The organism is Rhizobium sp. A37_96, from assembly GCF_053521765.1.
The window spans coordinates 1-50,783 of sequence record NZ_JBNWDS010000024.1 but is presented as its reverse complement, the minus strand read 5'-3'; the positions used below and the strand labels follow the sequence as shown (position 1 = coordinate 50,783).

General features: G+C 62.9%; 48 protein-coding genes and 1 pseudogene. 30 read left to right on the top strand and 19 right to left on the bottom strand.

All coding sequences use genetic code 11. The annotated features are described in order from the left end of the window. Positions 1-259: pseudogene (locus ACQZ6J_RS31605) on the bottom strand (HlyD family secretion protein); the annotation flags it as partial. Between the two features lie 138 nt (positions 260-397). Between ACQZ6J_RS31605 and ACQZ6J_RS31600 the strand changes: the two are divergent. Further along, on the top strand, positions 398-1,300 hold the full coding sequence (locus tag ACQZ6J_RS31600) for a LysR family transcriptional regulator (protein WP_449086933.1): 903 nt from the start codon (positions 398-400) through the stop codon (positions 1,298-1,300). A gap of 103 nt (positions 1,301-1,403) precedes the next feature. Here the strand turns inward: ACQZ6J_RS31600 and ACQZ6J_RS31595 are convergent, their stop codons facing one another. Genes ACQZ6J_RS31595 through ACQZ6J_RS31575 form a run of 5 tightly spaced genes read right to left on the bottom strand, consistent with a single transcriptional unit; the run spans position 1,404 to position 5,918 of the window. Then, positions 1,404-2,357 (bottom strand): aliphatic sulfonate ABC transporter substrate-binding protein, encoded by a 954-nt coding sequence (locus ACQZ6J_RS31595; RefSeq protein ID WP_449086932.1) that lies wholly within the window; start codon positions 2,355-2,357, stop codon positions 1,404-1,406. 47 nt (positions 2,358-2,404) lie between these two features. Next, positions 2,405-3,109, bottom strand: coding sequence for an ABC transporter ATP-binding protein (locus tag ACQZ6J_RS31590; protein WP_449086931.1), 705 nt, complete (start codon positions 3,107-3,109; stop codon positions 2,405-2,407). Further along, positions 3,106-3,942, bottom strand: coding sequence for an ABC transporter permease subunit (locus ACQZ6J_RS31585; protein ID WP_449086930.1), 837 nt, complete (start codon positions 3,940-3,942; stop codon positions 3,106-3,108). Before ACQZ6J_RS31585 ends, ACQZ6J_RS31590 begins: the two co-directional genes overlap by 4 nt. Beyond that, on the bottom strand, positions 3,935-5,068 hold the full coding sequence (locus ACQZ6J_RS31580) for an LLM class flavin-dependent oxidoreductase (RefSeq protein WP_449086929.1): 1,134 nt from the start codon (positions 5,066-5,068) through the stop codon (positions 3,935-3,937). Before ACQZ6J_RS31580 ends, ACQZ6J_RS31585 begins: the two co-directional genes overlap by 8 nt. A 1-nt stretch (position 5,069) precedes the next feature. Further along, positions 5,070-5,918, bottom strand: a complete 849-nt coding sequence (locus ACQZ6J_RS31575; RefSeq protein WP_449086928.1) for an ABC transporter substrate-binding protein — start codon at positions 5,916-5,918, stop codon at positions 5,070-5,072. 130 nt (positions 5,919-6,048) lie between these two features. Here ACQZ6J_RS31575 and ACQZ6J_RS31570 point away from each other — a divergent pair, with 130 nt between their 5' ends. From ACQZ6J_RS31570 to ACQZ6J_RS31535, 8 genes are all read left to right on the top strand, one after another. Further along, the gene (locus tag ACQZ6J_RS31570) at positions 6,049-6,450 is read left to right on the top strand and encodes an ArsR/SmtB family transcription factor (protein WP_449086927.1); all 402 of its coding nucleotides are present in this window, start codon (positions 6,049-6,051) and stop codon (positions 6,448-6,450) included. 279 nt (positions 6,451-6,729) lie between these two features. Beyond that, positions 6,730-8,364, top strand: coding sequence for a TIGR04028 family ABC transporter substrate-binding protein (locus tag ACQZ6J_RS31565; protein WP_449086926.1), 1,635 nt, complete (start codon positions 6,730-6,732; stop codon positions 8,362-8,364). Between the two features lie 60 nt (positions 8,365-8,424). Beyond that, positions 8,425-9,366 (top strand): ABC transporter permease, encoded by a 942-nt coding sequence (locus ACQZ6J_RS31560; protein ID WP_163988114.1) that lies wholly within the window; start codon positions 8,425-8,427, stop codon positions 9,364-9,366. Next, positions 9,366-10,283, top strand: coding sequence for an ABC transporter permease (locus ACQZ6J_RS31555; protein WP_449086925.1), 918 nt, complete (start codon positions 9,366-9,368; stop codon positions 10,281-10,283). Before ACQZ6J_RS31560 ends, ACQZ6J_RS31555 begins: the two co-directional genes overlap by 1 nt. Continuing rightward, positions 10,280-11,962, top strand: a complete 1,683-nt coding sequence (locus tag ACQZ6J_RS31550; protein WP_449086924.1) for a dipeptide ABC transporter ATP-binding protein — start codon at positions 10,280-10,282, stop codon at positions 11,960-11,962. The genes ACQZ6J_RS31555 and ACQZ6J_RS31550 overlap by 4 nt, the downstream gene beginning before the upstream one ends. 4 nt (positions 11,963-11,966) lie before the next feature. Then, on the top strand, positions 11,967-13,016 hold the full coding sequence (locus ACQZ6J_RS31545; protein WP_449086923.1) for a putative FMN-dependent luciferase-like monooxygenase: 1,050 nt from the start codon (positions 11,967-11,969) through the stop codon (positions 13,014-13,016). A 29-nt stretch (positions 13,017-13,045) separates the two neighbouring features. After that, positions 13,046-13,675, top strand: a complete 630-nt coding sequence (locus ACQZ6J_RS31540) for a CMD domain protein (protein ID WP_449086922.1) — start codon at positions 13,046-13,048, stop codon at positions 13,673-13,675. 22 nt (positions 13,676-13,697) lie between these two features. Next, positions 13,698-14,300, top strand: a complete 603-nt coding sequence (locus ACQZ6J_RS31535) for an alkylhydroperoxidase domain protein (protein ID WP_449086921.1) — start codon at positions 13,698-13,700, stop codon at positions 14,298-14,300. Positions 14,301-14,400: 100 nt separating this feature from the next. On the opposite strand, the gene ACQZ6J_RS31530 is transcribed toward ACQZ6J_RS31535, so the two are convergent. From ACQZ6J_RS31530 to ACQZ6J_RS31520, 3 genes are all read right to left on the bottom strand, one after another. Then, positions 14,401-15,408, bottom strand: coding sequence for an ABC transporter permease (locus ACQZ6J_RS31530; protein WP_449086920.1), 1,008 nt, complete (start codon positions 15,406-15,408; stop codon positions 14,401-14,403). Positions 15,409-15,537: 129 nt separating this feature from the next. Further along, the gene (locus tag ACQZ6J_RS31525) at positions 15,538-17,079 is read right to left on the bottom strand and encodes a sugar ABC transporter ATP-binding protein (protein ID WP_449086919.1); all 1,542 of its coding nucleotides are present in this window, start codon (positions 17,077-17,079) and stop codon (positions 15,538-15,540) included. A 107-nt stretch (positions 17,080-17,186) separates the two neighbouring features. Next, positions 17,187-18,143, bottom strand: a complete 957-nt coding sequence (locus ACQZ6J_RS31520; RefSeq protein ID WP_163988120.1) for a sugar-binding protein — start codon at positions 18,141-18,143, stop codon at positions 17,187-17,189. Between the two features lie 458 nt (positions 18,144-18,601). On the opposite strand from ACQZ6J_RS31520, the gene ACQZ6J_RS31515 reads away from it, so the two are divergent. The 20 genes from ACQZ6J_RS31515 (at position 18,602) to ACQZ6J_RS31420 (ending at position 40,440) form a co-directional block, all read left to right on the top strand. After that, positions 18,602-19,651: a LacI family DNA-binding transcriptional regulator gene (locus ACQZ6J_RS31515; protein WP_449086935.1), complete on the top strand. Its 1,050-nt coding sequence runs from the start codon at positions 18,602-18,604 to the stop codon at positions 19,649-19,651. 327 nt (positions 19,652-19,978) lie between these two features. Then, a complete protein-coding gene (locus ACQZ6J_RS31510) occupies positions 19,979-21,190 on the top strand; it encodes a glycosyltransferase family 4 protein (protein ID WP_449086918.1) in 1,212 nt (403 codons plus the stop codon). Positions 21,191-21,202: 12 nt separating this feature from the next. After that, entirely contained in the window at positions 21,203-22,192 is a 990-nt protein-coding gene (locus tag ACQZ6J_RS31505; RefSeq protein ID WP_449086917.1) for an NAD-dependent epimerase/dehydratase family protein, read from the top strand. Positions 22,193-22,309: 117 nt separating this feature from the next. Further along, the gene (locus ACQZ6J_RS31500; RefSeq protein WP_449086916.1) at positions 22,310-23,530 is read left to right on the top strand and encodes an MHYT domain-containing protein; all 1,221 of its coding nucleotides are present in this window, start codon (positions 22,310-22,312) and stop codon (positions 23,528-23,530) included. 152 nt (positions 23,531-23,682) lie between these two features. Next, positions 23,683-24,546 (top strand): FAD binding domain-containing protein, encoded by an 864-nt coding sequence (locus tag ACQZ6J_RS31495; protein ID WP_449086915.1) that lies wholly within the window; start codon positions 23,683-23,685, stop codon positions 24,544-24,546. Between the two features lie 10 nt (positions 24,547-24,556). Next, positions 24,557-25,057, top strand: coding sequence for a (2Fe-2S)-binding protein (locus ACQZ6J_RS31490; protein ID WP_449086914.1), 501 nt, complete (start codon positions 24,557-24,559; stop codon positions 25,055-25,057). After that, complete coding sequence (locus ACQZ6J_RS31485; RefSeq protein ID WP_449086913.1) at positions 25,054-27,474, top strand: aerobic carbon-monoxide dehydrogenase large subunit; 2,421 nt, start codon at positions 25,054-25,056, stop codon at positions 27,472-27,474. The genes ACQZ6J_RS31490 and ACQZ6J_RS31485 overlap by 4 nt, the downstream gene beginning before the upstream one ends. 93 nt (positions 27,475-27,567) lie before the next feature. Then, positions 27,568-28,437 (top strand): AAA family ATPase, encoded by an 870-nt coding sequence (locus ACQZ6J_RS31480; RefSeq protein ID WP_449086934.1) that lies wholly within the window; start codon positions 27,568-27,570, stop codon positions 28,435-28,437. Then, positions 28,434-29,636: a vWA domain-containing protein gene (locus ACQZ6J_RS31475; RefSeq protein ID WP_449086912.1), complete on the top strand. Its 1,203-nt coding sequence runs from the start codon at positions 28,434-28,436 to the stop codon at positions 29,634-29,636. Before ACQZ6J_RS31480 ends, ACQZ6J_RS31475 begins: the two co-directional genes overlap by 4 nt. 12 nt (positions 29,637-29,648) lie before the next feature. Then, a complete protein-coding gene (locus ACQZ6J_RS31470; protein WP_449086911.1) occupies positions 29,649-30,485 on the top strand; it encodes an XdhC family protein in 837 nt (278 codons plus the stop codon). Between the two features lie 16 nt (positions 30,486-30,501). Beyond that, positions 30,502-30,966, top strand: a complete 465-nt coding sequence (locus ACQZ6J_RS31465) for a CoxG family protein (protein WP_449086910.1) — start codon at positions 30,502-30,504, stop codon at positions 30,964-30,966. 587 nt (positions 30,967-31,553) lie between these two features. Beyond that, the gene (locus tag ACQZ6J_RS31460; RefSeq protein ID WP_449086909.1) at positions 31,554-32,417 is read left to right on the top strand and encodes a branched-chain amino acid ABC transporter permease; all 864 of its coding nucleotides are present in this window, start codon (positions 31,554-31,556) and stop codon (positions 32,415-32,417) included. Then, positions 32,414-33,376: a branched-chain amino acid ABC transporter permease gene (locus ACQZ6J_RS31455; protein WP_449086908.1), complete on the top strand. Its 963-nt coding sequence runs from the start codon at positions 32,414-32,416 to the stop codon at positions 33,374-33,376. The genes ACQZ6J_RS31460 and ACQZ6J_RS31455 overlap by 4 nt, the downstream gene beginning before the upstream one ends. Beyond that, positions 33,373-34,074, top strand: a complete 702-nt coding sequence (locus tag ACQZ6J_RS31450; RefSeq protein ID WP_449086907.1) for an ATP-binding cassette domain-containing protein — start codon at positions 33,373-33,375, stop codon at positions 34,072-34,074. Before ACQZ6J_RS31455 ends, ACQZ6J_RS31450 begins: the two co-directional genes overlap by 4 nt. Position 34,075: 1 nt before the next feature. Continuing rightward, complete coding sequence (locus ACQZ6J_RS31445; RefSeq protein WP_449086906.1) at positions 34,076-34,777, top strand: ABC transporter ATP-binding protein; 702 nt, start codon at positions 34,076-34,078, stop codon at positions 34,775-34,777. Positions 34,778-34,811: 34 nt separating this feature from the next. Next, entirely contained in the window at positions 34,812-35,987 is a 1,176-nt protein-coding gene (locus ACQZ6J_RS31440) for a substrate-binding protein (protein ID WP_449086905.1), read from the top strand. Positions 35,988-36,056: 69 nt separating this feature from the next. Then, positions 36,057-37,721 (top strand): amidohydrolase, encoded by a 1,665-nt coding sequence (locus ACQZ6J_RS31435; RefSeq protein ID WP_449086904.1) that lies wholly within the window; start codon positions 36,057-36,059, stop codon positions 37,719-37,721. A 60-nt stretch (positions 37,722-37,781) separates the two neighbouring features. Then, positions 37,782-38,885: an allantoate amidohydrolase gene (locus ACQZ6J_RS31430; protein ID WP_449086903.1), complete on the top strand. Its 1,104-nt coding sequence runs from the start codon at positions 37,782-37,784 to the stop codon at positions 38,883-38,885. Then, complete coding sequence (locus ACQZ6J_RS31425; protein ID WP_449086902.1) at positions 38,882-39,019, top strand: hypothetical protein; 138 nt, start codon at positions 38,882-38,884, stop codon at positions 39,017-39,019. The genes ACQZ6J_RS31430 and ACQZ6J_RS31425 overlap by 4 nt, the downstream gene beginning before the upstream one ends. Then, positions 39,016-40,440 carry an aldehyde dehydrogenase family protein gene (locus ACQZ6J_RS31420; protein ID WP_449086901.1) on the top strand — a complete coding sequence of 475 codons (1,425 nt, stop codon included), beginning with the start codon at positions 39,016-39,018 and terminating at the stop codon, positions 40,438-40,440. Before ACQZ6J_RS31425 ends, ACQZ6J_RS31420 begins: the two co-directional genes overlap by 4 nt. A gap of 67 nt (positions 40,441-40,507) precedes the next feature. Here ACQZ6J_RS31420 and ACQZ6J_RS31415 read toward each other — a convergent pair whose 3' ends face one another. Further along, positions 40,508-41,353 (bottom strand): response regulator transcription factor, encoded by an 846-nt coding sequence (locus ACQZ6J_RS31415; protein ID WP_449086900.1) that lies wholly within the window; start codon positions 41,351-41,353, stop codon positions 40,508-40,510. 268 nt (positions 41,354-41,621) lie between these two features. On the opposite strand from ACQZ6J_RS31415, the gene ACQZ6J_RS31410 reads away from it, so the two are divergent. Beyond that, the gene (locus tag ACQZ6J_RS31410; protein WP_449086899.1) at positions 41,622-43,001 is read left to right on the top strand and encodes an aminotransferase; all 1,380 of its coding nucleotides are present in this window, start codon (positions 41,622-41,624) and stop codon (positions 42,999-43,001) included. A gap of 171 nt (positions 43,002-43,172) precedes the next feature. Here the strand turns inward: ACQZ6J_RS31410 and ACQZ6J_RS31405 are convergent, their stop codons facing one another. From ACQZ6J_RS31405 to ACQZ6J_RS31365, 9 genes are all read right to left on the bottom strand, one after another. Further along, the gene (locus tag ACQZ6J_RS31405; protein ID WP_449086898.1) at positions 43,173-43,949 is read right to left on the bottom strand and encodes an anti-sigma factor family protein; all 777 of its coding nucleotides are present in this window, start codon (positions 43,947-43,949) and stop codon (positions 43,173-43,175) included. Continuing rightward, positions 43,946-44,470 (bottom strand): RNA polymerase sigma factor, encoded by a 525-nt coding sequence (locus ACQZ6J_RS31400; RefSeq protein WP_163988142.1) that lies wholly within the window; start codon positions 44,468-44,470, stop codon positions 43,946-43,948. The genes ACQZ6J_RS31405 and ACQZ6J_RS31400 overlap by 4 nt, the downstream gene beginning before the upstream one ends. A gap of 52 nt (positions 44,471-44,522) precedes the next feature. Next, a complete protein-coding gene (locus ACQZ6J_RS31395; protein ID WP_449086897.1) occupies positions 44,523-45,977 on the bottom strand; it encodes a YVTN family beta-propeller repeat protein in 1,455 nt (484 codons plus the stop codon). Between the two features lie 13 nt (positions 45,978-45,990). After that, positions 45,991-46,494, bottom strand: coding sequence for a DUF305 domain-containing protein (locus ACQZ6J_RS31390; protein ID WP_449086896.1), 504 nt, complete (start codon positions 46,492-46,494; stop codon positions 45,991-45,993). Between the two features lie 173 nt (positions 46,495-46,667). Next, complete coding sequence (gene copD / locus ACQZ6J_RS31385; RefSeq protein WP_449086895.1) at positions 46,668-47,552, bottom strand: copper homeostasis membrane protein CopD; 885 nt, start codon at positions 47,550-47,552, stop codon at positions 46,668-46,670. Continuing rightward, positions 47,549-47,917: a copper homeostasis periplasmic binding protein CopC gene (gene copC, locus ACQZ6J_RS31380; RefSeq protein WP_449086894.1), complete on the bottom strand. Its 369-nt coding sequence runs from the start codon at positions 47,915-47,917 to the stop codon at positions 47,549-47,551. Before copC ends, copD begins: the two co-directional genes overlap by 4 nt. Positions 47,918-48,065: 148 nt before the next feature. Beyond that, positions 48,066-48,389 (bottom strand): NIPSNAP family protein, encoded by a 324-nt coding sequence (locus ACQZ6J_RS31375; RefSeq protein ID WP_449086893.1) that lies wholly within the window; start codon positions 48,387-48,389, stop codon positions 48,066-48,068. Positions 48,390-48,407: 18 nt separating this feature from the next. After that, positions 48,408-49,625 carry an L-2-hydroxyglutarate oxidase gene (lhgO, locus tag ACQZ6J_RS31370; protein ID WP_449086892.1) on the bottom strand — a complete coding sequence of 406 codons (1,218 nt, stop codon included), beginning with the start codon at positions 49,623-49,625 and terminating at the stop codon, positions 48,408-48,410. 51 nt (positions 49,626-49,676) lie between these two features. After that, entirely contained in the window at positions 49,677-50,594 is a 918-nt protein-coding gene (locus tag ACQZ6J_RS31365; RefSeq protein WP_163988157.1) for a polysaccharide deacetylase family protein, read from the bottom strand. Positions 50,595-50,783 lie beyond the last annotated feature (189 nt).

Below are 50,783 nucleotides of genomic sequence, written 5' to 3'. Positions count from 1 at the left end.
ATTCGATGAAACGCCCCACCGTCCAGTAGCGATAGCCAAAATCCCCGCCAACCCCAACAACAGCAACCAACGCCGCAATGAGGAGGCTCCGCTTGAGGAGCTTCCGGCCGGCCCTGGGAGCGGGGGCGGCGGGAACGGATGCCTCGACCGCCGGTCCCTTGGGGGCTTCGGCGGCGGGGGACTTTGCTACTTCGCCGGCCGGAGCGGCATCGGCTTGGCTTGCGTTTCTGAACGCATCGTTGCGGGGCAGTTCGACCATGGTCCGTTTCCTTCGGTATCGCCACCCCTTTGCACGGGGCCAATTTTGATGCGATGAAGATGCGTCGGAACGGTCCTTCTGATAATCTCCTCAAATCTGGAAGGATCATCAACTCACAGTGGATAATCCGAGGACGAAATGGATCGGCTGACCAGCCTCACAGTCTTTGGCCGGGTGGTGGAATGCGGCGGCTTTTCCGCCGCCGCTCGCCGGCTCAACATGTCCGTCACCATGGTGGGCAACCATGTGCAGTCTCTGGAAGATCGCCTCGGCGTCCGGCTTCTGAACCGCACGACGCGCCGCGTCAGCCTGACGGAAACCGGCAAGTATTACTACGAGCGCTCCTCCCAGATTCTTGCCGACCTGGAAGAGGCGGATCGGGCGGCGGGCGCGCTCAGCACCATGCCGCGCGGCACGCTGAAGATCTATACCAGCGGCGCCATCGTCCGCTTCCTGTTGCCCGTCATCAATGAGTTCATGACGCAATATCCCGCGATCTCGCTCGATTTCAATGTCGGCGAACGGTCGATCGACATGATCGAAGAGCGCTATGACCTGATGATCCGCACGCTGCCCGCGCCGGATTCGACGCTCGTCGCGCGCAAGCTTGCGCCCTGGCGTCACATGCTCGTGTGCTCACCCGAATATCGCGACCTGCATCCCATGCCGAAGGTTCCGGCCGACCTCGCGGCGCATAATTGCCTGCAATATGCCTATTATCCCTATGGCGATGAATGGCGTTTCGAAGATGCCGACGGCAATCAGAAAGGCGTCAAGATCTCCGGCAATGTCGTCTCCAACAGCGCCGAGACGCTGCGGTTTCTGCTGGCGAGCGGGCAGGGCATCTTCCTTGCCCCGAGCTTCATCGTCTTCGACGATGTCGCCGCCGGCCGCCTTGTGCGCGCCATGCCCGACTATCGGGCGGTGGAGTTCACGATCAGCGCGATCTACCCGAACCGCAGCCATCTGCCGACGAAAGTGCGATTGTTCATCGACCTGCTGGCGGAGCGTTTCGCCGAACATCGCAAATGGATGACCTGATCGGCTGAGGCAATCCGACTTGTGCTCCAGATCAGTCGCCCCCGCTGCCCCGGCAGTCTTGCCGGGGCCGATTTCGCCTGGAATGGTCTTGGCGACCGTCAGCCTATTTCAGCGACACGACGCCGGCCGCGACATCCGGTATGGCCGGGATGATGCCGCTCTTGGCATACCATTCGGCGACTTTGCCGATCTGCGCGGCATCCGCCGCGGAAACCGCCGTCGTCGGGACGGCATTGTTCTCGCCGATCTTCTGGGCGAGGTCGGCCGGCACGTTCATTTCCTTGACCCAGATGGCTCCGGCTTCGGCCTTGTTGGCGATAGACCAGGCATTTTCCGATTTGATCACATCGAAGACGAGCTGAAGCTGGTCGGGTTTCGATTGGGCGAAGTCCTTGCTGGCGACCAGGACGACGGCATTGTCCGAGCGGATGGCGCCGCCGTCGGCAACGACCTTGCCGTCATAGGCTTTCTCGGCGATCGTCAGAAACGGATCCCAGGTGGCCCAGGCATCGACATGGCCCTGGGTGAAGCTTGGGCCGCTGTCGCTGGGGCTCAAATAGACGCGCTCCACGCTCTTCGGATCGACGCCGTTGGTCTCGAGACCCTGCATGAGCAGGTATTCGCCCGTGCCGCCGCGATTGACGGCGACCTTCTTGCCGGCGAGATCCTTGATGGAGCCGATCGTGGAATCCTTCTTGACGACGATCCCTTCCGAACCCGGCGCCATCTTCTGGTAAGCGAAAATGACCAGCGGGACATTGGCCGCGAGTGCGGTGATGGCGGACGTCGAGCTGCCGGCGGTAATGTCGATGCTGCCGGCGTTCAGGGCTTCAAAGGCGGGAGCTGCCGCCGGGAAGGGCCCTGCCCATTCCACCTTTATGCCCTTGTCGGCAAGCGCCTTTTCGAGGGTGCCGCGCGACTTGGCGAGCGTGATGTCGTTCGGCCCCCGCAGCCAGCCGATACGCACCACCTGGTCCGCCGCCTGGGCGGCGGGGGCGAGCGTTGCGATGGCGGCTGTCGCGGCCATGGCGACGAAGAATTGACGCTTTGTGATCATTTTGCTGTTCCGATCTGCCGAAATGGCGTGCGTGGGAGCGATAGATATCAGGCATGGGAGGGTTCGACGCCGAGCTCGGCCAGGAGCTCGGCTTCGATACGGGCTGCCTCGGGAGCGCTGCGCCGACGAGGATGGTCGAGAGCGACGCGGATCTCCTTGGTAAAGCAGCCGTTTTCGAGGACGAGGATGCGGTCGGCGAGCGTGATGGCCTCTCCTATGTCATGGGTGACCAGCAGGACCGCAGGTCGGTGTTTCTGCCAGAGATCGAACACCAGCCCATGCATGCGCAGGCGCGTCAGGGCGTCGAGGGCCGCAAAAGGCTCGTCCAGCAACAATAGCTCGGGCTCGCGCATAAGCGCGCGGGCAAGTGCTGCGCGTTGCGCTTCGCCACCTGAAAGGGTCAGCGGCCAGGCGTTCAACCGATGCGAAAGCCCGACGTCCTCAAGCGTTTGAACGGCGATGGAGCGCGCGTCGTTGCGCCTGACGCCGAGAGTGACATTGTCGACGACCGTCTTCCACGGCATCAGCCTCGGTTCCTGAAAGACGACCGAGCGACGCCGCGGGAGCTGCAATTGCCGCGCCGGCGCATCGTCAAGCCCGGCAAGCACGCGCAGCAAGGTGGATTTGCCGGACCCGCTGCGACCGAGGAGGGCAACGAATTCGCCGGCCGCGATCGTCAGATCGATGCCGTCAAGGATTGCCGGGCCGCCGAAGGTGCGTGTGAGGCCGCGAATATCGACCGGCGCCGTCATGCCAGCACCTGCGGGCGCCAGCGCAGCGCATAGGCTTCGATCAGCCGCACCAGCCCATCGGTCAGCAGCCCCATGATGGCATAAACCATGAGGCAGACCACGATGACATCCGTCTGCAGGAAATCGCGGGCATAGGTGATGATATAGCCGATGCCGCTGGAGGCATTGATCTGTTCGCCGACCACGAGACTGAGCCACGCGACGCTGAGGCCATATCGAACACCGATGAGAAGAGAAGGCAGCGCGCCCGGAATGATGACGTGGCGGATGATGCCGAACGTATCGAGCCCCAGCGTGCGGCCGGCTTCGACGAGCTTTCCGTCGATACCGCGAATTCCCCCATGCAGGGTCAGATAGATCGGGAAAACGGCGCCGAACGCGACGAGACCGATCTTCGGCCCTTCGCCGATGCCGAACCAGAGGATGAAGAGGGGCAGAAGCCCGAGAAATGGCATGGCCTTCAGCATTTGAAGCGGCGGATCGATGGCCGATTCACCGAGCCTCGACAGGCCGGCGGCAAGCGCGAGCGCGACGCCGACGGCAAGGGCGATGGAAAAGCCGGCCAACACACGCAGGAAGGAAATCGCAAGACCTGTCACCAGCTCGCCCGAGATGACCAATCGATCGGCGGCACGGAGGATTTCGCTGGGTGCTGCGAGCGTGTGTGGCGAAAGAACCCCCGTCATGCTAGCGATCTGCCAGAGAGCGATGATTGCGACCGGTGAGACGAGGCGTGTCGCAAATCGCGCGCGCCGCCCGCCAGCCGGCCGAGGCGGCGGAGAGCTGTCGGCCTGACGGGAAAGGTCTTGGTCGATGGTGGATATTTCAGCCATTCGAGGGTTTTCCGCCGAGGTCTCGATCGAACAATGTCGACCAGGTGAAGTGCTTGCGCTCCGGTGCCGTGCGCTCGACGGGAAGTCGTAGCAGAACAAGTTCGCCGAAACGATAGGCCTCCTCCAGAAGCGGCATGCCGGAGAGGATGAACGTGTCGACGCCGACTTTCCGATAGGCTTCCAACGTCCGGATTACCGTATCCGGCGAGCCGACGATGGCGGTGCCCGGACCCGGCCGGACGAGGCCGATGCCCGCCCACAGATTGGGGGAGATCTCCAGATCGCGCAGATTGGCGGGCTTGATGCCGCCGTGCATGGCGCTCATTCTCTGCTGACCGATGGAATCCGTGTTGGAGACGAACCGCTGGTTGGCTGCGATCGCCGCATCGTCCATCTGCTCGTAGAGGTCCGCTGCCGCTTCCCAGGCCTTCTCGTCGGTCTGGCGAACGATGACATAGAGGCGTATGCCGTAGTTGAGGTCGCGACCGTGGACTTCCGCGCGGGCCTTCACCTTCTCGACTTTCCGGCCCATCTGCTCCGGAGTTTCGCCCCATGAAAGGTAGGTCTCCACATGCTTGGCGGCGACCTCTATGGCGCTGTCGGACGAGCCGCCGAACCAGAGCGGCGGCGGCTTGATGGCCGATCCGGCCGGCAGCGCGAGTTTCGCCCCTTCCGTCTGGAAATACTTGCCCGTGTGAGTGACGCTTTCACCGGCCATCAGCCGATGCCAGATGGTCAGGTATTCGTCCGCCATCAGATAACGTTCGTCATGCGGCATCATCATGCCGTAGGCGCCGAGCATCTTGGCGTCTCCGGAGACGACATTCAGCATCAGCCGGCCGTTCGAGAACTCCTGGAAGGTGGCCGCCATCTTTGCCAGAAGCGTCGGAGCGATGAGCCCCGGATGGAAGGCGATGAGGAACTTCATCCGCTCCGTGTAGGGAAGCAGTGCGCCGGCAAGCGGCCAGACGTCGTGCGCGCCGGTTGCAAACAGCGCGCCGGTGAAACCGAGATGGTCATAGGCTTGAGCAAGCTGCTTGTAATAGCCGTAGTCGATGGTGCGCGACCCTTCGGGCTTCCAAGGATAGGCGCCATCCGGCGCGCACATGTACCAGAGTACGTTCATTTCAAATCTCTTTGTCGCTTGTCGTCACTATCGTCAGTCTGGCCGGCAGATCACCGTGGTCGAAGAGCGTGTCGGCCTCCGCCTGCTGTTCGCGCAGAAGCGCGGCATCCGCGGCTGTCGCCTGCCAATTCCGGCCTGAGACGACGCGCGTCCAGGCCCGCCTCTCCGTCTCGTCTCCGCCGGAGGCAAGAAGGGCGGCCGCCTTTTCGGGGTCGGCGGCAATTTCCGCCCCGAGGCGTTGCAGCTCTCCGGCAAAATCGCTCATCGCGTCCCTGGACAGGTCTCGATCCCGGATGGTCCAGAACAGCGAACGGTTTGGAATGAGGTCGCCGCAATGGGCGAGCACACGGAACTCTCCGCTGACGAGCGATTGCTCCAAATGCGGAGCCATGGCGACCCAGGCCTTGACTGTTCCGCTCCTCAGCGCCTCGCGCGAGGGTGCCGGCACCATGTCGCGGCGATGGATGTCGGCCAGCTTCAGGTTTGCTTCCCCGAGCTGCTTGGCAAGGAAGTAGGTGAGAAAGGAGCCGTCGACCAGGGCGACCGCTTCCCCTTTGAGATCGGCGATGTCCTCGATATCGGAGGTTTTCGATACCAGGATTGCGCCGTTGGCCGGGCGGGGCGCTGACGCTGCGACATAGGAAACCGAAAGCCCGGACACCGCCGCAAGGATCGGCGGCGTGGATCCCGTTCCGCCAATATCGAATTCGCCCCGAACGAGCTTGTCCGCCGTGTCACGCCCTTCGTGATAGCCGATGAATTCCGGATTCATGCCGGCAAATGCTCCGGGCCACAGCGATGCCAGGCGAAGGTGCAGATTGTTGGGATGATGGCCAATCCTGAAAGCCAAGACATTTACCTCGTTGCTTATTGTTATATAAATTTATATAATGACTAGAGAATTCTTGGCGAGAAATTCAACGCTGAAAATTTGAAGAGAAAGAGAAAAAAATTCCGAACAAGCGCAGGATCAGAAGCGGATGACGAACAGCTCCAAGATCGAGAAAAGCCGGACGCGCCAACCCCATGAACCCAAGGTGAAATGTCGTGCCATCGGGGCCGCCTCCGATTTCCTGAAGGCCATGTCAAATCCGGTTCGGCTGGCAATCCTGTGCGTTCTCATGGAAGGCGCGAGAACCGTGGGGGAGCTGGAGGAGATTCTCGACGTGCACCAGCCGACGCTATCCCAGCAGATCGGTGAATTGCGCGATGCCGGCATCATTGCCGGCAGGCGTGTGGCGAAGGCCGTCGTCTATCGCCTCGCGGACCCGCGCGCGGGCCAGATCATCGGCCATCTGCGCTTGCTCTTTCCCGATTCCACGGCGTCCGCCGTATGGCGCGGAACGCAGTTCGAGCCAGCCAATGCTGTGGAGATGGGCTAGATTTCCGATCTGGAACAGCACGGAAATCCAGTGCTGTCGGAAGCCATATCGATGCATGCCCGCATGAGGCGGCGGACGAATTTCCCGGTGAGCCGTCGGTTTAGATATCATCCTGCCGTCGCCCCGGCCGATCAGACACCAAGTTGCGGATAATGACGGACTTTGCGGATGTCGTTTCAATAGTCTCGCGAAAAATAGAAGACTAATTCCATAGACGATATTGGAATGCTGTGGCCGCTTCGATACCCTTCCGGAACATTCGGTATCCGAGGGATTTCAATGACGATAGCAGCAAATTTCAAGGCATTTATTCTGACGGCCGGCCTCGTGTCGTTGCTGTCGTCAGCCGCATTTTCGGCTGACGACAGCAAGCCCGTTCAGGGCGGCACGCTCATCTATCTGGAGCAGCAGTCACACACGAACCTCTATCCGCCCGCGGGCGGCTTTTATCCGAATGGCGGCGTGCTGAACCAGATCACCGACAAGCTGACCTATCAGAATCCCCAGACCTTGCAGATAGAGCCTTGGATCGCGGAATCGTGGACTGTCAACGACACTGCCACGGAATACACCTTCAAGCTTCGCAAGGGCGTGACCTTCTCCGACGGATCGCCGCTTGACGCCAATGCCGTCGCCAAGAACTACGATACGTTCGGCCTTGGCAACAAGGAGCTGAAGCAGCCGGTTTCGGAGGTCATCAACAACTACGACCACAGCGAAGTTGTCGATCCCGATACCGTGAAGTTCTATTTCAAGAAGCCGTCGCCCGGCTTCCTGCAGGGTACCTCGGTGATCGGATCCGGCCTCGTCTCGCTGAAGACGCTTGCGCTGCCCTTCGACCAGCTCGGCGATGCGACGAAGATCATCGGTTCCGGCCCCTTCGTCGTCGCGAGCGAGACGCTCGGCAAGCAACTCGAACTGAAGGCCCGGCCGGATTACAATTGGGGTCCGGCTAAACTCGAGCATCAGGGCCGCCCCTATCTCGACGGTATCAAATACATCATCACCGGCGAAGACAGCGTGCGCATCGGCGCATTGCTTTCCGGCCAGGCCGATTTCATTCGTCAGCTTCAGGCCTATGACGAAAAGCAGGTGGTCGATCAGAGCTTCGCGATCTATGCGGCGCCGACCCGTGGCGTGAACGACAGCGTCGCCTTCCGCCCGGACAACCCGCTCGTCGCCGATATCAAGGTTCGCCAGGCGCTCCTGCATGCCACGAACAACAAGGAAATCGTCGATACGCTGTTTTCGACGAATTATCCGCAGGCAAAGTCGATCATTTCGTCGGCCGCCGCCGGATATGCGGATCTTTCCTCGAAGCTGACCTACGATCCGGCCGCCGCAGAGAAGCTGCTGGACGAGGCGGGCTGGAAGAAGGGAGCGGACGGCGTTCGCCAGAAGGACGGCAAGCCGCTTTCGCTCGCTGTCTATGAATCGATACCGCAGCCGCAGAACAAGGCCGTCTTGCAGCTCGTCGCTCAGCAATGGGCCAAGATCGGCGTGAAATTGCAGGTTCTGGCCGGCACATCCGGAAATCTGGTAACCGACAATGTCGATCCGGCCAAGACGCCGCTGGTGGTCGCTGAAGTCGGCCGCGCCGATCCCGACGTCATCAAGAGCCAGTTCTATGCGAAAAACCGCGATGCCCTGCTGCAGAAGGGTGGCCTCAACCCCAAGGCGACGTTCTCGGACGACAAGCTGAACGGCATTCTCGAGACCGTTGCTTCCGAAACCGACAGCGGCAAGCGATTGGCCGCAGCCAAGGCCGCGCAGGAATATCTGCTGGATCAGGCCTATGTCATCCCGTTCTTCGAGGAACCGCAGGTCTTCGCGGGCGCGCCTTACGTGAAGGGGATTGCATTCGAGGCGGTCGGCCGACCCTCCTTCTACAGCACATGGCTTGCTGCGCATTGATGAAAAGCTGCGAGCCCGGCGTAGCGCCGGGCTCGTCGAATGTGAAGGCGTAAGATCGGCATGGCGAAATACATATTATCCAGAATCGGGCAGGCCCTGTTCGTGCTGTGGGCTGCATTCACGGTGTCCTTCGTGTTGCTGCAGTCGCTGCCGGGTGATGCGGTACTGATCAAGTTTCAAAATCCCGACTATGGGCTGAGCCCCGAGCAGCTTGCCGATATCAGGGCCGCCTACGGCGCCAACGGATCGTTCCTGCAGCAATATTTCCATTCCGTCGGGAATTTCCTGACGGGCGATTTCGGCTATTCCCTGCAGGCGGGGGTTCCGGTGAACTCCCTGCTTGCCACCAACGTGCCGCCGACCCTGCTGCTTGCGGGGCTGGGTTTCGTGGTGGCAGTCATTCTTGCCGTTCTGATCGCGATCGCCTCCAATCTTTCCGGCTTCGCATGGCTGCGCGGCCTGATACAGGCCATCCCCGCGCTCTTCATTTCGGTGCCGACCTTCTGGCTCGGCATCATGTTTATCCAGATTTTCTCCTTCCGCTTCCGCCTCGTGCCGGTCATCAATCCGGGCCCTTGGGAAGGCCTCTTCCTGCCCATTCTGACGGTTGCAGTCCCGATCTCGGCTCCGCTCGCGCAAATATTGCTGAAGAATATCGATGAAGTGCTGACCAGGCCCTTCGTGCCGGTCGCCCGCGCCAAGGGGCTTTCCCATGCAAGGGTCTTGTGGGCGCATGTCGCCAAGAACACGCTGCTGCCGGTCCTGACCGTTGCCGGGCTGTTGTTCGGTGAGCTGGTGGCCGGGGCCGTCATCACGGAAACGGTCTTCGGGCTCAACGGCATCGGCGGCCTGACCAAGCAGGCGGTCGACAGTCAGGATGTTGCCGTTCTCCAGGCGATCGTCATCATTGCCGCATGCGCCTTCGTCGTCATCAATCTCGTCGTCGATCTGCTCTATCCGGTGCTCGATCCGCGTCTGAAGACCAAGCTGGGAGCCGCATGATGGCAAGTATCGAAACCGCTCGCCATCATCCGGGGATCGATGCGTCCGAGCCGGAAGGCAGCACCTCGCCGGCGACGCTCCAGACCCAGCTTCGCGGAAGCATTCCGTCCGGGCGACGGTGGCCAGTCATCCAGCCCGGCCTCGTCCTTGCGTGCCTTGTGCTCGCGCTGGTCGTGCTTTGGGCCATCTTTCCCGGCATTTTCACGGTCTATGATCCGGTTCAGGGTTTGCCGGGCCAGCATCTTCGTCCGCCGAGTGCGGCACATCTGCTGGGGACTGACTCGCTCGGTCGCGACCTTTATGCCCGCATCGTCTATGGGGCCGTGCATTCGCTGTCCGGCGCGCTCGCCGCCGTGGGCATCGCCCTTCTGGTCGGTACGACGCTCGGCGTATTGGCCGGCTCGCTGGGAGGCCGGTTCGAGACCGTCATCATGAGGCTGGTGGACGTCATGCTGTCCATTCCGGACTTGCTGCTGTCGCTCAGCATCATCGTTCTCCTCGGCTTCGGCACGGTCAATGCGGCAATCGCGGTCGGCTGCACGCTGATCGCCAAGTTTGCCCGGTTGGTCCGTTCGGAAGTCGTCACGGTGCGGCGAAGCGAATATGTTGAAGCCGCCTTCGGCAGCGGCGGCACCTTCTTCAAGGTGCTGTGGCGTCATATTCTTCCCAATTCGCTGACTTCGGTGATCGCCTTTGCCGCGCTTCAGGCGGGATGGGCCATCCTGCAGCTGTCGACCCTCGGCTTCCTCGGCTATGGCGCCCCGCCGCCGACACCGGAATGGGGTCTGCTGATCGCCGAGGGACGCAACTACATCGCAACCGCCTGGTGGCTGACGGCCGCGCCCGGTCTCGTCGTGGTCCTTGTCGTCATTTCCATCAATCGCATCAGCCGGGCTATCGGAAGGATCGGGAAATGACGGTTCCAGTGATTGGCGCGCTCGAGAGCAACACCGCCCCCATCCTCGACGTGGCAGGCCTGCGGATCGGCTATCGCGACAAAAGCGGTCTGCGCACGGTCGTTCACGATATCGATTTCCAGGTTTGTGCCGGCGAAGTCGTTGCCCTGGTCGGCGAGTCTGGCTCCGGCAAGAGTTCGACGGCGCAGGCGGTGATCGGTCTCTTGCCCGAAGGCGGTCTTCTGCAGCAAGGCACCATCCGCCTGAATGGCGAGGAGATCGGCGGCTGGCCGCAAAGACGGCTGGACAGCATTCGTGGATCAGTTATCAGCCTGGTGCCGCAGGACCCCGGCAATTCCCTCAACCCGGTCAGGACGATCGGCGATCAGGTGGCCGAGATCCTCGTCGTCCATGGCAGGGCTTCGGGGGCCGCCGCCCGCGTCCAGGCAATCGACCTTCTGGAGCGCGTCGGTCTCAGCCAGCCCCAGCTGCGCGCGAAGCAATATCCGCATGAGCTTTCCGGCGGCATGCGCCAGCGCGTGCTGATCGCCATCGCCATGGCCTTGAAGCCTTCGCTCATCATTGCCGACGAACCGACGAGCGCGCTCGACGTCACGGTACAGAGGCACATCCTCGACCTCATCGACGATCTCAGGCGTGAATACGGCACGGCGGTCCTGCTGGTCACGCATGACCTCGGCATTGCCGTCGACCGATCGGACCGGCTCATCGTCCTGCAGCATGGCCGCATTCAGGAGCAGGGGCGCACCGCCGACGTCGTGAGGCATCCGCAGAGCGCCTATACACGGCGTTTGCTTGCCGACGCGCCGTCGTTGAACATGGGGCCGCAACGCATTCCCGCTCGGCCGATCGCGTCCGCGCCGCAGCCGGCCGACGACATCATCGTCGTCGACGGGCTGGTTCAGGATTTTGGCCATGACGGAGATGCGGATAGGTTCAGAGCCGTCGATGATGTCTCGTTTCGCGTCCGCCGCGGCAGCACGCATGCGATCGTCGGCGAGTCCGGCTCCGGCAAGACGACGACGATACGGATCGTCTCGGCTTTCCAGCGGCCGACCTCCGGGAAGGTTGTGATCGACGGGCTGGACCTGTCTTCGCTGCGTGGCGAAACGCTCAGGCTTTTTCGCAAGAAAATTCAGCTCGTCTATCAAAATCCCTATGGATCGCTTGATCCACGCCAGACGATAACGACCATCGTGGAAGAGCCGTTGCTGAATTTCGAGCGGCTGCCACGCCGGGAGCGATTGGCAAAGGTGGCCGCGACCCTCGACAGGGTCAAGCTGCCGGCCGAGGTATTTCAGCGGCGGCCGCACGCGCTCTCGGGAGGGCAGCGCCAACGTGTCGCGATTGCCCGGGCGCTGGTGCTGGACCCGCAGATCTTGGTGCTGGACGAGGCGGTCTCCGCCCTGGACGTGACCGTGCAGGCCCAGATCCTCGATCTTCTGGACGAGCTGCAGCGCGAGCTGGGGCTGACCTACCTGTTCGTCTCCCACGATCTTGCCGTGGTGCGGCAGATCGCAGACACGGTCTCGGTTCTGAACGGGGGGCGGCTCGTCGAAACGGGCACGATCGACGATGTCTTCAGCAATCCGCAGAGCCCCTATACGCGCGAACTGATCGATGCCGTGCCCGGCAAGAAGTTTCCGCGATTAATCGATTCCACCATCAGTGCAGGATAATTCCATGAGTACGCCATTGTCACCGAAAAGACTGGGCTTCTTCAGCCGCGTTCTCGATCAGGCGGACGCCGCGACCCGCTACCGGCTTGTCGCCGAACAGATCGTTCACGCGGAGGAGCATGGCTTCGACAGCGCCTGGGTAGCGCAGCACCATTTCAACGGCGAGGAGGGCGGGCTGCCCGCGCCTCTGGTATTCCTTGCTACGCTGGCGCCGCAGACCTCTCGCATCCGCCTCGGCACGGGCGTCATCACCCTGCCGATGGAAAATGCCGTGCGGGTAGCCGAAGATACCGCCGTGCTCGATCATCTGCTCGATGGGCGGCTGGAAGTCGGCTTCGGCACCGGGGGAACTCCGCAAGCCTTCCTGCCTTTCGGCCTGGAGAGCGGCGAGCGCGGACAGGTCTATGGCAAGCACCTCGCCCTGGTGCGCGAGGCCTGGGCCGGAGGCGAGCTTGCGGGCGGCAATCGTCTCTATCCCGTCGCGCCGCACCTGCGCGATCGTGTCTGGCAGGCGACTTTCTCCGTCGGCGGCGGCATCCGCGCCGGTGGCGATGGGGATGGGCTGATGTTGTCGCGCACGCAGCCGCGACCGCCGGAGACGCCGGACGCCGAGCTCTGGGACCTGCAGAATCCGATCATCGATGCCTATCTCTCGGCCCTGCCCGTCGGGCGTTCGCCGCGAATTCTGGGCTCGCGCAGCCTGTTCGTCTCCGAGAACAGGAAGGAAGCCCTGCACTTTGCCGAGATCGGCCTGAGGCGCAACGTCGAGCGCTTCAAGGCGAGCGGCTTTACGTTTTCGGGCGAAACGACAGCCGATTTGATCCGGGCTTTCGACGTTCACGTCGGTACGCCGGATGATGTCATTGCGTCGCTCCGGGCCGATACCGCTTTGTCACGGGTTACGGATCTGGTGTTCCAGGTCCACTCCGTCGATCCGCCGCACGAATATATTCTGCGCTCGCTGGAGCTCATCGCGAAGCATGTCGCGCCTGCGCTCGGCTGGGTGCGGCAAGGTCCCGTCGCGAACGAACCCCGCTTGGCGGCGCGGGTCTGAATACCGGCATTTAAGGAAGGGCATTAGCCATGACGTCACAGACCACCGATACCATCGATCTCCTTGCGGGAATTCACGCCGGATCCTTGCTGGATCGCCTGCGTGCGCAAAGGCCGGAGACGCGCCTCAATGCGCAGAAAAGCTATCAGGCGCTGTTTGAGCCCGCGCATCAGGGCGATGTGACCCCGCAGGAGCGCTTTGCCGTTGCCGTCTTCGTTGCCGGGCTTCACGGCGCCGCCGAGGCCGGCGGCTTCTACGCCTCCAGGCTGAAGGAACAGGCCGGCGGGGCGGCGCTCGCCGTCTCCGTCGATGGGGAAGTCGAGCGCGGCCGCACGAACGGCCCCTATGGGCACTATCCCGCCGGTCCGCTTTCCGGCGAGGATCGGCCCGGGCTCGTCTACGAGGTTTCGAACGAGAGCAGGGACGCGCTCGGGCCGAAGCTGGCGGCAGCGCTCGAGCACAGCCATCTTCTGGTTTTCCGTCCGAGAGAGGCAAGTGCTGCGGCGTTGCAAAAGCTGCTCGATGCCGGCTGGACGACCACCGGCATCGTCACGCTCTCGCAGATCGTCGCATTTCTGGCGTTCCAGATCCGCGTTGTCGCCGGCCTCAGGGCATTGGCAGAAAACGCGGCGAATGCCGGGCAGGCGGCTTCGGCCTAGTCGAATCAAGAGGAATTCCCATATGACCGAAACTGTCATTCATCCCGCAATCGAGAACCGGCCGAATGCTTTCACCCAGGCCGAAATCGGCTGGACCCCGTGGCTGCAGCCACTTGACGAGGCGGATCTGACCGAGCGTCACTGGGCCGGTCTCGTGGATGCGTCCCGCGCGAAATCGCCCTACTTCATGTTGCTGGCGCGCGACCCCGACATTCTCCAGGCTCGTACCAAGACGGACAAGGATATCTTCTACAACGTCTCGGCGGGCCTTCCCCGGGCCGAGCGCGAGCTTGCCGCCACGGCCGCCTCGCGCGCAAACGGCTGCATCTTCTGTGCATCGGTTCATTCGCGTTTCGCCTCGCATCATTCCAAGCGGACGGATGACGTGCAGCGTCTGCTGGACGACGGTCTTAAAGCCGATCTCGGCAGCCGGTGGAATGCCGTTGTCGAAGCGTCGGCGGCCCTGACGGCAACGCCATTGCAATTCGGCGCGGACGAGATCGCCAGGCTGCGCGAGGAAGGATTGGACGATCTGGAGATTGCCGATGTCATCCATGGCGCAGCCTTCTTCAACTGGGCAAACCGGCTGATGTTGTCGCTGGGAGAGCCGACGCCGGCGGGCTGAGGCTTTCGGGGATACCGAGTACAAGGTTCGCAATAAGAGCCGCGTTGCCGCAAACAGGCATCGCGGCTTTCGCTTTGGCCAAATCGATCCGGGACCGCCACTACGATTGCGTCTGGCTTGCCGGCTGTCGCGTTTCCGCTTGGCGCGCTGCCGATACCAGGCGCCGCTGCGCGCGGATGGCGCTCCATTGCTGATCGATCAACACGCCGAGCAGGATCACGCCGCCCATGACCGCGAAGTTGAGCGAGGAGGGGATGCCGAGAAGGTTCACGAGATTCTGAAGCTCCTGCAAGAGGATGGTGCCGAGCACCACACCGATCAGGGACCCTTCGCCGCCGCGCAGAGAAAAGCCGCCGAGGACCGCCGCGGCGATGGCGTAAAGCTCGTAGAACTGCCCATGGCTCGCCGGCGAGATGGAGCGCGTGTACATGGCGAAATAGATTGCGGAAAGCGCCGTCAGCACGCCGCAGATGGTGTAGGAGACCGTCACCATCTTTCTCGTGCGGATGCCGGAATATTTCGCGGCCTCCTCGTTCTTGCCGATGGCGTAAAGATAGCGGCCATAAACGGAGCGGTGCAGGACGATCCACATGATGGCTGCAATGATCACCAGCGCGATGAAGGTGTTCGGCACGCCGTAGAAACGGCCGGCGGTCAGGAACTCCAGCGTCGGAAAATTCTGGCCGAAAGCAAAGCCGGCCGTGCCGTCCGCCGTGTAGAAGCGCGCCGCGCCGCGATAGATCAGCAAGCCGCAGAGCGTGACGACGAAAGGCTGAAGATTGAGCTTGGTGATGAGCCAGCCATGGATCGCCCCAAGGACGCCGCCGAGGAGCAGGATGAGAGGAAGCGCAACCGCCCAAGGCATGTTCTGGACGGCAATGAAATCGATGAACAACACGCCGAGCAGGGCGACCAGCGAGCCGACGGAGAGTTCGATGCCGCCGGTGATGATGACGAAGGCCTGGCCGATCGACAAAATCCCGAAAAGGCCGATAAGGTTCGACGTATTGGCGAGGTTGATCGGCAGAAGGAAGCGCGGATTGATGATCGCGACGACGATGCCGACGACGATGATCAACAGGAGCAGGCCCAGATCTTTCTTACTCATCGATTTCCATTCCCATTGGCCGCAGCCGTTAGAGCAATTCCAGGAAAAGTGCGCAGCGGTTTTCCGTCCGGAATTGCTTAAAACAAGGAGATAGAGCGGTTCAGAGATCCCATGGATAGCCGAACCGCCCTAGTGTAGCGTCTTGCCGACGGCCAGCAAAAGCACGTTTTCCTGACTGAACTGATCCTTATCCAGAATGCCGGAGATCTGGCCCTCGTGCATGACCGCGATGCGGTCGGAGACGCCGATGACCTCCTCCATGTCGCTCGAGATCATCAGGATCGCCACGCCGGCATCGGCGAGCTTGCGCATCAGGCCGTAGATTTCGCTCTTCGCGCCGATATCGATGCCGCGGGTGGGTTCGTCGAAGATCAGCACCTTCGGATGCATCGCCAGCCATTTGGCGAGCACGACCTTCTGCTGGTTGCCGCCTGAAAGCGTGCCGGTGCGGGTCGAGATCGATGGCGCCTTGATGCCGAGCTGCCGGCGCTGGCTTTCGGCCGCTGTATTTTCGCGTTCCGAAGAAACCATGGAGCGGTGCGCATAGGCCGGAAGATTGGGCAGGGATATGTTCTGCGAGATCGGCATATCGAGCAGGATGCCATTGAGCTTGCGGTCTTCGGGCACGAGGAAAATGCCGTTGGCGACGGCGTCCCGGGCGGATCTCAGCTTCAGATCCTGCCCGCCAAGCGCGATGTTGCCGCCGTAGCTCTGGTCGATGCCGAAGAGGACGCGGGCAAGCTCGGTGCGACCCGAGCCGACGAGGCCGGCGAGACCCAGGATTTCGCCATAACGGATATCCAGATGGACCGGCTGCATCGGATAGGCGGCGGTCTGGACTGCGGAAATCTTGAGCGCGACCTCACCCGGCGGCCGGGCGGCTTCTATCGAGCGTGCGGCCAATGCGCGGCCGATCATCAGCTTTACCATGTGGTCGTGATCGATCGACTCCTTGGGCAATGTGCCGACCAGGGTTCCGTCCCGCAGCACGACGACACGATCGGCGACGCGTTCGACTTCATGCAGTCGATGCGAAATGAAGATCACGCTGATGCCATCCGCCTTCAGCGACGATATGACGGCCAGGAGTTTCTCCGTCTCGGCCAGCGGCAGGCTCGACGTCGGCTCGTCGAGAATGACGAGGCGGGCATTGATGGAGAGCGCCTTGGCGATTTCGACCATCTGCTGCTGGGCGAGCGACAGTGAAGCCACCGGCGTATCCGGCGAAAAATTGGCGCCGACGCGCTTCAACAGAGGGGCGACCATGTCGCGCAGGCGGCTTCGGTCGACCAGCTTCAGAAAGCCGCCCCTTAGCGGCTCGCGGCCGAGAAAAATATTCGCAGCGACATCGAGATTTTCAAACAGGTTGAGTTCCTGATGGACGAAGGCTATGCCCGAGGCGATGCTGCTTTCGACCGTGAAGGCGCCCTGCTCGGCTCCATCGAGGCGAATGGTCCCGCGGTCCGGCTTGACGACGCCACCGAGGATTTTCATCAGCGTCGATTTGCCCGCGCCGTTTTCGCCGACAAGGCCGATCACCTCGCCGGGAGCGACATCCATCGAGAAATTATCGAGCGCCACCACGCCAGGATAGGTCTTGCCAATTCCCGAGAGGCTGAGAAAAGGCACCGTGGCTTCCGGCGCTGCCAGTGTATCCGATCGTTCAATCATGACGAGTATCGTGCCTGTGCGGTGTGGCTTCGGAAGCCGTCGCGTCGTGAGCATTTCATAAATCCAGCAGCGCCGGTCGCCGCAACCGGCGCTGCTGGAGGATGGCTTTAATTGCCAGCCATCGCCTTCAGATTTGCAGCATAGGCATCGACGTCATCCTTGCCGATGATCTTCGTCGGGATGATGATCAGCTTGCTGTCCGGAATGCCCGACTTGTCGCCCTTCAGATAGGCGGCCATCAGCTTCATGCCCTGGTAGGCCCAGAGATAGGGCTGCTGTACGACGGTGCCGGCAATCGTGCCTTCCTTGACCCCGCCGAGCGTGATCGGATCGTCATCGAAGCCGACGACGGTGATCTGGCCGAGCTTGCCGGCTTCACGCAGCGCCTCGTAGATGCGCGGTGTGTTGTAGGAGTAGAAGCCGACCATGCAGGTCACGTCCGGGCTTGCAACCAGTGCGTCTTCGACGTTCTTCTTTGCTCTCGTCTGGTCGATGTCGTCGCCGCGCACGTCAACCAGTTCGATCTTCGTGCCGGCTATGCCGTCCTTCATGCCCTGGATGCGCTCCTTTGCATTGTCGGCGCCGAGAAGGCCGACGAAGCCGATGCACTTGCCGCCGTTCGGCAGGGCCTTCTTGGCGATTTCGGCCGCCTGCTTGCCGGCGTCGACGTTCGAGGAGCCGATATAGGCGACGCGGTTTGTGTCGGGCGCGTCGCTGTCGGTGGTAAACAGCGCGGTTTCCGAACCGATCTTGTTCAATCCGTCGGTCGAGGTCTTGGGATCGACTGCGGAAACCATGATCCCCTTGACGCCGGCGGCAACGAGGTCTTCCATCAGTCGCTGCTGGATGGCGACCGAGGATTGCTCGGGATACTTCAGTTCCATATCGAAGTCAGGCAGTTCGGCCTGGGCTTTCTTGACGCCGGCTTCGGCGGCTTTCCAGAAGTCGGATGCGCCGTTGACCACAAATGCGAGCGTCGGCTTGTCGGCGGCGTAGGTTGCCGATGCATAGCTTAGCATCAGCCCTGCCGCAAAGGCGGCAGCACCTCGTCTTAGATACTTCATGATCATCCTCCCATAGACCCGCTGGCGGGATCTAGTTGCAAATCGCGGCGGATCGTCCTGCACCCCCTCCAAGGGTTTCTCGCCAAGCGAGATGCGGCACGTCCAACCACAATGCAACGGTATACGACTAATTTCGATTAGTAAATAGAATTAGTAATACAAATCGGCGTTGGACGCGCGCCATAGCGGGGAAAATGTCGTTTCCCGTGTTATTCCAGTGGCATGTCGCCGCAAATTTGTGGGTGATCTCCCAATTTATCATCGCACCAGTTGCCGAACTCGTTGCATTGGTGATAATAAATATTAGCGAAGCCGGTGGTGGGATCCGTTGGCCGGCCTCGTTTCACGGGAGATGAGACGCAATTATGAAGAAGATATCGGCCGCAAACGGCGATCAAACGGCCGACGACAGCCGGGGCTCGAAGCGAAACGGCCGCCGCCCCGGCGCCAGGGTCACGATGACCGATATCGCCAAGGCCGCCGGTTGCTCGCAGACCGCGGTATCCTTCGTCCTGAACAATACGCCGGGCATGCGCCTGTCGCAGCAGACCCGCGACAGGGTGATCGAGGCCGCCCGCCAGCTCGGCTACGTTGCGCCGGTGCTTTCCACTCCGCCTGCGCTTCTGTCTCCCTCGCAGCTGGACGGGGTGATCGGCTTTGCCGTCGATCAGCTCGCCACCAGCCCGGAGGCGGTCGTTGCGATCGAGGGCGCGCGCCAGGCGTCCTGGAATGCCGGGAACGTGCTGCTCGTCGCGCAAACCATGAGCGATCCGATCATGGAGCCGAGAGCGCTTCAGGCCTTGAGCAACAGCGGGATTTCCGCGCTCATCTACATGACGATCTTCACCCGCGAAGTCGAGGTTCCGGACTATCTCTACGACCTCAACATTCCGATCGTCCTTCTGAATTGCTATACGTCCGACTACGCCTTTCCGGCTGTCGTTCCAAGCGAGATAGCCGGCGGCCAGACGGCGACCCGGCATCTGATCTCGCACGGCCACCATCGCATCGCCACGATCACGGGCGAGCCATGGATGCAGGCGGCGCAGGATCGTCTCACCGGTTATCGCCGGGCTCTGGCGACGGCGGACATTCCCTTCGATCCGGAGCTGGTCATCGAGGGCGACTGGTCGGCCAGCGCCGGCTATTCCGGAACGATGAAGCTATTGTCGCTGGCCGAGCGCCCGACCGCGATCTTTTGCCAGAACGACCGCACCGCCATCGGATGCTATGAAGCGCTCAAGGAAGCCGGGCTTCGCATTCCCGAGGACATGTCGGTCATGGGCTATGACGATGAAGACATCTGCCGCCATCTCGTGCCGCCGCTGACGACGTCCGTGCTTCCCCACATGGCCATGGGCCAATGGGCGATCGAACATCTCGAAACCGCTGTCTTGCCGCGCGAGCGCCGCTACCAGATCACCAAGCTCGAATGCTCCCTTGTCAAGCGCGCATCCGTTGCCGCTCCGGCCGGCCTCACGGCTGGGCGCAAGAGCCGGAAAGTCTGACGGAAGCAACGATGCCGGTCTCGGGACCTGCTTCTAAGCGCGGGCGGCCTGTCTGCTCGCCTGCTGCCGGATATCGGCCGCCCCGCCACATTTCCGTCGTCGTGCAGACCGCTCAGACAAAATGGGCCCAATGGTAAGTGCGCAATCGACGTTCGTGCCCGTCGAACCGATGGAAGCCCATGAATTCAATCTGAAAGCGGATGCCATCGTGCGAATGGATGAATTGAAAAGCGGCCGCATTCGGGCGCCTTATGTATCGGGGCGAGACGTAGAAGGGCGGTTTCTTTCGTTAGGCCCCGATAACACAAGCGGGCGAGTTGCTGATCCATGCGTCTCATACTTGTCAACGATGTTTCGACCGTTCGCGGTGGCGCGACCAAGGTGGCGCTGCAATGTCTTGAGGCGAGCCGCGACGCAGGCCTGACCTGCGCCATGCTGGTCGGCGACGATGGCGAAGGCCTGAAGCCCCGCTTTGCCGAAATCCGCACCGTTGCGCTTGGCGAGCGGCCTCTTCGGGAGGGCCCGACAGTCGCCGATGTCTTTGCGAAGAGCTACAACAGACGCGCCTATGAGGCGATGGACGAGTTGCTTCGGGAATCGAACGAGGAGACCGTCGTCCATGTGCACGGCTGGTCACAGATCCTGTCCCCCTCGATCTTCTACGCGCTGGCCAGGCACAAGGCCAAAGTCATCGTTACGGCGCATGATTTCTTCCTGAATTGTCCAAACGGAGGGCTTATCAATTTCCGCAGCGGCCATGTCTGCACGGTCAAGCCGCTATCCGCCGCATGCCTGACGACCAATTGCGACAAGCGCAGCTATTTCCACAAGCTCTGGCGTTTCCGCCGGGCCTTGACCCAGCAGGGCGTGGGCGAGGAGTTCTGGAGCCGCGTCGGCATCGTGCTGGCGCATGAAAACATGGAAGCGCATCTGCGCTCCGGCCCGCTGCAGCATTTCACGACCTTGCGCACACCGACGGAGCCGTTGACGCAGGGACCGGTGGCGGCGTGGCGCAACCGCCATACCGTCTTTCTCGGCCGCATGTGCTGGGAAAAGGGAGTGCGGACACTGGCGGACGCGCTCAACAAAACGGGGCGAACGGCAAGGCTCATCGGGCGCGGACCGTTGCTTGCGGAGATGCAGCAGGCGCTGCCGCATTGCTTCGTGCCTGGCTGGCTGAGCGATGAAGAGGTGACAAGGCTTGCCGGGGAGGCGCGCGTTTTCGTCATGCCCTCGCGCATGCCCGAGCCCTACGGCCTGGTTGCGGCCGAAGCATTGATGTCCGGCATCCCGGTCATCGTCAGCAGCAACGCACTGATAGCGGCGGAAGTCGCGAGCAACGGGGCCGGCCTGGTTTTCGATAGCGGCGATGCGGATTCGCTGGCCGAGAAATTGGCCGAGACCGATGACGACCATCTCATGCGAAGACTGAGTGAAGGAGCATTTGCACTTGGCAAACGCATCGCGCCGAGCAGAGCGGAATGGGCGCGTCGCATGGTGGACATCTATATGGGGCGCAGCGGTTTTCTGGCGCATTAGTGGGGGTGGATGATGGCACATGTTTTGGTGACGGGCGGCTGCGGGTTCGTGGGGCGGCATCTTGTCCGCCGGCTTCTTGCTGAAGGGCTCGACGTCGTCTGCGTCGATTCACTGGTGGCCGGGACAGGGGCGCTTCATCCCGATCTGTGGCAGGGTTTCGGGCGCTCTCGCTTCGTCTTTCTCCAGGAAGACTGCCGCGCATTCTTTGCCCGTCCGGCCGAGCATTTTGACTATGTCTTCCATCTGGCAGCGCTGGTCGGCGGCCGCGTGACGCTGGAGACGCAGGCGCTCGATGTCGCAGAGGATCTGGCGGTCGATGCGGCGCTATGGCAGTGGGCGTCGCGCGCCAATCCCGGTTCGGTGGTTTTCTTCAGCTCCAGCGCGGCCTATCCGGTATCGCTGCAGACAGCCGAGAATCATCGGCTGCTGTCGGAGGACATGATCAACTTCGACGCTGCCGTCGGCGTGCCCGATCTCAGCTATGGCTGGGCAAAGCTGACCGGCGAGTACCTGATGAAGCTCTATGTCGAGCGCTACGGCCGGAGGGCCATCGCCTACAGGCCGTTCAGCGGCTATGGCGAGGATCAGGATCTTGCCTATCCTTTCCCGGCGATCTGCCGCCGTCTGCTGGCGGAAAGAGGGGCGGCGGAAGTCTTCGTCTGGGGCTCGGGCCGGCAGTGCCGCGACTTCATCCACATTTCCGATTGTATCGAATTCATCTGGCGGACGAAGGAACTGCTTCCCGACGGCGCCAGCCTCAATCTTTCGACCGGAATTGCCACCTCCTTCATGGAGCTGGCCGAGACCGCCTGCCGGCAGATCGGCTGGCAGCCAGCCGTCGTCGGCCGGTCGAGCCGTCCCGAAGGCGTTTTTTACCGCTGCGGTGATACGGCCCTTCAACGATCTTACGGACTGACGCCGTCGATCAGCCTGGAAACGGGGATCATGCAGATGCTGGAGTATCTGCAATCCGAGTCGGCGCCATATGCGCTCGCCATCTGAACCGTGATCGGCCGGTTCCTGCGGAAGTCCTCGCTTGTCAATGGGGCGGGCGCGGATATAACCTTCATCCATAGGAGAGGCCGCGCCCGTGGAGGAGAAGGCGCGACCGCAGATGTCATGTTCGCTGGGCACAATCCGTTTCTCGTGGCGCTTTCGATAGCGGTCGCGATCATGGGTGGCTATACCGGCTTCGGCTTGGCCGCCCGCATCCGCAGTTCGCCTTCGGTCAACCGCAGGCTGATGCTTGCCGGCGCCGCGGCGTTTCTGGCGTTCGGCATCTGGACGATGCATTTCATCGGCATGCTGGCTGCGCCGATGCCGGCCGATGCCGTCTATCTCGTGCTTCCGACCGTGGTGTCCTTCCTGATCTGCGCGCTGGTCGTCGGCGTCTCCCTCTATTTCGTCAGCATCGGCGAGCCCTCGCGATTGCGGATCCTTGCGTCGGCGCTCCTGCTCGGGCTCGGCATTGCCTCCATGCATTATGTCGGCATTCACGGCCTTGCCGGCCACTTCGGCATCGAGCACGACTACGGGATGGTCGCGCTTTCCGTCGTCATCGCCATCGTTGCCGCCTATGGCGGCTTGCGGATCTATCTCGCGCGCCATGGCGGCTTCAGGCTTGCCTTCAGCGCGGTAGCCTTCGGCATCGCCGTTTCGGGCATGCATTACACCGCCATGTACGGCATGCATTTCCGGCCCGCCGGCGGCATGGATCATGCCATGGCGATGGATGGGTTGACGGCCTCGCCGCAGGTGCTGGCGCTGATCGTCGCGCTGCTGTGCTTCCTGATCACCGTCGGCTTTCTGCTGTTTCTCGTGCCGGAAGCCCGCCAGCGGCCCGCTGCGGTCCCCGCCGATCAAGAGATCGTGTCCGGTGAGGACGGGAGCGGGCCCGAGGAGCAGCATCCGCCGGTCGTTCGGCCGCGGACGATCGTCGCCCCGCTTGCGGGCCTCGGCCAGCCGCCGCAGCGTTCGACGGCGACGCGGGTGCCGATCGAGGCGGCGAACGGGACGCAATTCATCGACGCCGTCGAGATCCGCAGCATCCGCGCCGACGCCCATTACACGCTCGTCCATGACGGCCAGCGCGAACGCATGTGTCCATGGCCGATTTCCGAGGCGGAGGCGCAACTCTGTCCCGATATCTTCATGCGCGTCCATCGCAGCCATATCGTGGCGGTGCCGCATATCACCTTCATCCGCAGGGAAGGGGATGGGGCGATGGTGGAACTGGATGGCGCCGTTCCTCACCTGGTTCCGGTCAGTCGCGCCAAGATAGCGGAGCTGAAGTCCCGCCTCGGTCTTGCCAGGGGCGAGACGACGAAAGCTTCGAGATAGGCCAGCCGGCCTGACGCAATTCGTGCGCCGAATCCCGCCGTTCGTGCGAAACTCAACCCTTGGTGATTGATTTTCCCTCCTCTCCTTGCCTGCGCCGGCGGCAAGGGAAATGCTCGATTTGCGTCGTGCTCCGATCGAACGGGAGGAAGATCATGATACCGGGCGCATTCGATTTCCATCGGCCGGAAAGCGTGGCCGATGCGATCAGGCTTCTTTCCGAACTTGGCGACGAGGCACGGCCGCTTGCGGGCGGGCATAGCCTTATCCCGATGATGAAACTGCGGCTTGCCGCGCCCGAGCATCTCATCGATCTGCACGGCATTGCGGCCCTCAGGGGCATCCGGCGCGAGGGCGATCTTGTCGTCATCGGCGCGATGACGACGCAGCACGACCTTGTGGTCTCTCCGGAGATTGCGAGCTTGCTGCCGATCCTCAAGGAGACGGCGCTGCTGATTGCCGACCCGCAGGTGCGGTATCGCGGCACGATCGGCGGCAATGTCGCAAACGGCGACCCCGGCAACGACATGCCGGCGCTGATGCTCACCCTCGATGCGCGTTATCGTCTCGACGGGCCGGGCGGGCGGCGTGAAATCGCCGCCGCCGACTTCTATCAAGGTGCCTATTTCACGGCATTGGAGCCCGGAGAACTGCTGACGGAGATCGTCATCCCGCAACCGGCTGATGGACACGGCTACGCCTACGAGAAGCTCAAGCGCAAGATCGGAGATTATGCGACTGCGGCCGCTGCCGTTGTGCTCACCCTCTCCGGCGGCAAGGTCGCAAGCTGTCGTATCGGCCTTACCAACCTTTCAGAGACCGCGCTGCTTGCCGAAGATGCTGCCGCGGCGGTTGTCGGAACGAGTCTCGACGAGGCGAGCCTGCAGAAGGCGGCCCAGCTTGCCCAGGCGATCATGCAGCCGGCCGCCGATGGACGCGGGCCTGCCGAATATCGAAGACATGTTGGCGGCATCATGGTCGTGCGCGCGCTGAAACGCGCCGCCGCCCGGGCCGCGTGAGGAGACGACGATGGCAAAGACGCATGTGACGATGAAGGTAAACGGCGCCGAGGTCGAGGGTCTCGTCGAACCGAGAACGCTGCTCGTCCATTTCATCCGCGAGACCCTGGCCCTGACGGGAACCCATATCGGCTGCGAGACGACGCATTGCGGCGCCTGCACCATCGATCTCGACGGCATGTCGGTCAAGAGCTGCACCGTCTTTGCGGTCCAGGCACAGGGAGCCGAGATCACCACCATCGAAGGCATGGCCAATCCCGACGGCACGCTTTCGGCCTTGCAGGAGGGCTTTCGCCAGATGCACGGTCTGCAGTGCGGCTTCTGCACGCCCGGCATGATCGTGCGCGCCCACCGGCTGCTTCAGGAAAACCCGAATCCCAGCGAGGAGGAGATCCGCTTCGGCATCGCCGGCAATCTCTGTCGCTGCACGGGCTACCAGAACATCGTCAAGGCCATCCAATACGCCGCCGCCAAGATCAACGGCACGGAATTCAAGGAGGCCGCAGAATGAACGAGATCATCGTTACACGCGAGCAGCGCGAGGCCAAGCTCGAGGGCATGGGCTGCAAGCGCAAGCGGGTCGAGGATATCCGCTTCACGCAAGGCAAGGGCAACTATGTCGACGACGTCAAGTTGCCCGGCATGCTGCACGGAGATTTCGTCCGCTCGCCTTATCCGCATGCGCGCATCAAGTCGATCGACAAGGACAAGGCCCTGAAGGTGCCGGGCGTTCTTGCGGTGCTGACGGCCGAAGACCTCAAGGGCGTCAATCTCGCCTGGATGCCGACGCTTGCCGGCGACGTCCAGATGGTGCTCGCCGATGGCAAGGTGCTGTTCCAGAGCCAGGAAGTCGCCTTCGTCGTTGCGACGGACCGCTACGCCGCCGACGACGGCATCAATGCGGTCGAGGTCGAATACGAGGCCCTGCCGGTTCTGGTCGATCCCTTCCATTCGATGGACGCGGACGCGCCGATCCTGCGCGAGGATATCAAGGACAAGAAGGACGGCGCGCACGGGCCGCGCAAACATCCCAATCACATCTTCGAATGGACCGTCGGCGACAAGGACCTGACCGATGCGGCCTTCGCCAAGGCCGAGGTGACGATCAAGGAGCTGATCTCCTATCACCGCACGCACCCTTCACCGCTGGAAACCTGCCAGTGCGTCTGCTCCTTCGACAAGGTCAAGGGCGAGCTGACGATCTGGGGCACGTTCCAGGCGCCGCATGTCATCCGAACGGTCGTCGCGCTGATCGCCAAGATCCCCGAGCACAAGATCCATGTGATCGCTCCCGATATCGGCGGCGGTTTCGGCAACAAGGTGGGTGCCTATCCCGGCTATATCTGCGCTGCCGTCGCCTCCATCGTCACCGGAAAACCGGTGAAATGGGTCGAGGACCGGATCGAGAACCTGACCTCCACCTCTTTTGCCCGCGACTATCACATGACGACCGAGATCGCCGCCACCAAGGAGGGCAAGGTCACCGGGCTGCGCGTGCATGTGCTGGCCGATCACGGCGCCTTCGATGCCTGCGCCGATCCATCGAAATGGCCGGCCGGCTTCTTCAACATCGTCACCGGCTCCTATGATTTTCCGACGGCCCATCTGGCGGTCGACGGCGTCTATACCAACAAGGCGCCCGGCGGCGTTGCCTATCGCTGCTCGTTCCGGGTCACGGAAGCTGCCTATTGCATCGAGCGGGGCATGGATATCCTTGCCCAGAAACTGGGCATGGACCCTGCCGAGCTGCGATTGAAGAATTTCATCAAGGCGGAGCAGTTTCCCTATCATTCGGCTCTCGGCTGGGAATACGATTCCGGCGACTATCATACGGCCATGCGGAAGATGATGGAGACGGTCGACTATGCCGGTCTCCGCCGTGAACAGGCCGAAAGACGCGCCGCGTTCAAGCGTGGCGAAACGCGGGAGATCATGGGCCTGGGCGTCTCGTTCTTTACCGAGATCGTCGGCGCGGGGCCGTCGAAGAATTGCGATATCCTCGGCATCGCCATGTTCGACAGCTGCGAGATCCGGCTGCACCCGACGGGCGCCGGCATTGCCCGCATGGGCACGAAAAGCCAGGGGCAGGGCCACGAGACGACCTGGGCGCAGATCATCGCCACGGAGCTCGGCATTCCGGCCGACGACATCATGGTCGAGGAGGGCAACACCGACACCGCCCCCTACGGTCTCGGCACCTACGGCTCGCGCTCGACGCCTGTCGCAGGGGCGGCGATCGCCATGGCGGCGCGCAAGGTGAAGGCCAAGGCGCAGATGATCGCCGCGTATCTGCTCGAAGTGCACGAGGACGACCTCGAATGGGATATCGACGGATTTCGCGTCAAGGGCCTGCCGGAGCGGTTCAAGTCGATGAAGGACATCTGCTGGGCGGCCTACAATTCGCCGCCCCCCGGCCTGGAGCCGGGGCTGGAGGCCGTCAGCTACTACGATCCGCCGAACATGACCTATCCCTTCGGCGCCTATCTCTGCGTCATGGACATCGACGTCGATACCGGCGTCTACAAGGTTCGCCGCTTCTACGCTCTGGACGATTGCGGCACCCGCATCAATCCGATGATTATCGAAGGCCAGGTGCATGGCGGGCTGACCGAGGCCTTTGCAATCGCCATGGGCCAGGAGATCCGCTACGACAATGACGGCAACGTCGTGACGGGCTCGTTCATGGACTTCTTCATCCCGACGGCGGTCGAAACGCCGCATTGGGAAACGGATTTCACCGTGACGCCTTCGCCGCATCACCCGATCGGCGCAAAGGGGGTCGGGGAAAGCCCGAATGTCGGCGGCGTTCCGGCTTTCTCCAATGCGGTCAACGACGCCTTCTCCTTCCTGGGCTCGACGCACATCCAGATGCCGCACGATTTCTGGCGCAACTGGCAGGCGGCCAAGCGCCTTGGAGCGATCGCCTGATCGGAAGTGTCCACGATGTCTGCGCAATCCACCTCCCAGGACGCAAAAGGTCCCCTCTCCGCAAAAGGAGAGGGGACGACCAAGGCGGACGTCATGCCGCGCAGTCTGATCGTCGAGCGGCTCGCTGCTGCTGGCTACATTGCCGACCGTGATCTTGCCACCGCCATAGGCCTGATGCAGATGCTCGGCCGTCCCTTGCTGCTGGAAGGAGAAGCCGGCGTCGGCAAGACCGAGGTGGCCAAGGCGCTCGCAAGCGTCCATGAAACGGAACTCATCCGCCTGCAATGCTACGAAGGGCTCGACCAGTCGGCAGCGCTCTACGAGTGGAACTACCAGCGGCAATTGCTGGCGATCCAGGCAAGGCAGGGCACGGATGCCGCCGAGATCGAGCGAGGGATCTTTTCCGAGGACTATCTTCTCGAAAGGCCGCTGCTGGCGGCGATCCGCCGGGCGCGGCCGCCCGTGCTGCTGATCGACGAGATCGATCGGGCGGATGAGGAGTTCGAAGCCTTTCTGCTGGAGCTGCTGTCCGATTTCCAGATATCCATACCTGAACTCGGCACCGTGCGGGCGACATCGATCCCGCATGTCGTCCTGACGTCGAACGGAACGCGCGAGCTTTCCGATGCGCTGCGGCGGCGCTGCCTCTATCACTATGTCGACTATCCCGACGTGGACCGCGAGGCGCGCATCATCATGGCGAAGACATCCGGCGCCGGCGCATCGCTGGCGCTTCAGATCGCGCGCATGGTCGAAAAAATCCGCAAGGAAGATCTGAGGAAAGTGCCTGGAGTGGCCGAAACCCTGGATTGGGCCGCCGTCCTCGTCGGCCTCGACATCGCCGATCTGCATGGCGAGCCGGAAGCCGTCCACGAAACGCTGATGTGCCTGCTGAAAACCCGCGAGGATCGGATGCGGGTCAGCCGCGAGGTGACGGAACGCCTGCTCGGGAGGGTCGCATGAGCTGCTGTGACATGCTTCTGACGTCGGAGGATATGAACGAGTTTTCCCGCCTGGTGGCGGCAAGGCTCGGCGCCTTCCTCAGAACCCTGCGCGACAATGCGTTCGCCGTCGGATTGAAGGAGGGGCAGGACGCCGCGCGTCTCATGCAGACGGATATGGTCGAAAAGCCCGATCTGCTGCGCTCGGCCTTCAAGCATCTCTTCTGCGCCCGCAAAGCCGATTGGGATCGGTTCGAGGGCGTGTTCGATGCCTTCTGGCTCGGCAGGCAAGTCCGCTCGCGAACGACGGTTTCGGGTGGAGGGGCCGGGCTTTCGCGAGAGCCGCGGGCCTCGGAGGGTGTGGATGCCCGGAACGGCTCCACGTTCGCCGATCAGGTGCCGGCTCCGGATACGGCCGAAGACCGCAGGACGGGCGGGCAGAGCCGGATGGAGGGCGCGTCGCGCGTGGAGGCCCTCGAAAGCATCGATTTCCGCAAACTCGCCGATCCGGGCGATGTCGAAAGGGCGCATGCCATTGCCGCCCGGCTGGCCGCCGCCATGCGCGTCCGCCTGACGCGCCGGCATCAGGCCCGGCGCAAGGGCTTCCGCCTCGATCTGCGGCGCACCATCCATCGCAACGTCAGCCACGGCGGCGTGCCGATCATCCCCATTCGGCGCCGGCGCAAGGACAAGCCGCTGCGGCTCGTCATGCTGCTCGACGCCTCCGGCTCGATGAGCGCCTATACGGCGATATTCCTGCGCTTCATGCATGGCGTCCTCGACGAGTTCCGCGAGGCGGAAGCCTTTCTTTTCCACACGCGGCTTGCCCATGTTTCCGACGCCATGAAGGAACGGGATGCCGCCCGCGCGCTCGACCGCCTGTCGATGATGGCGCAGGGCGCCGGCGGCGGCACGCGTATCGGCGAATGCCTCCAGACCTTCAACCACGCCTATGCCCGGCAGGCGATCCATTCGCGGACCTGCGTGATGATCGTCTCGGATGGCTACGAGACCGGCGACGCCGCGCTCCTGGGGCAGGAAATGGCAGCCCTTGCACGTCGCTGCCGCAGGATCGTCTGGCTCAATCCGATGATGGGCTGGGACGGTTACGCGCCGGAAGCGGCGGGTATCAAGGCGGCATTGCCCTACGTCGATCTGCATGCGCCCGCCCATTCCTTGCAGAGCCTCGCCGCTCTCGAACCCTATCTTGCCAGGCTCTGAGGGAGGCAAACCATGACCGCCCATGTCGATGTGATGGAGTTGGTATCGAGGATGCGGTCCGCCGAGGAGGCCTTCGTGCTGGCCACGGTCGTCCGCACCGTCGCGGCAACCGCCGCCAAAGCCGGCGCCAAGGCCGTGATCCGTGCCGATGGAACGATCGCCGCCGGATGGATCGGCGGCGGCTGCGCACGCGGCGCGGTCTTGAACGCCGCGCGGGATGCCCTGATCGATGGCCAGTCGCGCCTCGTTTCGGTGCAGCCCGAAAATCTTCTGGCCGAACTCGGCGTTCAGCCGGGCGAAAGCCGTGACGGCGTCCGTTTCGCCAAGAATGCCTGCCCGAGCAAGGGAACGATGGATATCTTCATCGAGCCGATGCTGCCGCGCCCGTCCCTCGTCATCCTGGGAGCGAGCCCGGTTGCAATCGCATTGTCGGAACTGGCGCGGCGCTTCGGGTTTCATGTGACGGCTGCCGCTCCCGCCGCCGATTTCGCCGAGGCGCCGGATGCCGATGTCGTGTTCGATGGCTTCGACATTCCGGCGGGCACGGCGACGGACCATTTCATCGTCGTTTCGACCCAGAGCAAGGGCGACGAAAAGGCGCTGAGGGCCGCCCTTGGGGCAAACGCCGCCTATCGCGGCTTCGTCGGCAGCCGCAAGAAGATTGGGTCGCTGAAGACGAAGCTCGCCGCGGAGGGCATGGACCCCGCGGCGCTGGACGCAGTCAAGGCGCCGGCCGGCCTCGATCTGGGGGCAATCACGCCCGATGAGATCGCCCTGTCGATCCTTGCGGAGATCATAGAGTTACGCAGGCATGGCAAGCGCGACACGAGCGCTCGTCCCTCATCATGAAAAGGGGAATATCGACATGGACATGAGTGGCAGCGAAAGGATCGAGGCGCCTCTGGACGCCGTATGGCAGGCGCTCAACGATCCGGAGATCCTGCGGCAATGCATTCCGGGCTGCGAAAGGCTGGAGAAGACCTCCGATACGGACATGACCGCAACCGTTTCCCTCAAGATCGGCCCCATCAAGGCGCGCTTCGAAGGCGCGGTACAATTGTCGAACCTCGATCCGCCCCATTCCTATCGGATCGCGGGTGAGGGCAAAGGCGGCGTCGTCGGCTTCGCCAAGGGAGGTGCCGATGTGTCGCTCCAGGCCGAAGCCCCCGATGTCACCAACCTCAGCTACGTGGTCAAGGCCGATGTCGGCGGAAAGATCGCCCAGCTTGGCGCTCGGCTGATCGATTCCACCGCCAAGAAGCTCGCAACCGAGTTCTTTGGCACTTTCCGGGAAATCGTCGGTAAGTCACAGGACCGGCTGGCAAGCTGACGCTGATATTCTTCGCGCATCCAGGAGCAGACGAAGGCGGCCGCGCGTTTGCAAACCCCGACCGCCCCTGTTGTCGGGTCGGCAGACGGGAGGCGGATGCTCCGACGGTAACTATCGATGACATCGCCCCGATCGGCATTGCGACCATCAGGGCGATGATCGCGCCGGCCGGCTTTCGTTTCAGCAACGCGACCAAAGGGAAGGGTGTGAAGTCCATCCCTCGTTTCAGCGTCCAGATCCGCCGTCGATAAACCTGAGCGGAACGGGTCTCCGCCAAACAAGCCAACACGGCCCTCCACTCCCGAATTGAAATTGCTTCCACCGGTTCGGCGCAGACAGTGTCCTTCCGGCCGAGCGGCCGTCGACGGAAAATCCGGAGCGCGGGCGATCGTATCCCGCGCCGGCCATGGGCCGACATCCTGTACCGATGATGTATTTACCATCCGCGGGCGCCCTCCTTATGCTTCATGTCATGGAAACTGTCCCGATCGAGGCAGGGGAGCCAGGATAGTCCTTAGGAGGAAACAGGGAATGACGCAGCTTCTCAGCGCGGATTTTGCTGCATCGAAAAATCGAGGCGGTGCATAGTGGACATTGTTGCAAACGCCGTTCTCAACGCGTTGACCATCATCGGCGTGCTGGCTCTGATCGGCCTCGGCCTGACCATCAGTTTCGGCCTGATGAACATCACCAATCTCGCCCACGGCGAATTCGTCACGGTCGGCGCGTTCACGGTCTATTTCGTGCAAAGCCTCGGCGGTTCGTTTTGGCTTGGTCTCGCGTTTGCACCCTTGACGGCCGCCGTCGCCGGTATCCTGCTCGAATGGCTGGTGCTGCGCCATCTCTACGAGCGACCGGCAGCGGTCATTCTCGCGACGCTCGGCGCCAGCCTGATCATCCAGCAGGGGTTGGAATTCCTGTTTGGTCATGGCGCCAAACCGGTTTCCGCACCCTTCGCCGGTACGGTCGATCTCGGTTTCACCGCCTATCCTGCCCATCGCATTCTCGTCATTGCCGTCTCGCTCGTCGCGCTGGCCGGCGTGCATCTCGTCATGCGCCGCACCGGCTTCGGCCTCGATATGCGCACCGTCATCCAGAATAGAGACATGGCCGAGGCGGTCGGCATCAACACGCGGCGCACATTCGCCGTGGCCTTCGCCTTCGGCGCGGCTCTGGCCGGCCTCGCAGGCGCCCTGATCGCGCCGATGACCTCGGTCCTGCCGCAGATGGGGGTCGGCTACCTCGCCAACGCCTTCTTCGTCGTCATCGTCGGCGGGGCCGGCTCGGTCGGCGGGGTTCTGGCCGGCAGCTCGTTCATCGGCGGCTTGACGACCTTCTTCAATTATCAACTCGATCCGTCGCTGTCGCAGGCCCTCGTGCTTCTCGCCGCCATCGTCATGGTGCGGCTGCGGCCCTACGGCATCGTCGCCATCCGGGGGCGCCAGTCATGAAACAATATCGCTGGATAACGGTATACGTCGTCGGTATCGCATTCCTCGCCATCTATCCCGCCTTTGCCGGCTCCTACGATCTGACGGTCATGCGCGACGCGCTGATCTTCGCCATGTTCGCCGTCAGCCTCGACCTGTTCTGGGGGCGTACCGGCATTCTCTGCTTCGGCCACGCCGCCTTCTTCGGCGCCGGCGGCTACGCCATGGCGCTGGTAACCCTGTCGTCCGGTCTCGTCGCATCGACATGGCTTGGCCTTCTGGCCGCCATGCTCGTGCCGGCGCTGCTGGCAGCGGTCGTCGGTTATTTCCTTTTCTATGGCGGCGTGCGCGGCAGCTATTTCACCATCGTCACGCTCGCGCTTTCGGTCATCGCGCAGCAGGCGGTCATCGCCTGGAGTTCCGTGACCGGCGGCGATACCGGCCTGCTTGGGATTCCGCCCCTGTCCCCCTGGGGTTTCGATCTCTCCGGCGATCTTGCAAGCTATGCGCTGGTCGCGGTAGCGCTTGCGCTGCTGCTTGCCGGCTTGCGTCTGCTGACACGCGGCCGCTGGGGCCAGGTGCTCAAGGCGATCGGCGACAACGAAATCCGCGCGGCGGCCCTTGGCCACGACGCACCTGCGCGCCTGACGGCGGCCTTCGTCCTCTCAGCAGCGATCGCCGGCCTTGCCGGAGCGCTTTATGTATCCGCCTCCGGCGTCGTCGCTCCCGACATGATCGGTCTTGCGCTCTCCACCGAAGTCGTTGCCTGGGTCGTGATCGGCGGGCGTGGCACGCTGATCGGCCCCGTCATCGGTGCGGTTCTGGTGCAGCGCGCCCAGCAGGAGATCAGCAGCCTTAATCCGGTGCTCTGGCCCATGATCATCGGCCTGATGTTCGTCGCCGTCGCCTTCCTGCAATCTGACGTGCTGGAGCGTTTCGCCAAGCGCTTCGCGGCGCGCAAGACGGAGACGGCGCAATGAACGGAACTCTTCTGCAAGCCGAAGGTATCGGAATGCGCTTTGGTGGCTTCCAGGCCCTTTCCGGCGTCGATTTCGACGTGAAGGAAAACTCGGTCGCCTGCATCATCGGCCCCAACGGCGCCGGCAAGAGCACCTTTCTCAACATCATCACCGGCACGCTCACGCCGACCGCCGGAACGGTGCGCTTCGCCGGCCAGGCGATTGCGGGTCTTGCGCCGCACCGTATCGCCCGGCTCGGCATCGCCCGCAAGTTCCAGATCCCGTCGGTGTTCCCGTCGATGACGGTGGCGGAGAATGTCGAGGTGGCGCTCTGGGGCGGCCGTTCGCCGGCTGGCATCGACGAGATGCTGGAGATCATCGGCCTGTCGCGCCGCCGGCTGGATCTTGCCGGCGATCTCGCCCACGGCGAGAAGCAATGGCTGGAGATCGGCATGGCGATCGCCACCGGGCCGAAGCTGCTGCTGCTCGACGAGCCGACCGCCGGCATGACGCCGGAAGAGACGCGCGCCACCGCCGAGTTGATCCATCGGCTGAGCAGCCGCTGTACCGTCGTGGCCGTGGAGCACGACATCAACTTTGTGCGTGCGCTCGACACCGACACGCTGGTTCTTCACCAGGGGCAGTTCTTCCGGCGAGCGCCCTTTGTCGAAATCGAAGCGGACGAAGCCGTTCGCGATGTGTATCTCGGGAGGCGCTGAGATGCTGGACTGCAAGGATATCCGCTCCGGTTACGGCCACCTGCCGGTGCTGCATGGCATCGACCTGACCGTCGACACCGGCGAAGTCGTGGCGGTGCTCGGCCGCAACGGCGTCGGCAAGACGACGCTGCTGAAGACATTGGCCGGCGCTCTTGCCCTGCGCTCCGGCGCTATCCGTCTCGGGGACCAGGATGTCAGCGCGTTTGTCGCCCATCGCCGCGCGCGCTCCGGCATCGCCCATGTGCCGCAGGGGCGCGGTATTTTCGGCCGGCTGACGGTCGAGGAGAACATGACGGTCGGCACACGAGCCGCCGGCAGCAGGGCACGCAAGGACGTGTTCGACGACATATTCTCCTTCTTTCCCGTGCTGCGGGAGCGGCGGAGGGAGCCCGCCGGCAATTTTTCCGGCGGCCAGCAGCAGCAACTCGCTATCGCCCGCGCGCTCTGCGGCGAACCGAAGGTGCTGTTGCTCGATGAGCCGTCCGAAGGCATCCAGCCCAACATCGTCCATGAGATCGGCGAGCTCATTCCGCGCCTTGCGCGCCAGTACGGCATCGCGGTGCTGCTGGTCGAACAGAACCTCGATCTCGTCAGCCACGCCGCGACGCGCTGCCTGTTCATGGACAAGGGGCGGGTCGTGCATTCGGTACCCACGAGCGAGCTTGGTGACGAGGCGCTCCTGAAGAGCCTGCTTGCCCTGTAATTCATCCGCCAACCAAAAAAGAGGGAACGACCAAATGCAATATTCCATCACTCGCCGCACCATGCTGAAGGGGAGTGCCGCCGCTGCATTCGCTGCGACCGGGCTCGGGGCGCCCGGCATTCTCCGCGCCGCCGATACGGTCAAGGTCGGCCTGTCGATTCCGATCACGGGGCTGCAGGCGATTCTCGGCGAGACGCTACTCAACTGCTACCGGATGGCTGCCGACGAGCTGAACGCCAAGGACGGCATCGGCGGACGCAAGATCGAATTGATCGTCGAGGACAATCAGACGACCACAAAAGGTTCGATCGACAAGGCCCGCAAGCTGATCGGCCAGGACAATGTCGACGTCCTTATGGGCAACATCATTTCCGTCGAACGCAGCGCCACGCTTTCCGTCACCAGGCGCGCCAAGAAGCTGTTCTTCTACCCGACCCAATTCGAGGGTGGCGAATGCGATCCCTATTTCGTCGCCATGGGCGCGATCCCTCCACAGGAAGTCGATCCGGTCGTGCCGTGGATCGTCGGGAATGTCGGCAAGAGCGTTTACGTCCTCGGCTCGGACTACGCCTGGCCGCGCAAGATGACCGAAGCGATCACCGCCGCGCTCGACAAGGCCGGCGGCAAGCTGGTCGGCGCTGATTTCTATCCTTTCGGCACCCAGGATTTCGGCCCCGCCTTCCAGAAGATCAAGGATGTGAACCCGGATCTGGTGTGGAGCATGGTTGTCGGCAACGATGGCCTGGCGCAGCTCAAGCAATATCGCAGCTTCGACATCAAGCCGCCGATGGTCGGCCCCTCCGACGACGTGATGATTCAGGAAACGCCGGAACTGGCGGCGGGCAGCTATGCCGCCCATTCCTATTTCATGGCCGTCGACACGCCGCAGAACAAGCGCTTCATCGAGAGCTACCGCAAACTCTACGGTGCCGAAAAAATGCTCAATACCATCGGCGAGTCCGGCTACAATAGCCTGCATCTCTATGCACTGGCGGCCACCAAGGCCGGCTCCGTCGAGGATGCAAAGGTACTGAAGGCCTTGCCGACCGTCGAGTTCGAGGCACCGCAAGGCGTCGTGCGCGTTGACGGCAGCAACAATCATTGCGTCCTGCATTCGTTCTTCGCAAAGGTCGACGCCAAGGGCAGCCAGTTCGAAGTGGTCAAGAGTTTCGGCGCCATCGCGCCGGTTACGCCCTACTGCAAGCTCTAGGCGGCAAGACGGTCGGCGGCGGGCCGCCGCCGCTGACCTTGCTCCCGACAATTTCGAGAATGGACAATCATGCAAGCTTCCATCGTCATCCGCAACGCGCGCGTGCTCACCATGGACGAAACACAGCCGCATGCTGACGCCGTCGCCATCTCCGGCAACCGCATTCTTGCCGTCGGCAGCGATGTCGATGTCGCCCGTTTCGTCGGCCCGCAGACGCGGCGGATCGATGCCGGAGGCGCCACAGTTCTGCCTGGCTTCAACGAAAGCCATCTGCATATCTTCAGCGGTTCGGTTGCGCTCAATACGCTGTCGCTCTTTGGCGTGCGCGGTTTCGACAATCTCAGGACGGCCTTGCTGCGCTTCGCCGCCGAACGGCCCGACAGCAAGCTGCTGATCGGCAAATCGGCCGAATACACGCTCGTTTCCGAGACGCGCAACATGACGCGTCACGATCTCGACGCCATCATCCCGGACCGTCCCGTTATCCTCGTCGCGCCGGATCACCACACCGGCTGGGCCAACACGCTGGCGCTGAAGATGGCCGGTCTGCTCGAAGGCCGCGATGTCGGTGTCGGCAACGAGGTGGTGATGGCTAAGGATGGCCTTGCCCATGGCGAGTTGCGCGAAATCAACGCCATGGGGCCGGTTTTTGCGCTGGGCGATACCGGCGGCCGCGAAGGGCTCGGCTTCGAAACCGGCGGCGAGCCGGCGCATGTGACGGCAACGGAACGGGTTGCCGATATCGCCGTGCTCAGGCAGGGTCTTGCCTATTGCGCCTCGCTCGGCATCACATCGATCCAGAACATGGACGGCAATCTCTACCAGCTCGAACTCATGGACGAGATCGAGCAGACGGACGGTCTGCCGGTGCGCGTGCGCATTCCCTTCCATATGAAAAGTTTCATGCCGCTTTCGGACCTGGAAGCGAAGGCGGCCGTCTGGCGCGACCGTTACGCTTCGGACAAGCTGCGTTGCGATTTCGTGAAAATGTTCATGGATGGCGTCGCCCAATCAGGGACGGCCGTCTTCGTCGATGATTATGCCAACCGGCCGGGCTGGAAGGGCGAGCCTCTCTTCACGCAGGACCATTTCAACGAGATCGCCGCCAATGCCGACCGGCTCGGGCTGTCGATCGCCGTGCATGCCATCGGCGACGGCGCGGTGCGGATGGTGCTTGACGGCTACGAGGTCGCCGCCGCCGCGAACGGTCCTCGCCACCGGCGCAACCGCATCGAGCATGCCGAAGTCGTCCATCCCGACGACCTGCCGCGCTTCGGGCGCCTCGGTGTCGTCGCGTCCATGCAGCCGACCCATCCGCCGGGCAGCGCCGGCACGCCGCTCGAACCCTATGTCTCCTGTGTCGGCGAGGCGCGCTGGCAATATTGCTTTCCTTGGCGCCGCCTCGTCGATACCGGCGCGAGCATCGTCTTCGGCACCGATTGGCCCGTCTCGCCGCTGGCGCCGATCAGCTGCATCTACGACGCCATGAACCGCAAGGTCTGGCGGGATGACCTGCCCGATCATCGCCTGACGCTTGCCGAGACGCTGCCGGCCTATACGCGCACCAGCGCCTGGCTGGAATATATGGAAGACCGCAAGGGCATCCTGCGTGAAGGCTATCTCGCCGATCTCGTCATGCTGTCGGGCGATATCGAAGCCATCGGCCTCGACAAGCTCGATACCCTCCGCCCGGTCCTGACGCTCTGCGACGGGCGCGTCACCTACGAAGCCTGACCTCCCAAGCCGAGGCCGCTCGTTTTCGCGCGGCTTTCTGCCCGCTGGATTTTACGACCCATGCAGAATTTGAAGATCAATGCCGACCGGCTATGGTCGGACATCCATGAGACCGCTGCCATCGGCGGCACCGAAAAGGGCGGCGTACGACGCCTGACGCTCACCGACCTCGATCGGCAGGCGCGCGACTGGCTGGCCGAGCGCTGCCGCGCGCTCGGCTGCGACCTGACGATCGATGAGGTCGGCAACATGTTTGCCTGCCTGCCCGGTACGGATCCTTCGCTGCCGCCGATCGCCATGGGCAGCCATCTCGATACGCAGCCGACCGGCGGCAAGTTCGACGGCATTCTCGGCGTGCTGTCCGGTCTCGAAGTGCTGCGCAGCCTGAAGGCTTCCGGCTACCGCACCCGCCATCCCATCCTGCTCGTCAACTGGACCAATGAGGAAGGCGCGCGCTTTTCGCCCGCAATGCTGGGCTCGGGCGTTTATGCCGGCCTGTTCGACCGCGCCTATGCCGACGCGCGGCGGGACGAGGACGGCGTCACCTTCGGCGAGGCGCTGGAGGCGATCGGTTATCGCGGACCCGCGCCGGCCGGGGCGGTGCGGTTCTGCGCCATGTTCGAGCTGCATATAGAACAGGGCCCGGCGCTGGAAGCCGCGAACAAGGAGATCGGTGTCGTGCTCGGCGTGCAGGCGATGCGCTGGTACGATATCGAGATTGGCGGCACGGAAGCCCATGCCGGCTCGACGCCGATGGCCATGCGCCGCGACGCGCTGGCGTTGGCAGCGCGCATGATCCTTACGGTGCAATCGCTCGCCGATGCTCATTCGGGCTCGGTCGCCACCGTCGGCTTCATCGAAAGCGGCCCGAATTCGCGCAATGTCATTCCCGGCCGGGTGCGCTTCAGTGTCGACCTGCGCCATCCGCAGGATGCGGTGGTCGATGCGATGGAAGCCGCATTGAAGGCTTCGGTCGCGGCCCTGCCGGCGGAATTCGACGTCACCTGCTCCGAGGTCTGGCACAGTCCGGCCGTCCATTTCGATCCTGCCTGCGTCGATGCTGTGCGCGCGGGCGCGGCGCGTGCAGGGCTGTCCACGCTCGATCTCCATTCCGGCGCCGGCCATGACGCCGCCAATATCGGCCGCATTTGCCGACTGCGATGATTTTCGTGCCCTGCCTCAACGGCCTTAGCCACAATGAGGCCGAGAGCATCACCTTCCCGCAATGCGCGGCCGGCGCCCAGGCATTGCTCAACGCCATTCTCCTCTACGACAACAAGGATTGGACGCAGGTATGATCGACACACGCAAGTTCTATATCGACGGACAATGGGTCGCGCCGAAGGGCGGCGAGGTTTTCGACGTGGTCAACCCGGCGACGCTGCAGCCGGTCGCTACCATCTCCCTGGCGAGCGTCGAGGATGTCGATGCCGCCGTCGCGGCTGCGCGGCGGGCCTTTGCCACCTATTCGCAGACGCCGCTCTCCGAGCGGCTGACGCTGCTTGAAAGGCTGCTGGCCATCTACAGGCGGCGCTACCGCGAGATGGCCGAGACGATCACCCTGGAACTCGGCGCTCCGGCCACCATGTCCTACGAGCAGCAGGCCGATGTCGGCACCGGCCACCTGCAGGCCTTCATGGATGCCCTGCGCGAGCACCGGCCCGTCGAGGTCCTGCCGAACGGAGAGACGGTATTGCGCGAGCCGATCGGCGTCTGCGGGCTGATCACGCCCTGGAACTGGCCGGTGAACCAGATCGCCCTCAAGGTGATCCCGGCGCTGGCCACCGGCTGCACCTGCATTCTGAAACCCAGCGAGTTCACGCCGCTCAGCGCCCTGCTCTATGCCGAGATGATCGACGAGGCCGGTTTCCCGGCCGGGGTCTTCAACCTTGTCAACGGCAACGGCGCCGTCGCGGGGGCGGCGCTGTCGAAGCACCCCGATGTCGACATGATGTCCTTCACCGGCTCGACCCGGGCCGGCATAGCCGTCAGCCGCGACGCGGCCGAGACTGTCAAGCGCGTTTCGCTCGAGCTTGGCGGCAAATCGCCGAACCTCATCTTCGAGGACGCGGATATAGAAGCGGCGGTGCGTCATGGCGTGCAACATTGCTTCAACAACTCCGGCCAGTCCTGCAACGCTCCGACCCGCATGCTGGTGCAGCGCTCGGTTTACGAGCGCGCCATCGTTGCTGCCGAAGCGGCCGGACGCGAGGCGCAGGTGGGAGACCCGGTTCAGGAAGGGCCGCATATCGGCCCGGTTGTCAATGCACAGCAATGGGAGCGCATCCAGACCCTCATCCGCGCGGGCATCGATGAAGGCGCCCGGCTGCTGGCCGGCGGTCCGGGCAAGCCCGAAGGCTTCGCAAGCGGCCATTTCGTGCGCCCGACCGTCTTTGCCGACGTCAGGCCCGACATGCGCGTCTTCCGCGACGAAATCTTCGGGCCTGTCCTGTCGATCACCCCGTTCGACACGGAGGAGGAAGCGATCGCGCTGGCCAACGACACGCCCTATGGCCTGGCTGCCTATGTGCAGAGCGGCGACGAGGCGCGCATCGGCCGCGTCATCCCGCGTCTGCGGGCCGGCATGATCCACGTCAACGGCGCCGGCCGCCGTTACGGCAGCCCTTTCGGCGGCTACAAGCAATCGGGCAACGGCCGCGAAGGCGGCAAGTTCGGGCTTGAGGACTTCCTCGAAGTCAAATCGATCCATCGCGGCTGAAGAACATTGGCCGTGCCGACAGCCTGGCGTCCCGCGCTCCTCAGCCGGGAGCCGGGCTTCGGACGTCTCAGTTCAGATAGTGCTCCAGCGGGTCGTCGTAGAGATTGGGCGCCGACGACACGGATTCGATGAACAACGAAAACAGCTCGGTCTGCGAGGTGATGTCGAGCTTGGCGTAGAGATTGCTGCGGTGGAGCTTCACCGTGGTTTCCGAGATCGACAGCTTTTCCGCCGCCCCCTTCAGCGAATAGCCGCGCAGGATCAGCCGCGCGACTTCGCACTCGCGCTCGGTCAGGATGCTGGAGCCGAAGCGCATCATGGCGTGCTGCAAGGCGACCCCCAGCGGATTTGCCGACCGCTTGCCGGCCGCCGGATTGAGGTCGCTCCAATGGCGCGTAACGGCCGAGCGCAGCAAGGGTTCAAGCTCCCGCAGGATTCCTTCGTCATGGGCATCGAACGGCGCGTTGTTCGCCTGGCGGCTGAGCGATATGGCGAAGGTCACGCGCTCGTCCATCCTGAAGAGATAGTTGAACTCGTCGCCGAAGCCCGCGTCGCGATAATATTCCTGATAGTATTGCGTGTGCGTGAAGTTGGAGGGCGCGACCTCGCTCAGCGCGTAGAGGCCGTTCACGGGCTCCTCGACCGCAATGCCATAAAAGGGATCCCGCAAATAAGGGCCGCCGAGATACTTCTGCAGGCCGAGGACGCCACGTTTGGTCGTCCAGTCGTGGAACAGCAGTCGCGGGCTGCGATCCCTGTGGTAGATGAGCAGCAAGCTGGCGTCGATGGCGAGATGCTGTTTCAGCGCGCTGGCCAGTTCGGCTTCGAAATTGGCGCGTCCGGCGCAGCCGATCAGCCGGGCTGCCAGATCGTATTTCCCCGAGGCAGGCTGGGCTTCGCTGGGCGTGGTCATGGATGCTATTCCCCATCAAAGCGGATGCCGAAACGGTTTCCTGATGGATGCGGCATCGGCCCGTAGCTATACAACGCGGCGGGTTGGCGCGCAATCGGACCTATGCGAAGGATGTATTTCCTCCCCCATACCGCAACTCCATAGTGCTCCCAACCAGCATGCCATGCACGGCTCCGGCCGCGGGACATGCTGGCGATCCGGACCCCACGGGGGTGCCGGCAGAGAACCAATCGGCGCCGTCGCGGAAACGGCTTTTGAGGATCAATCCATGCGCTCCTATACCAATACCGATGTCAAACGCCTCGACATCGAGCACTTCATCCATCCCTATACGGATTTCGCCACGTTTCGGCAGGAAGGCAGCCAGATCACCGCTTCCGCCAGCGGCGTGCATATCTTCGACGATGAAGGCCGGAAATATTTGGATGGCATTGCCGGCCTGTGGTGCGTGAACCTCGGCCATGGCCGGCGGGAACTGGTGGATGCCATCGCCCATCAGGCCGCGACCATGCAGTATTACAACCCGTTCGGTCATTCGACCAACGTACCCGCGGCCCTGCTCACCGCCGAACTCGCCGAGCTACTGCCCGGATCGCTGAACCATGTCTTCTATACCACCGGCGGCTCGACGGCGAACGATCTCGCGATCCGCATGGTGCACCACTATTTCAACCGGCTGGGCAAGCCGAACAAGAAGAAGATCATCGCCCGCGTCGATGCCTATCACGGCTCGACCTACGTCACCGCACAGCTGACCGGCATTCATGCCACGAAATATGGCTTCGATTCCGTCGGGCAGGACTTCATCCACCACATCTCCGCCGCCAACTCATACCGCCGGCCGGCCGGCATGTCGGAAGCGGCCTACTGCGACCATCTGGTGCAGGAGTTCGAGGACCGCGTCCTGCAGCTTGGACCGGACAATGTCGCCGCCTTCATCGCCGAGCCGATCATGGGTGCCGGCGGCGTTCTGGTCGCTCCTGACGGCTATCACCGGCGCATGCACGCGATCTGCCGGAAATATGGGTTGCTCTACATCGCCGACGAGGTGGTAACCGCGTTCGGCCGTCTCGGCGAATGGAGCGCTTCCGAAGCGGTGTACGGCTATGTTCCGGATATCATGATCCTCGCCAAGGGCCTGACCTCGGGCTACATCCCGCTCGGCGCGGCGGTGTTCTCCTCGGAATTCTACGACGTCATCGCCTCGCCGCAATGCGAGGGCGGACAGCTGACGCTTGGCTTCACCTATTCCGGCCATGCCGTCGCCTGCGCCGCCGGGCTTGCGACCATCGAAACCATGAAGCGCGACGGGATCAACGAGCATGTGCGCGTTGTGGGGCCTTCCTTCCTCAAGGCGCTCGAAGCCCTCAACGCGTTCGAGATCGTTGGCGACGTGCGCGGCAGCCATCTGATGTGCGGCATCGAGCTCGTCAAGGACAAGGCGACGAAGCGCTCCTTCGCACCGACGGTCGGTTCGGCCCATCAGGTCTTTCTCGCCTGCCGGGAGCGGGGCCTGATCGTTCGCCCGATCGGGGACAAGATCGTGCTGTCACCGCCGCTCATCTTTACCGAAGAGCATTGCCAGGAGACCGTGCGCATCCTTTCCGAAGCCATTTCCGCCGTTTCCGACACGTTGCTGGCGGCTTGACGCTTCTCCCGGTGGATGCCGCATCCACCGGGATGTCTTGGCCGAGATGCCTGTCCTGTAGAAGCTCAATCCGTAAGTGATTACCTACGCATTGCCGCCAGGCCAATCTGGATCGGGTGCTGTTCCCGATGGACGGATCGGTGCCGATCGCCATTGGCTCAACCCTCCGGATCAGGCCTGATCGTTGACTTGCCTGCGGATATCGTCGGCGAGCGGGTGCAGAGCCTCCGAAGGGAGAGAGCCGACGAGGCTGTAGCCCAATCCGTTCGTCGCCCAGGTCCAGCCATCGACCTTGCCTTCCGAATAGGGAGCCATCGTTCGCGTCTGATCCACGATCATGGGTCTCGTCAGCATGACGAGGCGCGTGCCGTGGTCGTTGTCGTACATCAGCATGAGCCCGGCGCCGTGCGGGGTGGAGACCACCCGTCCGCCCATCAGCCGATATCCGGATTTCGACAGATCCGGCAGCACGGGCCTGCGGCCCATGCGTTCGGTCGCCCAGTCCACCAGCTCGGTCATGTTGTCCGCCCGAAGTTCGACCGGCCTGATCTTGTCGGACGCGTAGGTCGCATAACTTTCGGACGCTTCCCGGGCAAGCGCGGCCACGCCTTCGCTCGCCGGGGTCATCATGTCGCGCATGTACCACCCGCCCGAACCGCCGGCGACCAGAAGGACAACGGCCGCGGCAGCGAGCCGCCATGAGGAGAGATGGTTCTGCCGTTTCGTTGCGATCATGTGCTTGAGATTGAGCCGCGTCGGGATCGGCTCCTCTGTTACACTGTCGAATGCGGTGCGCAGGGCATCGCGCTGCGTGGAATAGGATGCGAAACGTCCGGCCACATCCGGGTGCCTTTGCAGATAGGCGGAGACTTCCGCGCTGCGGGCCTCGTCCAGGCGGCCGTCGACATAGGCGTGAAGATCGTCTTCGGTAATCGGCTCGTCCGTCATTTCACTCTCCGCAGATGTGACCCCGGTTTAGCGTCGGAGACGGGATTCTCCAAGATTTGTCGCAGACGCTCGCGGCCGCGCGAAAGCCGCGACATCACCGTTCCGATGGGGATCGCCAGTACCTCGGCCACCTGGGCATAGGAAAGATCTTCCACCGAGACCAGCAGCAGGACGCTGCGCTGTTCTTCCGGCAGCTGCCGAAGCGCCGACATGATTTCCGCCCTCGCGAGGTCGTCTTCCTGTGTCGCCCTGTGAGCCAGCTGGTCTTCGCCGATATCATCGATGGCGACATTCCGGCCGCGACGCGAAATCTGCCTCAACCGATTGATCGCAAGATTGTGCAGGATGGTGAACACCCATGCACGAGCATCCTCGCTGCGCCGCCGGTTCCAATGGGCGACCACCCGTTCCAGGCAATCCTGTACGAGATCGTCGGCCGCAACCGCATCGTGGAGCAGGCCGCGCGCATAGCGCCGCAGCGCCGGAATCATCGGTTCGAGCTGGGAGAGGAGATCATCCATGTCACACCTTGCCGCGAGTGGAAGGCCCGCTCCGGGGAGCGGGCCATTATTGTCACTTCGCCTGTACCTGCACAACCTCGCCGGACTTGCCGTCGACGGCAGTGGTAACGACGAGATAACGCTTCTCGTCTTTGTGCTTGGCTTCGACGATCTGGCGGATCGGACCGACGGCGTTCACGATGGCGGAACCGGCGGGGTTGGTCATGAATGTCGCCAGAGCCTGGAGCTGGCCGCTTCCGTCGGCCTTTTCCGAGAGAGCCAGGACATAGGGCTTCTTGGGATCGAGGCCAGCGACCGCCGCCTGCAAGACTTGCGTCAGCCCCTGATTGAACAGGGTTACGCTTGTCTCTGGCTTTTTGTCGTCGCTTCCCTTGCCGGTGAGCGTCAGGTGGGCGGCATCTCCCGCAGTTCCGAGCGGCACCAGGTTTTGCGTACCGTCGCCTTCGGGAACGGCGTTCGGAACATAGGCGACGGCCTGGGGCGCCTGGCCGATCGGGATATTGGCGATGACCTTGTTCGTCAGTGTGTCGATCACGGCGAACTGGTCGGCATTCTCCAGCCCGACATAGACGCGGGTGCCGTCACCCGATGGCCAGATGCCGTGAGGCAGATTGCCGACGGGGATGGTCGCGACCTGTTCGAAATTGTCGGTGCGGTACACCTTGACCTCGTTCAATCCACCGACCGTCACATAGGCGAAGCTGCCGTTCTTGTTGACGACGAGATTGACGTGATTGGTGATCGGGCCGGTATCGAGGGTCTTGATGAGATCGAAGGGAGCCTGGGCATCGAAGACCTGGGTCTTGCCGACATCCTTCAGGGTGAACCAGACCTGCTTGCCGTCCGCCGAGGCCGCGATGTTCGGGCAGAACGGGCTTGCCTGCTTCACATGACCGACGATCTGGTGGTCGGCGACGGTCACGACGGCGACGTCCGGATTGAAGGACGAGCAGATATAGCCGTATTTGCCGTCCGGCGAGAAAATCTGCATGCCGGGGCCGGGAGCAACCTTGATGCGGGTCTTTTCCTCGAAGCTGTTGGCATCGATGACGGAAATATAGTCTTCGCCGCGAACCGTCACCCAGATTTCCTTGCCGTCCGGCGTGTAGAACGCCTCATGCGGGGACCGGCCGACATAGGTCGTATGCTTGACGGCGTTGGTTGCCGTGTCGATGAAGGTCACCGAGTTGGAGCCGATCGAGACGACCGCGAGGGTTTTGTGATCCGGTGAGAATCCCATGCCATGGACGAGCACCTGCCCCTTGTAGAGCGGGCTCAGGTTGCCGGGCTGCGGATCGCCGAGCTTGATGACGCCAAGCAGCTTGTTGTCGACCGGGTCGGAGACCGAAACCGTGTTGGAGAACTGTTCGGCCGCATAAATCCGGTCCTTGTGGGTGATCGGAATATCCGGATCGGATGCCAGGCCTGGGGCCTGGCCGGCAAACGCCACGACGGGGAAAAGCATGGTGCTGGCAAGCAGAGCTATGGTCTTCAGGTTGGGTCTCATGTTTGGGGCTTTCTCAGTTGGCCGGTTTCATCATCATCATCCGCATGGCCGGTGCCTGGGATGACGTCTTCTCGTCGGAGCTTGAAGTGCTGGCTGCCGCGTTCGCGTCGGCCTGGGTCGGAGCGGCATCGGAGGCCGGCAGCGGATCGCCGAGCGCCATGCGCATGGCGGCGATTTCCTGCTGCTGGTCGACGATGATTTCCTGGGCGATGCGTTTGAGCTGCTCGTTGTTGCCGTAGCGCAGATAGGCCACGGCCATGTCGATGGCACCCTGATGGTGGGGGATCATCATCTCGACAAAATCGCGATTGGCGTCGCCGGTCGGCTTGACGGCCATGTCGTTCATCATCTTGACCATGGCGGCATCGTTCTCCTGCAGGTACGGCCGTTCGTCGGCGGTGCCGGCCGCAGGCTGATGATCGTGGGTCGTCGCGTCCTGGGCGAAGGCCGATACCGGGGCGACGGCGAGGAAGGACGTCGTCACGAGAATGCGGGTGGAGCGGAAGAAGGCGGTCATTGTTTTCTCCTGATCTCTCTCGAAGCGTTCAGGAAGGTAGACACCGTGCATCGCGGTTTATTCCGGAGGGTCGAATATTTTTTGCAGAACGCTTTTCGTGGCCATGGCGAAGAGCCGTGATGTCGGCGGCGATCAAGCCGCAGCTCCCCTTGCGGGCCTGCCACCAGCCTGGGTCAGGCGGGGTCCTCCGTTCCGAGCGCCGCCACAAGCGCTATGACCGCCGCGCCCACGGCGAGTTCGAAAACGGCCCCGGCCGACAGGGCTCTTTCAGCCCAGCGGCTTCGTCTGCGCAAAAGCGGAACGAAGGCATATCGATTGATTATCGCCGTCAAAGCCATGATGGCGACAAGGCCGATCTTCATGAGAAGTTTCGTTTGGTAGGCCGATCGCAAATCCGTCGGCAGATGACCGACGACGAGCAGGGTATTGGCGCCGCCACTCAGGAGAACCAGCGCAACGGCGATGTGGCCCAACGTCGAAAACCTGCGCAGGGCCGGGATTGCCTCGGGGTGTAGTCCTGGCCGCCGGTTTGCCTGCATGACGAGAACGAAACCGACGAGGCCGCCGAGCCACGCCCCTGCGGAGAGGAGGTGAACGATGTCGATTGCGGCGTGCCAGCCTCGTGCCGCGCCGCTATTCATCGCCGCATGGCCCGTCAATGCAAGAGAGGAGAGCATCAAGCCCGCAAGGATGGCCTGTACGGCTCCTCGATCCGGTGCCATCGCGCGAACGGAAATGAGAAGCAGCGATCCGGCGGCCAGACATATCCATGCGTGTCCGGAGCTTGTCAGCGTGAGAAACGATATCGCCGTTTCAGGATCGATGGTACAGCGCCAGCTATCGGTGACCTCGGCAATCTGCGCCGGAAGAATAGCCAGCGTGGCGAACGAAAGAAGCGCAATGCACCCCGCTGAGATCCCGGCAAGATGCTGCGCCATTGCCGAGCGCAGCGGCGGTGTCGCTGCCAAGGCAACATAGCCGAAACAGCCCCACAGCAGCATCAGGGCCGCATCGATGGTGGCGCGGCCGCTGATCCAGATCCAGTCTGCCACACTCACGGCTTGACCGTGAAGCTGTAGCGACCCTCTGTCTTGTGTCCGTCTGTCGCAAGGACGTGCCACTTAACCGTATAGCTGCCCGGACCAAGCTCTGACTGCAGGGGCACGGTCAGGTTCTGATCGCCGTTGGTAAGCGCGGGCTTTCCATATTGGATCTGCTGGCCGGTCGCATCTATTATGTCGATGCCGGAAAAGGCGATGTTCAGCGCTTCGGTAAAGTCGAGCACGAGCGACGACGGTGAGGCCCTTACTATCGAGCGATCCGAAGGCGTTTCGCCCTCAAGATGCGCATGTGCGAGAGCCGGACTTGCCGCGAGAATGCAGCCGAGGCTGCCGAGAGCGAAAATGGTCGAAGCGCATTTCATTGGGAATGTCCTTTCGATAGGCGGAACGAGTTCTGCCGACGTGGACATTGACCGGATGCGTTTATTCCATCCCCTCCAAAAAATCGAACTGCAAGACCGCCTGGGACCTATCGCGTCTCGAAGACAGGTTTCCCCCGTATCGCGAGGTTCAGGAACCCGCCTTCCAGAAGAAGGCAGGCTTCAGCAGCATGTTGGTCTGCTCGGTCTGAAAGCCGGCCTCGGCGCTCAGGCGGCGATAGGCGAGCCATTGCTCGTCGGTATAGAGGGCGGCCCGGCGGCGCTCGCGGTCGGCGGCGTCCTGGAACTGCCAGAGATGGACATAGGCGTTGACGTCGCCGGTCTCGACCGTGCCATAGAAGAGAGGATCGCCGAGATGGCGGCTTTGCGCGGCAAAGCCTTCGCGGGCATAGGCGGCAAGCTGGGCGGAGACCGTTCCGGGCCGGCAGCGATAGGTTCTGAGGTCATAGAGCATGGGGAGTTATCCTGGTTATCAGGCCGATACTGCCGTACGCCAGCCGAACCGCGCCGCGGCCCGGTTGACGAGGTCACGGCCGATGGGGATCGCCGAAGTGGCGGCGGGCGAGGGGGCGTTGCAGACATGAATGCTGCGGGCGGTTTCGCGAATGAGGAAATCGTGCACGAGCGTACCGTCGGCAAGGACGGCCTGGGCGCGGATGCCGGGGCGATAGGGTTGCAGGTCCTTCAGCGTCAGCTCCGGGCAATAGCGTTGGCAGAGCGCGAGATAGCCGCGCCTGTTCAGCGAATTCCACATCTCCGAAAGGCCGGAGCGCATGTTGGCGCGGATCACCCTGCGGAAGCCGGGATAGGCGATCATCTCTGCAAGGTCGCGCAGGCTGACGTCGCCGAAGCGGTAGCCGTCCCGGGCGAAGGCCAGAACGGCGTTCGGGCCGACGGTCACGTAGCCGCCGATCATCTTCGTCAGGTGGACGCCGAGGAAGGGCAGGGCCGGGTCGGGGATCGGATAGATCAGATGGCTGACGATATCGTTCTTGTCGGCGCCGAGCCGGTAATATTCGCCGCGGAAGGGCACGATCCGAAAATCGAGATCGAGGCCGCCGAGCCGGGCGATGCGATCGGCCATGATGCCGGCGCAGGCGATCATGTTTTTCGCCTTGATCTCGTGCTGGCCGGCGCCGATCGTCACGCCGGATGGCTCCTCGCCGATGCGGTCGACGGTGGCGCCGGTGATGATCTCGACACCGCGTTCCTTCAGCAGCGTCGCCATGGTGCGCGCGACGAGGCCGTAATCGACGATGCCCGTCGTCGAGACGAAGAGAGCGCCGACGCCGTGGATATGCGGCTCGCGCCGGCGCAGTTCGGCGGCATCGAGACGCTCGACCGGCAGGCCGTTGGCGATGCAGCGCTCGTGCAGGGCGGCCATGCGGTCGAGCTCGGATGCCTGTGTCGCCACAAGCATCTTGCCGCACTGCTCGTAAGGCAGGCCATGGTCGCGGCAGAAGCGGATCGTCGCCTCGACGCCCTCCTTGCAGAAGCGCGCCTTCAGGCTGCCCGGCTGATAGTAGACGCCGGCGTGAATGACGCCGCTGTTGCGGCCGGTCTGGTGCAGGGCGACATCGCGTTCGCGCTCGAGGATGACGATCGAGAGACCGGGATAGCGGGTGCTGACCTCCAGCGCCGTCGCCAGGCCGACGATACCACCGCCGATGATTGCTAGGTCGTAACTCATGATGGATTCCCGGGTTCATGAGGGCCGGCCTGCGCCGGCCCCGCTTGTGCATCAGACGATCGGGGCGATCTTCTGCTTGCCGTTCTTGCGTTCCCATTCCGCCCAGGCGTCGTGCTCGTTGATGTCGCGCAGCGGCTCCGGATCGGAATAGATGATGTCGGCGATTTCATCCTTGCGCAGGAAGGTCACGCCTTTGTGCTTGCTCGCATATTCCAGGAAGCGCGCGAGCGAGCGGACGCGATAGGGGCGGCCCTGGATGCGGTCATGTGTGGAGATCGCCATCATGCGCCGGCGCGTTGCACCCTCCTCGTAAAGCTGGTCGAACTCGTCCTTCAACTGCTGTTCGTACTCGCCGGTCGAAAACTTGTAGGCCTCGAACTGGATGATGTCGTTGAGGTTCAGCGAATAGGGAACGATCGCCATGTCCTTGTCGCGCACCTTGATGAGAAAGGGTTCGTCCCGGCTGACGTCGTCGATGAAATACTTGAAGCCGAGCTCCTGCAGGATCTTCAGCGTGTTGATCGTACCACGCATGGCTGCCCCGTTGTAGCCGATCGGCACCTGGCCCGTTGCGCGTTTCACGCTGTCGATATTGTCCTGGATGAACTTCTTTTCGGCTTCGTAGTCCAGGTCGTATTGCTGCACCCAGTCGCGGCCGTGGGCAGCCGCTTCGTGACCGCGATCGACAATCTCCTTGGCGACCTCGGGCGCGCGATCGACGGCCGAGCCGACCATGTGCGACGTCACCTTGATGCCAAGCCGGTCCCAGAGATCCAGCATGCGCTGGATGCCCTCGCGGTAGCCGTATTTGTACCAGGACTTGGTCGGAAAGTCCGGATAGGTCGGGTCCATGTCGATGAAGCCGGAAAAGGGTCCGCCCGGCCCGTAGGGCGCTTCGCCGCCTGCTTCCATTTGCATCGAGATGGAAATGACGAGACGGCTTCCATCAGGCCAAAAGGCTTTACTCATGATTGAACTCCATTCATGCGTGGGGGATTGGGGGGCGGGGGCCGGGGGGCGCCCCCCCCGGGGGGGGGGTGTGGGGGTGGGGGGGGGGCCCCTTGCCCGGCCTTATACTTTCCCTGCAAACTTGTCGGTCGCGCGGATCAATTGGTCCAGGATTCCCGGCTCCGAATAGGCATGACCCGCACCCTCGAT

Coding starts and splice junctions, on each gene's coding strand:
- ACQZ6J_RS31600 (WP_449086933.1), top strand. CDS start 398: ATGGATCGGCTGACCAGCCTCACAGTCTTTGGCCGGGTGGTGGAATGC.
- ACQZ6J_RS31595 (WP_449086932.1), bottom strand. CDS start 2,357: ATGATCACAAAGCGTCAATTCTTCGTCGCCATGGCCGCGACAGCCGCC.
- ACQZ6J_RS31590 (WP_449086931.1), bottom strand. CDS start 3,109: ATGACGGCGCCGGTCGATATTCGCGGCCTCACACGCACCTTCGGCGGC.
- ACQZ6J_RS31585 (WP_449086930.1), bottom strand. CDS start 3,942: ATGGCTGAAATATCCACCATCGACCAAGACCTTTCCCGTCAGGCCGAC.
- ACQZ6J_RS31580 (WP_449086929.1), bottom strand. CDS start 5,068: ATGAACGTACTCTGGTACATGTGCGCGCCGGATGGCGCCTATCCTTGG.
- ACQZ6J_RS31570 (WP_449086927.1), top strand. CDS start 6,049: ATGACGAACAGCTCCAAGATCGAGAAAAGCCGGACGCGCCAACCCCAT.
- ACQZ6J_RS31565 (WP_449086926.1), top strand. CDS start 6,730: ATGACGATAGCAGCAAATTTCAAGGCATTTATTCTGACGGCCGGCCTC.
- ACQZ6J_RS31560 (WP_163988114.1), top strand. CDS start 8,425: ATGGCGAAATACATATTATCCAGAATCGGGCAGGCCCTGTTCGTGCTG.
- ACQZ6J_RS31555 (WP_449086925.1), top strand. CDS start 9,366: ATGGCAAGTATCGAAACCGCTCGCCATCATCCGGGGATCGATGCGTCC.
- ACQZ6J_RS31550 (WP_449086924.1), top strand. CDS start 10,280: ATGACGGTTCCAGTGATTGGCGCGCTCGAGAGCAACACCGCCCCCATC.
- ACQZ6J_RS31545 (WP_449086923.1), top strand. CDS start 11,967: ATGAGTACGCCATTGTCACCGAAAAGACTGGGCTTCTTCAGCCGCGTT.
- ACQZ6J_RS31540 (WP_449086922.1), top strand. CDS start 13,046: ATGACGTCACAGACCACCGATACCATCGATCTCCTTGCGGGAATTCAC.
- ACQZ6J_RS31535 (WP_449086921.1), top strand. CDS start 13,698: ATGACCGAAACTGTCATTCATCCCGCAATCGAGAACCGGCCGAATGCT.
- ACQZ6J_RS31530 (WP_449086920.1), bottom strand. CDS start 15,408: ATGAGTAAGAAAGATCTGGGCCTGCTCCTGTTGATCATCGTCGTCGGC.
- ACQZ6J_RS31525 (WP_449086919.1), bottom strand. CDS start 17,079: ATGATTGAACGATCGGATACACTGGCAGCGCCGGAAGCCACGGTGCCT.
- ACQZ6J_RS31520 (WP_163988120.1), bottom strand. CDS start 18,143: ATGAAGTATCTAAGACGAGGTGCTGCCGCCTTTGCGGCAGGGCTGATG.
- ACQZ6J_RS31515 (WP_449086935.1), top strand. CDS start 18,602: ATGACCGATATCGCCAAGGCCGCCGGTTGCTCGCAGACCGCGGTATCC.
- ACQZ6J_RS31510 (WP_449086918.1), top strand. CDS start 19,979: ATGCGTCTCATACTTGTCAACGATGTTTCGACCGTTCGCGGTGGCGCG.
- ACQZ6J_RS31505 (WP_449086917.1), top strand. CDS start 21,203: ATGGCACATGTTTTGGTGACGGGCGGCTGCGGGTTCGTGGGGCGGCAT.
- ACQZ6J_RS31500 (WP_449086916.1), top strand. CDS start 22,310: ATGTTCGCTGGGCACAATCCGTTTCTCGTGGCGCTTTCGATAGCGGTC.
- ACQZ6J_RS31495 (WP_449086915.1), top strand. CDS start 23,683: ATGATACCGGGCGCATTCGATTTCCATCGGCCGGAAAGCGTGGCCGAT.
- ACQZ6J_RS31490 (WP_449086914.1), top strand. CDS start 24,557: ATGGCAAAGACGCATGTGACGATGAAGGTAAACGGCGCCGAGGTCGAG.
- ACQZ6J_RS31485 (WP_449086913.1), top strand. CDS start 25,054: ATGAACGAGATCATCGTTACACGCGAGCAGCGCGAGGCCAAGCTCGAG.
- ACQZ6J_RS31480 (WP_449086934.1), top strand. CDS start 27,568: ATGCCGCGCAGTCTGATCGTCGAGCGGCTCGCTGCTGCTGGCTACATT.
- ACQZ6J_RS31475 (WP_449086912.1), top strand. CDS start 28,434: ATGAGCTGCTGTGACATGCTTCTGACGTCGGAGGATATGAACGAGTTT.
- ACQZ6J_RS31470 (WP_449086911.1), top strand. CDS start 29,649: ATGACCGCCCATGTCGATGTGATGGAGTTGGTATCGAGGATGCGGTCC.
- ACQZ6J_RS31465 (WP_449086910.1), top strand. CDS start 30,502: ATGGACATGAGTGGCAGCGAAAGGATCGAGGCGCCTCTGGACGCCGTA.
- ACQZ6J_RS31455 (WP_449086908.1), top strand. CDS start 32,414: ATGAAACAATATCGCTGGATAACGGTATACGTCGTCGGTATCGCATTC.
- ACQZ6J_RS31450 (WP_449086907.1), top strand. CDS start 33,373: ATGAACGGAACTCTTCTGCAAGCCGAAGGTATCGGAATGCGCTTTGGT.
- ACQZ6J_RS31445 (WP_449086906.1), top strand. CDS start 34,076: ATGCTGGACTGCAAGGATATCCGCTCCGGTTACGGCCACCTGCCGGTG.
- ACQZ6J_RS31440 (WP_449086905.1), top strand. CDS start 34,812: ATGCAATATTCCATCACTCGCCGCACCATGCTGAAGGGGAGTGCCGCC.
- ACQZ6J_RS31435 (WP_449086904.1), top strand. CDS start 36,057: ATGCAAGCTTCCATCGTCATCCGCAACGCGCGCGTGCTCACCATGGAC.
- ACQZ6J_RS31430 (WP_449086903.1), top strand. CDS start 37,782: ATGCAGAATTTGAAGATCAATGCCGACCGGCTATGGTCGGACATCCAT.
- ACQZ6J_RS31425 (WP_449086902.1), top strand. CDS start 38,882: ATGATTTTCGTGCCCTGCCTCAACGGCCTTAGCCACAATGAGGCCGAG.
- ACQZ6J_RS31420 (WP_449086901.1), top strand. CDS start 39,016: ATGATCGACACACGCAAGTTCTATATCGACGGACAATGGGTCGCGCCG.
- ACQZ6J_RS31415 (WP_449086900.1), bottom strand. CDS start 41,353: ATGACCACGCCCAGCGAAGCCCAGCCTGCCTCGGGGAAATACGATCTG.
- ACQZ6J_RS31410 (WP_449086899.1), top strand. CDS start 41,622: ATGCGCTCCTATACCAATACCGATGTCAAACGCCTCGACATCGAGCAC.
- ACQZ6J_RS31405 (WP_449086898.1), bottom strand. CDS start 43,949: ATGACGGACGAGCCGATTACCGAAGACGATCTTCACGCCTATGTCGAC.
- ACQZ6J_RS31400 (WP_163988142.1), bottom strand. CDS start 44,470: ATGGATGATCTCCTCTCCCAGCTCGAACCGATGATTCCGGCGCTGCGG.
- ACQZ6J_RS31395 (WP_449086897.1), bottom strand. CDS start 45,977: ATGAGACCCAACCTGAAGACCATAGCTCTGCTTGCCAGCACCATGCTT.
- ACQZ6J_RS31390 (WP_449086896.1), bottom strand. CDS start 46,494: ATGACCGCCTTCTTCCGCTCCACCCGCATTCTCGTGACGACGTCCTTC.
- copC (WP_449086894.1), bottom strand. CDS start 47,917: ATGAAATGCGCTTCGACCATTTTCGCTCTCGGCAGCCTCGGCTGCATT.
- ACQZ6J_RS31375 (WP_449086893.1), bottom strand. CDS start 48,389: ATGCTCTATGACCTCAGAACCTATCGCTGCCGGCCCGGAACGGTCTCC.
- lhgO (WP_449086892.1), bottom strand. CDS start 49,625: ATGAGTTACGACCTAGCAATCATCGGCGGTGGTATCGTCGGCCTGGCG.
- ACQZ6J_RS31365 (WP_163988157.1), bottom strand. CDS start 50,594: ATGAGTAAAGCCTTTTGGCCTGATGGAAGCCGTCTCGTCATTTCCATC.